The organism is Brevibacterium rongguiense, from assembly GCF_009857845.1.
Lineage (GTDB): Bacteria > Actinomycetota > Actinomycetes > Actinomycetales > Brevibacteriaceae > Brevibacterium > Brevibacterium rongguiense.
The window spans coordinates 1-57,149 of the sequence record NZ_WWEQ01000012.1 but is presented as its reverse complement, the minus strand read 5'-3'; the positions used below and the strand labels follow the sequence as shown (position 1 = coordinate 57,149).

48 protein-coding genes, 1 tRNA gene, 1 other RNA gene and 1 riboswitch (1 of these 51 running past the window's edge) are annotated in these 57,149 nt (G+C 72.4%); of the genes, 14 read left to right on the top strand and 36 right to left on the bottom strand.

What is annotated here, in order from left to right:
* Both ssd and GSY69_RS04455 read right to left on the bottom strand, forming a co-directional pair.
* Nucleotides 1-770, bottom strand: the 5' portion of a protein-coding gene (gene ssd, locus GSY69_RS04460; RefSeq protein ID WP_202410805.1) for a septum site-determining protein Ssd. It extends 244 nt beyond the left edge of the window; only the first 770 of its 1,014 coding nucleotides appear in the window; its start codon is at nt 768-770; its stop codon lies beyond the left edge, outside the window.
* A gap of 216 nt (nt 771-986) precedes the next feature.
* A complete protein-coding gene (locus GSY69_RS04455; protein WP_160952676.1) occupies nt 987-4,322 on the bottom strand; it encodes a hypothetical protein in 3,336 nt (1,111 codons plus the stop codon).
* A 245-nt stretch (nt 4,323-4,567) separates the two neighbouring features.
* Here GSY69_RS04455 and acs point away from each other — a divergent pair, with 245 nt between their 5' ends.
* On the top strand, nt 4,568-6,517 hold the full coding sequence (gene acs, locus GSY69_RS04450) for an acetate--CoA ligase (protein WP_160952675.1): 1,950 nt from the start codon (nt 4,568-4,570) through the stop codon (nt 6,515-6,517).
* A 118-nt stretch (nt 6,518-6,635) separates the two neighbouring features.
* Complete coding sequence (locus GSY69_RS04445) at nt 6,636-7,043, top strand: phage holin family protein (protein ID WP_160952674.1); 408 nt, start codon at nt 6,636-6,638, stop codon at nt 7,041-7,043.
* A gap of 249 nt (nt 7,044-7,292) precedes the next feature.
* Here GSY69_RS04445 and GSY69_RS04440 read toward each other — a convergent pair whose 3' ends face one another.
* Nucleotides 7,293-8,018 (bottom strand): NUDIX hydrolase, encoded by a 726-nt coding sequence (locus GSY69_RS04440; protein WP_160952673.1) that lies wholly within the window; start codon nt 8,016-8,018, stop codon nt 7,293-7,295.
* Nucleotides 8,015-8,755, bottom strand: a complete 741-nt coding sequence (nth, locus tag GSY69_RS04435) for an endonuclease III (protein ID WP_160952672.1) — start codon at nt 8,753-8,755, stop codon at nt 8,015-8,017. Before nth ends, GSY69_RS04440 begins: the two co-directional genes overlap by 4 nt.
* A 344-nt stretch (nt 8,756-9,099) precedes the next feature.
* On the opposite strand from nth, the gene GSY69_RS04430 reads away from it, so the two are divergent.
* Nucleotides 9,100-9,777, top strand: a complete 678-nt coding sequence (locus GSY69_RS04430) for a Crp/Fnr family transcriptional regulator (RefSeq protein WP_160952671.1) — start codon at nt 9,100-9,102, stop codon at nt 9,775-9,777.
* 267 nt (nt 9,778-10,044) lie between these two features.
* Here GSY69_RS04430 and GSY69_RS04425 read toward each other — a convergent pair whose 3' ends face one another.
* The 15 genes from GSY69_RS04425 to GSY69_RS14890 form a co-directional block, all read right to left on the bottom strand.
* Nucleotides 10,045-10,794: an MBL fold metallo-hydrolase gene (locus GSY69_RS04425; RefSeq protein WP_160952670.1), complete on the bottom strand. Its 750-nt coding sequence runs from the start codon at nt 10,792-10,794 to the stop codon at nt 10,045-10,047.
* Between the two features lie 249 nt (nt 10,795-11,043).
* Nucleotides 11,044-11,985 carry an NUDIX hydrolase gene (locus GSY69_RS04420; protein WP_160952669.1) on the bottom strand — a complete coding sequence of 314 codons (942 nt, stop codon included), beginning with the start codon at nt 11,983-11,985 and terminating at the stop codon, nt 11,044-11,046.
* A 74-nt stretch (nt 11,986-12,059) separates the two neighbouring features.
* Complete coding sequence (locus GSY69_RS04415; protein ID WP_160952668.1) at nt 12,060-12,530, bottom strand: RidA family protein; 471 nt, start codon at nt 12,528-12,530, stop codon at nt 12,060-12,062.
* A 1-nt stretch (nt 12,531) separates the two neighbouring features.
* Nucleotides 12,532-12,687 carry a hypothetical protein gene (locus tag GSY69_RS14145; protein ID WP_202410804.1) on the bottom strand — a complete coding sequence of 52 codons (156 nt, stop codon included), beginning with the start codon at nt 12,685-12,687 and terminating at the stop codon, nt 12,532-12,534.
* Between the two features lie 53 nt (nt 12,688-12,740).
* Nucleotides 12,741-15,071 (bottom strand): transglycosylase domain-containing protein, encoded by a 2,331-nt coding sequence (locus tag GSY69_RS04410; protein WP_160952667.1) that lies wholly within the window; start codon nt 15,069-15,071, stop codon nt 12,741-12,743.
* Nucleotides 15,072-15,599: 528 nt separating this feature from the next.
* On the bottom strand, nt 15,600-16,520 hold the full coding sequence (locus tag GSY69_RS04405; RefSeq protein ID WP_160952666.1) for a metallophosphoesterase: 921 nt from the start codon (nt 16,518-16,520) through the stop codon (nt 15,600-15,602).
* Nucleotides 16,521-16,554: 34 nt separating this feature from the next.
* Nucleotides 16,555-17,457 (bottom strand): metal ABC transporter permease, encoded by a 903-nt coding sequence (locus tag GSY69_RS04400; protein WP_160952665.1) that lies wholly within the window; start codon nt 17,455-17,457, stop codon nt 16,555-16,557.
* An 82-nt stretch (nt 17,458-17,539) separates the two neighbouring features.
* Nucleotides 17,540-18,406, bottom strand: a complete 867-nt coding sequence (locus GSY69_RS04395; RefSeq protein ID WP_160952664.1) for a metal ABC transporter ATP-binding protein — start codon at nt 18,404-18,406, stop codon at nt 17,540-17,542.
* Nucleotides 18,407-18,473: 67 nt separating this feature from the next.
* Complete coding sequence (locus GSY69_RS04390; RefSeq protein WP_235936287.1) at nt 18,474-19,616, bottom strand: metal ABC transporter solute-binding protein, Zn/Mn family; 1,143 nt, start codon at nt 19,614-19,616, stop codon at nt 18,474-18,476.
* A gap of 639 nt (nt 19,617-20,255) precedes the next feature.
* On the bottom strand, nt 20,256-21,296 hold the full coding sequence (locus GSY69_RS04385; protein WP_160952663.1) for an aspartate-semialdehyde dehydrogenase: 1,041 nt from the start codon (nt 21,294-21,296) through the stop codon (nt 20,256-20,258).
* The gene (locus tag GSY69_RS04380) at nt 21,293-22,594 is read right to left on the bottom strand and encodes an aspartate kinase (RefSeq protein WP_160952662.1); all 1,302 of its coding nucleotides are present in this window, start codon (nt 22,592-22,594) and stop codon (nt 21,293-21,295) included. The genes GSY69_RS04385 and GSY69_RS04380 overlap by 4 nt, the downstream gene beginning before the upstream one ends.
* A gap of 540 nt (nt 22,595-23,134) precedes the next feature.
* Nucleotides 23,135-23,374, bottom strand: a complete 240-nt coding sequence (locus GSY69_RS04375; RefSeq protein WP_328698761.1) for a helix-turn-helix domain-containing protein — start codon at nt 23,372-23,374, stop codon at nt 23,135-23,137.
* Nucleotides 23,375-24,052 carry a hypothetical protein gene (locus tag GSY69_RS04370; RefSeq protein WP_160952661.1) on the bottom strand — a complete coding sequence of 226 codons (678 nt, stop codon included), beginning with the start codon at nt 24,050-24,052 and terminating at the stop codon, nt 23,375-23,377. It abuts the gene before it with no gap.
* 380 nt (nt 24,053-24,432) lie between these two features.
* Nucleotides 24,433-25,038 (bottom strand): recombination mediator RecR, encoded by a 606-nt coding sequence (recR, locus tag GSY69_RS04365; RefSeq protein ID WP_160952660.1) that lies wholly within the window; start codon nt 25,036-25,038, stop codon nt 24,433-24,435.
* Nucleotides 25,035-29,009: a DNA polymerase III subunit gamma and tau gene (locus GSY69_RS14890; RefSeq protein ID WP_328698760.1), complete on the bottom strand. Its 3,975-nt coding sequence runs from the start codon at nt 29,007-29,009 to the stop codon at nt 25,035-25,037. Before GSY69_RS14890 ends, recR begins: the two co-directional genes overlap by 4 nt.
* Nucleotides 29,010-29,227: 218 nt before the next feature.
* On the opposite strand from GSY69_RS14890, the gene GSY69_RS04355 reads away from it, so the two are divergent.
* Together GSY69_RS04355 and GSY69_RS04350 are read left to right on the top strand one after the other, a co-directional pair.
* Nucleotides 29,228-29,635 carry a hypothetical protein gene (locus GSY69_RS04355; protein WP_160952659.1) on the top strand — a complete coding sequence of 136 codons (408 nt, stop codon included), beginning with the start codon at nt 29,228-29,230 and terminating at the stop codon, nt 29,633-29,635.
* Entirely contained in the window at nt 29,635-29,985 is a 351-nt protein-coding gene (locus GSY69_RS04350) for a hypothetical protein (protein WP_160952658.1), read from the top strand. Before GSY69_RS04355 ends, GSY69_RS04350 begins: the two co-directional genes overlap by 1 nt.
* 57 nt (nt 29,986-30,042) lie before the next feature.
* Here GSY69_RS04350 and GSY69_RS04345 read toward each other — a convergent pair whose 3' ends face one another.
* Both GSY69_RS04345 and GSY69_RS04340 read right to left on the bottom strand, forming a co-directional pair.
* Nucleotides 30,043-30,666, bottom strand: a complete 624-nt coding sequence (locus tag GSY69_RS04345; protein ID WP_160952657.1) for a TIGR03085 family metal-binding protein — start codon at nt 30,664-30,666, stop codon at nt 30,043-30,045.
* 235 nt (nt 30,667-30,901) lie between these two features.
* Nucleotides 30,902-31,774 (bottom strand): Sir2 family NAD-dependent protein deacetylase, encoded by an 873-nt coding sequence (locus tag GSY69_RS04340; protein WP_160952656.1) that lies wholly within the window; start codon nt 31,772-31,774, stop codon nt 30,902-30,904.
* 73 nt (nt 31,775-31,847) lie between these two features.
* Between GSY69_RS04340 and GSY69_RS04335 the strand changes: the two genes are divergently transcribed.
* A complete protein-coding gene (locus tag GSY69_RS04335) occupies nt 31,848-32,297 on the top strand; it encodes a flavodoxin family protein (RefSeq protein ID WP_160952655.1) in 450 nt (149 codons plus the stop codon).
* A gap of 98 nt (nt 32,298-32,395) precedes the next feature.
* Here GSY69_RS04335 and GSY69_RS04330 read toward each other — a convergent pair whose 3' ends face one another.
* From GSY69_RS04330 to GSY69_RS04315, 4 genes are all read right to left on the bottom strand, one after another.
* Nucleotides 32,396-32,599 (bottom strand): CsbD family protein, encoded by a 204-nt coding sequence (locus GSY69_RS04330; protein WP_160952654.1) that lies wholly within the window; start codon nt 32,597-32,599, stop codon nt 32,396-32,398.
* Nucleotides 32,600-32,749: 150 nt separating this feature from the next.
* Nucleotides 32,750-33,886: a L,D-transpeptidase family protein gene (locus GSY69_RS04325; RefSeq protein WP_160952653.1), complete on the bottom strand. Its 1,137-nt coding sequence runs from the start codon at nt 33,884-33,886 to the stop codon at nt 32,750-32,752.
* Between the two features lie 159 nt (nt 33,887-34,045).
* Nucleotides 34,046-35,083 (bottom strand): alpha/beta fold hydrolase, encoded by a 1,038-nt coding sequence (locus GSY69_RS04320; RefSeq protein ID WP_160952652.1) that lies wholly within the window; start codon nt 35,081-35,083, stop codon nt 34,046-34,048.
* Between the two features lie 74 nt (nt 35,084-35,157).
* Complete coding sequence (locus GSY69_RS04315; RefSeq protein WP_235936280.1) at nt 35,158-36,483, bottom strand: DUF2079 domain-containing protein; 1,326 nt, start codon at nt 36,481-36,483, stop codon at nt 35,158-35,160.
* Between the two features lie 478 nt (nt 36,484-36,961).
* On the opposite strand from GSY69_RS04315, the gene GSY69_RS04310 reads away from it, so the two are divergent.
* Nucleotides 36,962-37,564 carry a hypothetical protein gene (locus tag GSY69_RS04310; RefSeq protein WP_160952651.1) on the top strand — a complete coding sequence of 201 codons (603 nt, stop codon included), beginning with the start codon at nt 36,962-36,964 and terminating at the stop codon, nt 37,562-37,564.
* A 49-nt stretch (nt 37,565-37,613) separates the two neighbouring features.
* Here the strand turns inward: GSY69_RS04310 and GSY69_RS04305 are convergent, their stop codons facing one another.
* From GSY69_RS04305 to GSY69_RS04290, 4 genes are all read right to left on the bottom strand, one after another.
* A complete protein-coding gene (locus GSY69_RS04305) occupies nt 37,614-38,333 on the bottom strand; it encodes a hypothetical protein (protein WP_160952650.1) in 720 nt (239 codons plus the stop codon).
* 7 nt (nt 38,334-38,340) lie between these two features.
* The gene (locus GSY69_RS04300) at nt 38,341-38,526 is read right to left on the bottom strand and encodes a hypothetical protein (RefSeq protein WP_160952649.1); all 186 of its coding nucleotides are present in this window, start codon (nt 38,524-38,526) and stop codon (nt 38,341-38,343) included.
* Between the two features lie 122 nt (nt 38,527-38,648).
* Nucleotides 38,649-38,733: transfer RNA gene (locus GSY69_RS04295), tRNA-Ser, on the bottom strand.
* A gap of 37 nt (nt 38,734-38,770) precedes the next feature.
* Nucleotides 38,771-40,177, bottom strand: coding sequence for an Ig-like domain-containing protein (locus GSY69_RS04290; protein WP_160952648.1), 1,407 nt, complete (start codon nt 40,175-40,177; stop codon nt 38,771-38,773).
* A gap of 295 nt (nt 40,178-40,472) precedes the next feature.
* On the opposite strand from GSY69_RS04290, the gene GSY69_RS04285 reads away from it, so the two are divergent.
* Complete coding sequence (locus tag GSY69_RS04285) at nt 40,473-41,588, top strand: VanZ family protein (RefSeq protein ID WP_160952647.1); 1,116 nt, start codon at nt 40,473-40,475, stop codon at nt 41,586-41,588.
* Between the two features lie 49 nt (nt 41,589-41,637).
* On the opposite strand, the gene GSY69_RS04280 is transcribed toward GSY69_RS04285, so the two are convergent.
* Both GSY69_RS04280 and GSY69_RS04275 read right to left on the bottom strand, forming a co-directional pair.
* Entirely contained in the window at nt 41,638-42,324 is a 687-nt protein-coding gene (locus GSY69_RS04280) for an endonuclease III domain-containing protein (protein ID WP_160952646.1), read from the bottom strand.
* 204 nt (nt 42,325-42,528) lie between these two features.
* Nucleotides 42,529-43,410, bottom strand: a complete 882-nt coding sequence (locus GSY69_RS04275; protein ID WP_160952645.1) for a helix-turn-helix transcriptional regulator — start codon at nt 43,408-43,410, stop codon at nt 42,529-42,531.
* 259 nt (nt 43,411-43,669) lie between these two features.
* Between GSY69_RS04275 and GSY69_RS04270 the strand changes: the two genes are divergently transcribed.
* The 5 genes from GSY69_RS04270 (at nt 43,670) to GSY69_RS04250 (ending at nt 48,665) form a co-directional block, all read left to right on the top strand.
* Complete coding sequence (locus GSY69_RS04270) at nt 43,670-45,118, top strand: MFS transporter (protein WP_160952644.1); 1,449 nt, start codon at nt 43,670-43,672, stop codon at nt 45,116-45,118.
* A gap of 167 nt (nt 45,119-45,285) precedes the next feature.
* Nucleotides 45,286-45,819 (top strand): type 1 glutamine amidotransferase domain-containing protein, encoded by a 534-nt coding sequence (locus GSY69_RS04265; RefSeq protein ID WP_160952643.1) that lies wholly within the window; start codon nt 45,286-45,288, stop codon nt 45,817-45,819.
* A gap of 114 nt (nt 45,820-45,933) precedes the next feature.
* Nucleotides 45,934-46,028: signal recognition particle sRNA small type (gene ffs / locus GSY69_RS04260), an RNA gene on the top strand.
* Between the two features lie 207 nt (nt 46,029-46,235).
* Entirely contained in the window at nt 46,236-47,675 is a 1,440-nt protein-coding gene (locus GSY69_RS04255) for a L,D-transpeptidase (RefSeq protein WP_160952642.1), read from the top strand.
* 165 nt (nt 47,676-47,840) lie between these two features.
* A riboswitch (TPP riboswitch) is annotated at nt 47,841-47,944 on the top strand.
* Nucleotides 47,945-47,990: 46 nt separating this feature from the next.
* Nucleotides 47,991-48,665 (top strand): TenA family protein, encoded by a 675-nt coding sequence (locus GSY69_RS04250; protein ID WP_160952641.1) that lies wholly within the window; start codon nt 47,991-47,993, stop codon nt 48,663-48,665.
* Between the two features lie 264 nt (nt 48,666-48,929).
* Here GSY69_RS04250 and GSY69_RS04245 read toward each other — a convergent pair whose 3' ends face one another.
* From GSY69_RS04245 to GSY69_RS04225, 5 genes are all read right to left on the bottom strand, one after another.
* A complete protein-coding gene (locus tag GSY69_RS04245; protein ID WP_160952640.1) occupies nt 48,930-49,343 on the bottom strand; it encodes a DUF779 domain-containing protein in 414 nt (137 codons plus the stop codon).
* Nucleotides 49,343-50,866, bottom strand: coding sequence for an acetaldehyde dehydrogenase ExaC (gene exaC, locus GSY69_RS04240; protein WP_160952639.1), 1,524 nt, complete (start codon nt 50,864-50,866; stop codon nt 49,343-49,345). The genes GSY69_RS04245 and exaC overlap by 1 nt, the downstream gene beginning before the upstream one ends.
* 295 nt (nt 50,867-51,161) lie before the next feature.
* Nucleotides 51,162-51,803 carry a peroxidase-related enzyme gene (locus tag GSY69_RS04235; RefSeq protein ID WP_160952638.1) on the bottom strand — a complete coding sequence of 214 codons (642 nt, stop codon included), beginning with the start codon at nt 51,801-51,803 and terminating at the stop codon, nt 51,162-51,164.
* Between the two features lie 246 nt (nt 51,804-52,049).
* Complete coding sequence (locus GSY69_RS04230) at nt 52,050-53,162, bottom strand: AI-2E family transporter (RefSeq protein WP_328698759.1); 1,113 nt, start codon at nt 53,160-53,162, stop codon at nt 52,050-52,052.
* 167 nt (nt 53,163-53,329) lie between these two features.
* Nucleotides 53,330-54,574, bottom strand: a complete 1,245-nt coding sequence (locus GSY69_RS04225; RefSeq protein ID WP_160952637.1) for an MFS transporter — start codon at nt 54,572-54,574, stop codon at nt 53,330-53,332.
* 207 nt (nt 54,575-54,781) lie between these two features.
* Between GSY69_RS04225 and GSY69_RS15140 the strand changes: the two genes are divergently transcribed.
* Nucleotides 54,782-57,149, top strand: a 2,368-nt coding sequence (locus GSY69_RS15140; RefSeq protein WP_160952636.1) for a M3 family metallopeptidase, incomplete at its 3' end; no start/stop codon positions are given.

The following is a 57,149-nucleotide window of genomic DNA, read 5'->3' as shown; positions in this document are numbered from 1 at the left end:
GCCACGGCGGCGCGCACGCGCGCGGGGGTCACGAGGGCGACATGGTGGCAGGCCCTGGCGCGGGCGGCCGAGGCGTGCCGCGGCACGTCGACGACGACGAATTCGAAGGCCTGCTGGGCTGCGGCGAGGACGGCATCGAAGACCTCCTCGTCCAATTCCTCGCGCCCCTCGCGGTCCCACGAGAGGATCGCGAGGTCACCGGCCCGCGGCAGGGCATTGAGCAGCGTCGAGGGGCGCAGCCGCCCCCGGGAGGCGGCGAGCGCGGGCCAGCGCAGGCCCTGCGCGGATTCGCAGCCGAGCACCAGGTCGAGCCCGCCCCCCAGGGGATCGGCGTCGAGGAGCACCGTGGAGATCCCCTGAGCCGCGGCGTGGCGGGCCAGGGCGCACGCCAGGACGGAGGCGCCGGCGCCCCCGGAGCCTGCGACGACGCCGCACGTGCTGGCCGGAGTGCCCGGGGGCTCGACGGCCTGGATCATCCGCTGGGTCAGCCATTCCGCGCCGGCGGGCAGCACCGCCACCGTGTCGACGCCCAGCCGGGCGGCGTGCGCCCAGACCGCACCGGCATCATCGGCGGCGGCGATGAGGACGGTGGGCACGCCCACCGTCGTGGGTGCCTGTGCCACGTCCTCCCCCACGAGGACCAGCACGGCGTCCTGCCAGCCCCCGGCGCCCGGTTCGCGCACGTCGAGCGGCACGCCGATCCCCTCGGCCAGTGCCGCACAGTGCTCGGCGAGGCTGGCCAGCTGGGTGAGGACGACGATGCGCGACATGCGCCCACCCCACCACCGCCGGGGCGGCTCGCGACCGCCGCGCGGACTGCCTGTGGACGAAGCGCGGCAGGGCACGGGTGGTGTGACCTTCGCGGGCGTGCGCCTGTGACCCAGCGGCACCGACGCCGGCACCGGTGCGCGGCAGAACACGGCAGCGGCCCGGCACCCCGGTGCTGACCGGGGTGCCGGGCCGCTGCTCCGCGGGGCCGTGCGGGCTCAGCCTCGCTGGATGCCCTCGATGTTGAACAGGACTGCCTCCTGGCCGCCCGCGTCGCGCACCGTAAACGCGTTGCCGTGGTCGGCCAGGGCCAGGAACCACTCGCCGGTGGTGACCGTGAAGACCGGCTGTCCGGTCTGAGGGTCAACGGCCTGGCGGGACTCCGGCACGGCGAACCAGAACGCCTGCGAGGCGTCCAGGCGCGGAGCCTGCGGCTCGTCCGCGGGCCCGTTCTGGGCCTGCGGCGCGGACCGATCCTGCGCCCCCGGCCGTGAGTCCTGCTCTTCCGGCCGCGAACCCTGCTCCGCCGCCTGTGAATCCTGCGAGCCAAACGCCGGGAAGAGCTGCGTGGGCTCGTGCGGATCGGCCGTCTCCCGGTCCGCGGCGGCGTGGCGCCCGCGCATCGGGTTCTCCCCGGTCGCCTGTGCACCACCGGCGGCGGACTGCTGCCCCGGCTGCTGCGCACCCCCACCGTCCTGCGCCGGGCTCGGCGCGGAGTCGGACTGGCCCGCCCAGCCGGCGGCCCCACCGTCCGCCTGCTGCGAGGCGGAGCCGAACGCACCGCCCGCCGCCGGGAACGACTGCGTGGGCTCGTTCTGGGCGAAGCGGGGGGACTGCGCGCTGTGCCGGCCCAGGTACGTCTGCTCCTCGCTGGAGACCTGCTGCTCGTCCACCTCATCCTCGCGGAAGCCGAAGACGGAATCGCTGAGCGCCTGGGTGTCGTCCTGCCCGTCGTCCTGCGGACGCTCACCGGTCGGTCGGTCCGAGTCCTCGGCCGCAGCCGGCGCCGCCTGAGTCGCTTCGGGATCGTCTGACCCGTCCTGGATTGCCGGGGCGATCTGAGTCGCATCGGGGTCCTCGGCCGGGCCTGCGAACGCCGAGCCCACTGCGGCACCCGCGACACCGGCGCCGGCGGCGGCCCCGCCCACTGCCCACTCGGTGCGGGGCAGGGGCTCGCCAGCGGCATCGGCCTGCGCGGAGGCCGGATCGCCGAGGCCGTGACCGGCGCTGCCCTCGCCCGCGCGCTCGGGCTGGGCGAAGGGCTCGGGCGCGTCGTGCTGGGAGTCGGTGCGGGAGCCGTCGTCCTGGGCATCGGGGCCCAACTGACCGGAGCCCGAGGCGAACGGCGAGTCGCCCCGCGCCTCGTGGCGCTCGCCGGACTCCGAGCGGCCGGCTTCCCGGTGGGTGCCGTCCTGCCACGATGCGGCGCCGTTCGCATCATCACCGGAAGCGGCCGCGCCGTAGGCGTGGGAACCGGTGGATCCGGGCCCGGTGTTCTGCTGCTCGGGCTGGAAGCCAGGAGCCTCACCGGTCTGGAAACCGCGGGCCTCACCGGACCGATGGTCGGGGCCCTGGGGCGCACCGTGGCCCAGGTGCTGGTCCCGGTGGTGCTCAGCGCCCTGCGAGGCGGCGGGCGCGGACTGGGCGAACCCAGCATCGTGCGAGCGGTCCGCGCCGTAACCCGGCTCGGCTCCCGCCGTGGGCGAGGCGGTCTGAGCCGCGGGGGAAGCGGCGTGGGCCTCGGACTGACCGAAACCGGGCTGGGCCGCTCCGAATGCCGGTCCGCCCTGCTGCGGGCCCGACGGTCCGGAACCCGCATGGCCAACGGCCCCGCGGGGCCCCTGGCCGGCCGCGGTGCCGGTCCTGGCGACCGGGGCCGCCTTCGGGTGGGCGGGCACGGATGCGCGGTCTGCGAACTCGGCGCCGAGGAACGGGATCATGGTGAATACGCCGGCGAAGGCCGCGAGCAGCGCGCCCACGAGCGCGAAATAGCCGCCCACGTGGACCTGCGGCGCCGTGGTCGCGAAGATTACGACGTTCGCGACCGCTGCGACGACGGCCAGCGCGGAGATGAGCTGATCGGGTCCGAACGAGCCGATGCGCTGCGGGAAGCTCGCCACCGTCTTGTTGAGCACGGTGAGGACCGCCGCGGCGAGCACGGGCAGCATGCCGAGCACGAGCCACAGCATGTAGAGCGCCCCGTAGTGCCAGACCCACAGGCTCACGGAGGCGGTGGCCTCGGGATCGCCCAGCGTGAGTGTCGGCACCGAGATGCGCTGCACGGGCGTCGCCATCGCGACGATGGCGAAGACGCCCGCCAGAATGAGCAGCAGGTCGCGCACGGTCAGCGGGCCGAGGATACCCCGCCTGCCCTTGCCCGGGGCGGGGTGGCCGAGCGCCTGGGACCGCGCCTGCGGCCCCGCGTGCGGCCCGGGTCCGTCGAAGCCGGGGCCCGCGGACCCGGCGCCGGGCTGGGCGGCCGGGACCCCGGTGGGCGCCGAGCCGGAGGACGAGGGCGCCGAGCCATAGCCGGCAGGAGCCGAACCATAGCCGGCAGGAGCCGAGCCGTAGGCGGCGGGCGCCGAGCCGACCGCGCTCGGCGCGGAACCGGAGTGACCCGGCCCGGCGCCGAACTGCGCCGCGGAGCCGAACTGCCCGGGTGCGGAACCCATGGGCGCGGCATCGGCGCGGGGCGCCTCGGGCCCTCCTGCGCCGCCGTCACGATGGGGTGCGGGCCCGCCGTGTTCCCACGCCTGCTGAGAGGACTGCGCGCCACCGACCTGAGCCGCCGAATCGAACTGCCCTGCCTGTCCGACCTGCTCGGCCTGGCCGAATCCGCCGAACTGAGCGTCCGGACCGTGTTGATCGTGCTGGCCCGGCTGCTGGAACTGCTCACTCGGGCTGTTCTGACCCGCGAGCCGGCCGGACGAACCCGGCTGGTCGCCAATGCCCCGGTCTGTGCCTCCACCAAAGCTCTGGGCCGGCGCGAACCCGTCACCCTGTGCGAAGCCGCCGGGCTGGGCGCCCTGCGCGAAGCCGCCCGGCCGGGGCGCCTCATCCTGGTGGCCGAAGTCGTGCTGGCCGAAATCGGCCCGGTGCTCGCCTCGGGCGTCCTGGGCCCCGTCTGCGCTCGGCTGTCCGTGGCGGCCGTAGGAGGGCTGTCCGGCAGTCGCGCCGCCCTCGAAGCCCGACTGCCCGCCGAAGCCGTCCTGAGCTGCCGCCGCACCCCACGGGGAGGACTCACCGCGCGGGGCATCCCGGCCATCGGGCCCCTGACCATAGGGCTGCTGTCCGGCGGGCCCCTGACCATAGGCCTGTTGCCCACGCGCTTCGTGCCCGTAGGCCTGCTGGCCCTGCGCTTCACCGTGGGCCGGCTGGCCGGACGCCGGCTGCCCGTAGGCCTGCTGGCCCTGCGATCCCTGGCCGTAGGGTTCCGCGGCGAACGGCTCCTGGCCGGCACCGCCGTGCGGGCCGAACGGCCCGCCCTGCTCGGCCTGCGGACCCGAGTGCCCGCCCTGAGGATGTGGATTGCGTCCGGGATCCGGCGTGCTCATCGGCTCAGTCTCCTTCGCTTCGCCGAGCGCCTGGGAAGGCCCCGGCAGTGGTCGGGTGCATGGCCCGGAGCGCGCGGCTGCGGGCGACGTTCCCCGCCATCATCTCATCTCCTGAGCCGGGCGCGCTTACAGAGTGGAAAGTTTCGGTATAGGGTCGCTGACAGCGGGGCTGGCGACCCTGAGTGCGCCTGCCCCGGTGAGTTTCCCACCAACGATGCCGGGAGGACGCCTTGGCCCAGAACAACATGGAAAGCCTGCAGCACGAGGAGCGGACGTTCGCGCCGCCCGCTGAGTTCGCACAGCAGGCGAACGCCTCCGCCCAGCTCTACGAGGAGGCCCAGGAGGACCGCCTCGCATTCTGGGAGAAGCAGGCCCGCGACCTCATCTCCTGGGACAAGGACTTCACCGAGGTCCTCGACTGGTCGAATCCCCCATTCGCCAAGTGGTTCGCCGACGGCACGCTCAACGTCGCCTACAACTGCCTGGACCGCCACGTCGAGGCCGGCAACGGCGACCGCGTGGCCATCCACTTCGAGGGCGAGCCCGGTGATACGCGGTCCTACACCTACAAGGAGCTCACCGAGGAGGTCTGCCGGGCCGCCAATGCGCTCACGGAGCTCGGGGTCAAGGCCGGCGACCGCGTGGCCGTCTACCTGCCGATGATCCCGGAGGCGGTCATCACGATGCTCGCCTGCGCCCGCCTGGGCGCCGCGCACTCCGTGGTCTTCGGCGGCTTCTCCTCCGACGCGCTCCACTCGCGCATCATGGACGCCGAGGCGCGGGTCGTGGTGACGGCCGACGGCGGGTACCGCCGGGGCAAGGCCAGCCCGCTCAAGCCCGCGGTGGACGAGGCGCTGAGCGCGGGCGACACCCCCGTGGACCACGTGCTCGTCGTCAAGCGCACCGGCGAGGACACGGACATGGTGGAGGGCCGCGACCAGTGGTGGTCCGACGTCGTGGGCCGCCAGTCCCCCGAGCACTCCCCGGAGGCCTTCGAGGCGGAGAACCCGCTGTTCATCCTCTACACCTCGGGCACCACCGGAAAGCCCAAGGGCATCCTCCACACCTCCGGCGGCTACCTCACGCAGGTGGCGTTCTCCATGCGGACGGTCTTCGACCTCAAGCCGGAGACAGACGTGTTCTGGTGCACCGCGGACGTCGGCTGGATCACCGGCCACTCCTACGTGGCGTACGGCCCCCTGGCCTGCGGCGTCACCCAGGTCATGTACGAGGGCACCCCGGACACCCCGCACCAGGGCCGCTGGTGGGAGATCATCGAGAAGTACGGCGCGACAATCCTCTACGCGGCGCCCACCGCCATCCGCACGTCCATGAAGTGGGGCGAGGAGGTCGCGCAGAAGTACGACCTGAGCAGCCTGCGCCTGCTCGGCTCGGTGGGCGAGCCCATCAACCCCGAGGCCTGGATGTGGTACCGCCGCGTCATCGGCGGGGACCGCTGCCCGGTGGTCGACACCTGGTGGCAGACGGAGACCGGCGCGCACATGATCGCCCCCCTGCCCGGCGTCGTGGAGACCAAGCCCGGCTCGTCCCAGTGCCCCATCCCGGGCGTGAGCGTGGACGTCGTGGACGACAACGGCAAGCCCGTGGGCAACGCCGATGCGGGCTACCTCGTCGTCACGGAGCCGTGGCCGTCGATGCTGCGCGGCGTCTACAAGGACCCGGAGCGGTTCAAGGAGACCTACTGGTCGCGCTTCGAGAACATGTACTTCGCCGGCGACGGCGCGCGCCGGGACGAGGACGGCGACATCTGGTTCCTGGGCCGCGTGGACGACGTCATGAACGTCTCCGGCCACCGGCTGTCCACGGCGGAGATCGAATCCGCCCTCGTCTCGCACCCGGCGGTCGCCGAGGCGGCCGTCGTGGGCGCCGCCGATGAGACCTCCGGCCAGTCCGTCGTCGCCTTCGTCATCCTGCGCGGCAGTGCGCAGCCAGACGATTCGACGGTGGAGGAGCTGCGCCAGCACGTGGGCAAGGAGATCGGCGCGATCGCCAAGCCCAAGAGGCTGCACATCGTCGACGAGCTGCCCAAGACGCGCTCGGGCAAGATCATGCGCCGGCTGCTCAAGGACGTGGCGGACAACAAGCAGGTGGGCGATGCCACGACGCTTGCGGACGCCTCCGTCATGGACGTCATCAGCCAGTCCGTCCAGCAGGGAGCGGGCAAGGACGACTGAGGCACGGCGGGCCGCCGAGGGCGGGGTTTCGCCCCGCCCTCGGTGGTCCGATGCCCGCGTCGGGCATAATCTGTAGGTACGCAACTGCCCCGCACGCCCTCACCAGGAGGATTTTCACATGCCCGAGCGGTCCATCTCCCAGCTCGTTGCTGACATCAAGGCCGATTCGCAGGCACTCGCCCAGGAGGAGGCGGCGCTCGCGAAGGCCGAGGTCACCTACGGGGCGAAGAACCTGGGCATCGGCGCGGGCCTTGCCGCCGCCGGCCTGTTCCTGCTCTTCCTGTCCTCCTTCATGGTGATCTTCGCGATCTCCGCGGTCTTCCACGAGGCGCTGGGCTGGCCCTGGTGGGGCAGCTTCCTGCTGGTCTTCGGCATCCTCGTCGTCATCGCGGCGGTCCTCGTGCTCATCGCCATCCCGCTGTTCAAGAAGGGCAACCCCATGCCCACCGGTGCGATCGGCGGGGCCAAGTCCGCGCTCGAGGCGCTCAAGCGGGCCGTGAAGAACCCCTCCGGCCCCCGCGTCTGAGGCACCCGCAAGCACCGCACGCGCTCCATCGCGAGGGGGGCGAGGCCGTTGGCCTCGCCCCCCTCGCCGTGTGTGCGACCGGGCGCTCGGCGCGGCGAGCCGCTCGCTGTCGCGCGCCGCTCGGCGCCGTGCGCCCCGTCACGACGGCATCGCCGTCAGCGGGGCAACGCCGGTCAGCGGGGCAGCGCTGGTCGACGGGGCAGCGCCAGCTTCACCCCGGCAGCGCTGGTTGCGTCCCGGCGGGCGCTGTCAGTACCGCACGTCCAGGCGCCGTTCGCGATCCCAGGGCCGGGCCCAGCCCAGCGCGTCGAAGACCCCCTCGAGGAGCCCCGCGGTGAAGCCCCACGCGCGCAGCACCCCGGCGTCGAACACGGGCGAGACGTAGCCGGTGCCGGGCACGGCGAACGTGCCGCGGTTGGCGGGCGCCACGAGGTCGGCCACCGCCACCCGGTACACCGAGGCGGATTCGGCCTCGTCGACGACCCGCACCTCGTGCCCCGTCCCGGCCCAGCCCAGCACGGGCGTCACGCAGAAGCCGCTCGCGGGCACGTAGAGAGCGCCCAGCTGACCGAGCACCTCGATGGCGGCGGGTTCGACGCCGGTCTCCTCGTGGGTCTCGCGCAGGGCTGCGGCCACGGCGTCGGCATCCTCCGGGTCCCGCTTGCCACCAGGGAACGCCACCTGGCCCGCGTGCGAGCGCAGCGTGGCGGCGCGCTGGAGCAGCACGACGTCGACGTCGCCTGCGCCCAGGTCCGTGAGGCGCTCGACCTCGTCACGGCCCGCCGAGGTGCGCGGCGGCTGTCCGCGCCCGAAGAGCATGAGCACGGCGGCGTCGCGGGTCGCGGCGCCGGCCGGCGGGCGCCGGCGCTCCAGCCACGTGCCCAGGGAGCCGGAGGCCGCCAGGCCGGCCAGCGCCTCGGCGGCGGGATCTGCGGGCGCGGCCCCGCCGGGAGTCGCGGGCCGGGGCGCGCTCATCGCGGCACCGCCATGCCGTAGCCCAGCAGCCCTGCGGCGGCCTCCGGATCGAGCTCGCCGATCCCGAAGCTGGGGCACAGGGCGGATATCGGGCAGACGCCGCAGGCCGGCCGCTTGGCGTGGCAGATCCTGCGGCCGTGGAAGATCAGCCGGTGGGAGACCATCGTGAGGTCGCGGCGGGCGAAGAGCTCGGTGAGGTCCGCCTCGACCTTGAGCGGGTCGGTCTGACGCGTGTACCCCAGCCGCCGGGCCAGTCGCCCCACGTGCGTGTCGATGGTCAGGCCCGGGATGCCGAAGGCGTTGCCCAGGACGACGTTCGCGGTCTTGACCCCCACCCCCGGCAGGGCGACCAGAGCCGCCTGCTCACCGGGCACCTCGCCGCCGTGGTCGGCCACGAGCGCCTGGGACAGGCCCACGATGTTCTTCGCCTTGGCCCGGAAGAAGCCGGTGGGGCGGATGATCGCCTCGACGTCCTCGAGGCGCGCATCGGCCAGCGCGGCGGCGTCCGGGTAGGCCGCGAAGAGCTCCGGGGTGACCTCGTTGACGCGGATGTCCGTGGTCTGGGCGGAGAGGACGGTGGCGATGAGGAGCTCGAAGGCGTTGGAGAAGTCGAGCTCCGCGCGGGCGTCCGGGTAGATGCGCGCCAGCTCCCGATCGATCCGGCGGGCGCGGCGCACCCGGCCCAGGTGGGTCTCGTGGGCGAACTTCCGCTCGCTCTTCTCCGCAACGCTTCGCACCCGCCCACCTTAGCGCCGGGCTCCCGCGGCTCCCGCGCGCCTTACCGGCGGTGCGCTGCGCCGGCGACACGGGCGCGCGGGTGCCCACCGGCGCCCGGCCCGGGCCAGCAGGGGCCCACGAATCCCGCAGGGCCTTCGACCGCTGGGTCCTGTGGGTCCTGGCCCGCCCCCGGTCTGCCGGGGGGCCGACGACGGTGCACCGGGTGCCGGCGCGCGACCGCTGACGGGCCTCCTCAGCGGGTTTCGCGGGCGGCGAACGGCGTGGATTCGCGGGTGGCGAGCCTGGGCTCACTGCCCGCGAGAGGGTAGATTGAAGTGACCGTCATCGCAATCAGGAGGTATCCGTGGACATCGAAGTGGTGCGCAACGCCACCCTATTCGCCGGTCTGGACGATGAGGCGACGAGTGCGCTGCTGAAGTTCATGAAGCCGCGCAGCCTGCGCCGCGGCACCGCCCTGTTCCACGAGGGCGACAGCGGCGATGAGCTCTACATCGTCTCCACCGGCAAGCTCAAGGTGGGCCGCGAGTCCGTCGACGGCCGCGAGTCCCTTCTCTCCGTGGTGGGCCCCGGCGAGATCATCGGCGAGCTGGCGCTCTTCGATCCGGGCCCCCGCTCCTCCACTGTCACCGCCGTGTCGCAGACGGAGCTGCTCAGCCTGCGCCACGAGGACCTCACCACGTGGCTCAAGGACCGCCCGCAGGCGGCCATGAACCTCCTCAAGGCGCTTGCCCTGCGCCTGCGCCGCACGAACGAGACGGTGGGCGACCTCGTGTTCTCCGATGTCCCCGGCCGCGTGGCGAAGGCGCTCATCGACCTCAAGGAGCGCTTCGGCAAGCCCGCCCCGGACGGCGTCCTCGTGCCCCACGACCTCACGCAGGAGGAGCTCGCCCAGCTCGTGGGCGCCTCGCGCGAGACGGTGAACAAGGCGCTGGCGGACTTCGCCGCCCGCGGCTGGATCCGCCTCGAGGCCCGCTCCGTCGTCATCCTCGACCTGGAGCGCCTGCAGCACCGCGCCCACTGAGAGCCGCGCCCGCACTGGGCGTCGCTCCCCCGCGGACCGCGCGCCCTGAGCGACGCCGCGGGTGCCCGCCCGGGGCCGCCCGCGCTGGGGCGCCCCCCCACGGGCCCGCCCGCACTGAGAGGTCGTTCCCGTTCGCTTTTCGCCTGAGGAAGCGAACGGGAACGACCTCTCGCTGGTTCACGGGCACGCGTCCGCCCACCAGCGACGGCGGCCCACCGCCCGCCACCCGTCGCCCGCCACCCGGCTGCCGGCAACCGCGCCCACCGGTCAGCCCCGGCGCAGGTACTCCAGCTGCGCAGCCACGATCTGCTCGACCGCGCCGCGCAGGTTCGCCGGCACCTCGGCGTAGACGACATCGGCGACCTGGGCGGGCGTGTCCGCCCCGGCATCCACGGCGGCCTGCACCTGCTCCAGGCGCTCGCGCCGGTGCTGCAGGTAGTGGGCGAGCACCGCCCCCGGGTCCTCGACGACGGGCCCGTGCGCCGGCTCGATCACCTCGATGCGCCCCTGCGCCACGAAGCCCTGCAGGCGCTCGATGCTCGCCAGGTAGTCCGCGATCGACCCCTCCGGGTGCGTCACGACGGTGGTGCCCCGACCCAGGACGGTATCGCCTGAGTAGAGCGTGCGCCCGTGGAGCACGCTGATGCTGTCCGAGGTGTGCCCAGGCGTCGCGATGATCTCCACCTCATCCGCCGCCGAGGCGCCGAAGCGGATCCGCTGCCCGTCCACCAGCGTGTCGGCACGGCACGCGAATTCCGGCAGCACCGCGTGCACCGGCACCCCGGGGGCCCACTCGTCGGCCGTCGCGAGCGCCTCCGAGTGATCGGCGTGCCGGTGGGTGAGGACGATGCCCACAAGCTCCCGGTCGTCCACCGCGGCCAGGAAGGCGGCGCGGTGGGCGGGCAGCTCCGGGCCCGGATCGATGAGCAGGGCCGAGGCGCCGTCCGCGGAGTGGAGCACGAACGTGTTCGTGCCCTCGAGGGTCATGGGGGACGGATTGTCAGCGCGCACGCGCATGGGGAGCTCCTTCGCTCTGGGACGGACGGGCGGGGGCGCATTGCCAGCGCCAGAGCCGGCACCACGTCAAGCCGGGCCGCGAACTGGGCCACTCCGGGGCAACCCGGGCCGACGCGCCTCGAGCCCGCAGGCTCCGGCGCCACGGGGCAGCCGGGCCCACCGCGCCTCGGAACCACCCAGTGGCACCTGGCCGCACCGCACCTCGGGCCGGTGACGAGGGGCGGCCCACTGCCTCGCACGAACCGGCAGTCACTGGCTCTCCTCCGCGACGCCGAGGGGCTCGAAGCTGTCGCCGGCCATGAGCGGCTTCGCCTCGACCTCGTCGGCCCCCGCGCTCAGCAGCTCCTCGTCGCGCAGCCTGCCGCGCTCGGAGGGATCCGCCCGGTGGTCGAGGCTGAGCCACCACTGCCCGTCGTGGCGCACCACGTCCGGCTCGAGCGGCCGGACGTCGCGGATCTTGGCCATCGCGGCGCCCACGGAGGGCAGTTCGGCGATCGACTCGCACAGCAGCCGCGCGGAGGCGGAGATATGGTCGGCGGTGTCCCCGGCGGAGCCCAGCACCTCGGCCGGCAGCATCCAGCCGCCCCACGAATCGTTGGGCGAGCGGAAGTCCACGACCTGGCCGGCGGGCACGGCGGCCACGAAGAACACGAGGTCGTAGCGGCGCAGCTGCCAGGGCGTGTTGATCCAGCGCAGCCACGGCCGCAGCAGGTCGGGCCGCATGGCGAGGTCGCGGTAGTCCAGCGCCTGCGGCAGGCGGACCTCGCGGGCAAAGAGCTTTCTGCGCGTCTGGTCGAGCAGCGGCAGGTCGGACTCGGAGACGAGCCGGCCCTCGGCATCGCAGGCGAAGACGATGCCCAGGTTCTCCAGCGCCACGCGCGCAGCGGCCGCATAGTGCGCGATGGCGCGGGTGGTGTTGTCCATGCGCAGCGTGCGCGCGCACTTCTCCGCGGACCAGCCCGCCATGGGAAGCCGACGGGCATCCGCCGGGCTGATCTCGCCGAAGGGGAACGACCACCGGTTGCGGTCCTCGATGCCCGGGGCGTCGGACTGGCGGGTGACGAAGACCTGGATGCCGGCCGGGGTGTCGCGCAGCAACACGACGCCGGAGGCGGAGATGGGCTGCGAGGGGTTGGGCGGGCGGTCGCCGGAGGCGAACAGCTCGAGCAGGCGTGTGAGCGAGTCCGACACGGGCAGCTCCCGCCCGTGCGGACCGCGCCCGTAGCGCAGGCTCTGGCCGCGCCGCACCCGGTTGCCTCCGCGCCTCAGATGTCCGAGCGGACCTTGACGATGAGCTCGATCTCCACGGGCGAGCCCATGGGCAGCGCGGCCACCCCCACGGCGGAGCGGGCGTGCTCGCCGCGCTTGCCGAAGAATTCGCCGAAGAACTCGGACGCGCCGTTGATGACCTTGGGCTGGTCCGTGAACGAGGGCGTCGAGGCCACGAAGCCCGTGACCTTGACGATCTGCTCGATGAGGTCGAGGTCACCGGTGAGCGAGCGGACCGCGGCCAGCGCGTTCATGGCGGCCGTGCGCGCGGCGTCGTAGCCGCCCTCCACGTCCACCTCGTCGCCCAGCAGGCCGATCGTCACGAGCTGGCCGTCGACGAAGGGCAGCTGCCCGGAGGTGTAGATGAATTCCCCCACGCGCAGGGCGGGGACGTAGGCGCCCACGGGGGCGGCGGTCTCGGGCAGTTCGATGCCCTGCTGGCTCAGTGCCTGTTCGATGCGCGTCATGTCACTCCTTGGGCCGTTTGAGGTAGGCGACCAGCCCGTTGTTGTCCGGGCCGGGGATCACCTGGACGAGCTCATAGCCCTCGTCGCCCCACTGGTCGAGGATCTGCTTCGTCGCGTGGACGATGAGGGGCACGGTGACATACTCCCACTTCTGCATGGGCGGTCCTTTCGCTCGTCGGGTGTCTCCTGCGAACCGTACCGCAGCGCGGCTCAGCCGCCCAGGCCCGCCTCGCCGCCGTTGTCGCCGCCGCCACCGCCGCCGCCGTTGTTCGAGCCGCCGCCTCCGCCGCCGCCGTTGTTGGAGCCCCCGCCTCCGCCGCCGTTGTTGGAGCCGCCGCCCCCACCGCCGCTGCGGCGGTACGAGCCGCTGGAGGAGGAGCTGCCGCCCCCGCCGCCGTAGACGGCCGAGGGGAACGCGAAGCCGGTGTTGCCCTTGGTGTGCTTGACGGCCTTGCTCATGATCGCCTGCCAGGTCTTGCCGGAGATCGTGGCGCCGTAGATGCGGCCCTGGACCTTGCCCTTGCCGTTCTTGCGCCAGTCGCGCACACCGCGGGGGTCGCCGGTCCACACGGAGGTGGCGAGCTTCTTCGTGAAACCGGAGAGCCACGTGGAGCCCACCTCGAAGTTCGTCGTGCCGGTCTTGGCGCCGGCGGGCACGCCGATGCTCAGGCCGCTCGTCGTGCCGCCGTTGAACGTCTGGGTGAGCGCGTAGGCCACGCCCTTGGCCACGTCCTTGTCGAGTGCGCGCTTGCAGTCGGCCGAGGGGATGTCGACCTTCTTGCCGTTCTCCTGGTGCGTGATCTCCACGATGGGGGTGGGCTTGCAGTACGTGCCGCCGGAGGCGAACGTCGCGAACGCGCTGGCCATGTCGATGGGGGCGACCTCGGCCGCACCCAGGATGGACGACGGGCCCAGCGCGGGGCGCGACTCGTAGGTCGAGCCGTCCTTCTGCTTGTACTTGAACGCGTAGTCCAGCGGGTGGTCGCTGCCGTACTTCACGCCCAGGTCCGAGGCGGTGCCGGCGATATCGCACATGTTGAGCTGGTTGCCCATGGCGGCGAACGCCGTGTTCACCGACTGCTTCGTGGCGGCCAGCGCGGTCATCGACGAACTCGCCTCACCGTCGCCCGCGTTGTTCGGCGACCAGTTGGCCGACATGTTGGGACAGCCCTCGTACTTCCACGAACTGGCGGGGAACTCCCGCTTCGAGGCGTTGACGGTGCTCATGAGCTTGCGGTCGGACTTCAGCCACTGGGCGAGCACGAACGGCTTCCACGTGGAGCCCACCTGGAATCCGCTGGCGCCGTTGTGGGCGCGGTCGACGTTGTAGTTGAGCTGGGTGTCGACGTTCTTCTTGCCCTCGGTCACCGAGTACTTGCGGTTCTGCACCATCGCGATGACCTTGCCGCTGCCCGGCTCGACCGTGACGGCGGAGTGGCCCGCGCCCGACGGGTCGCCCACGGGCACCCGGTTCTTCACGGCCTTGTCCGCGATCTTCTGGATCTTGGGGTTCAGGCTCGTCTTGACGATGAGGCCACCGCGCTGCAGGAGCGTTTTGCGCTCCTCCTCGGACTTGCCGAAGGCGGGGTCGGTGCGGATGACGCTCTGGACGTAGTCGCAGAAGTAGCCGTCGATGCCGGCGTCGGAGCAGCCGTTGGGCGTCTTGTGGATCTTGAGACCCAGGCCCGTCTTCTTCGCCGCGTCGTACTGCTTCTGGTCGATCTTGCCGTGCTGGAGCATGAGGCCCAGGACGACGTTGCGCCGCTCGAGGGTGAGCTTCTCGTTGCGCTCCGGGTTGTAGGCGCTGGGGTTCTTCACGATGCCGGCCAGGGTGGCGGCCTGGGCGACGTTGATCTTCGAGGCGGGGATCCCCCAGTAGTGCTGGGCCGCCGCCTCGACGCCGTAGACGTTGGGCGAGCCCGAGTAGTTGTTGATGTTCATGTAGCGGTTGAGGATCTCCTTCTTGGGGTACTTCTTCTCCACCGCCACGGCCAGCTTCGCCTCGCGCAGCTTGCGGGCATAGCCCGCGGTGCCCTCGGACTCCTTGGCCGCGCCCACGCCCGCCACATCGTCCTGGGCGTGCGCGTTCTCCGCCAGCACGTTCTTCACGTACTGCTGGGTCAGCGTCGAACCGCCCTGCTTGTTGCCGGAGACGAGGTTGTGCAGCACCGCGCGGCCGATGCCCTGGAGGTCCACGCCGCCGTGCTCGAAGAACCGGTAGTCCTCGACGGCCACGGTGGCGTTCTGCATGGGCTGGGAGATCTTGTCGATCCCCACCTCCTTGCGGTTCTGCCAGTAGAACGTGGCGATCGTCGAGCCGTCAGAGGCGAGCATCTTCGACTGCTGGGCCAGCGGCCGCTCCTCGAGCTCGGCCGGCAGCGAGTTGAACACGCCCACCGCGTTCTCGGCGCCCACAGAGGCGGCGCCCATCGCGGGGATTGCGAGGCCCGCGGCCACAATGCCGGCCACGACGCTCAGGGCGACGAAGTGCAGCCAGGCCTTGACGCCGGTCGGCTGGTCATCGGAGACAGAAGACACCATGGTGCGATTCTACTGAAGGGCCCAAGCCGGGGCCCGCAGTCCGCTTCCAGGGCGCGTCCAGGGAGGGCAAGCGCCCAGCTCAGCGCCGCATCCGCGCCCTCCGCCCGGGTCCGCCCCCGGCGCGTCGCGTCCTGCCCTCCCGGCGTTCCCCGGCCCCGCGCCCCAGGTGCGGGCCGCGACCCTGCGACCCGCACCTCGGGCGTGTGGAGAGGGGCGAGCACGAGTACGGGGCTGCCAACAGCACCGAGTGCATCGCAGGGTGCTCACCGGCGGTGCCCCAGGCGACTCGGCAGGAGATCCCTCGACGGCTCGGCAGGAGGTTTCCCGGCGGCTCAGCAGGCTGGGCGCAGGGCGGCTCAGCGGGCCCGGGCGCCGGTGCTGCCCGCTGCCCTGCCCGCGCCCGAGGTGGGGTCCTGCCCAGGGCGGCCCGCACCTCGGGCGCGGGGGGCTGGGCCGAACCCGCGTGCGGGGGCATACCGGCGGGCCGCACGCGGGGCGTGACCGCTCGACGGGCTGGGCCCAAGCGGTTCAGGGGGCCGTGAATGTGACGAGCGAGACCTCGGGCGGGCTGGCGAAGCGCACGGGGGCGAAGACGGAGAAGCCCAGGCCCGCAGAGATCTCGAGCGGCACGCCGCGGTAGTCCACGAGCCCGCGCGCCTGGTCGCGGGGCAGGTCGCAGTTCGTCACGGGGGCGCCCCAGAACGGGATGCGGATCTGGCCGCCATGGGTGTGCCCGGCGAACAGCGCCTGCGCGCCGGCGTCGACGAGCGGGTCGAGCGCCCGCGTGTAGGGGGCGTGGGTGACGCCCAGGCGCAGCTCGGCGGCGGGATCGAACTCCGGGCCGGCCGGACCGGGGCGATCGAGGCCGATGTGGGCATCGCCCAGTCCGGCCAGGGAGATCCGGGTGCCGTTGATGCTCACCCGCGCGCTGCGGTTGTCCAGGCGCGCCCACCCGCGGTCCTCGAACGCCGCCACGAGCTGCGCCGTCGGCAGGTTGGGCCGCCCGTGCCCGCTGCTGCCCTCCGAGGGCTTCGTCAGGTAGCGCAGCGGGTTCTTGAACCTCGGCCCGTAGTAGTCGTTCGATCCGAGCACGAAGGCACCGGGCACGTCGAGCAGGCCGTCGAAGGTCCGGAGCACCTGCGGCAGGGTCTGGCCCCCGAAGCTGTCGCCCGTGTTGACGATGAAGTCCGGTTCGAGGCGCCTGAGCCGCGCAACCCAGGCCATCTTGTGGCGCTGCCACGCCGCCAGGTGGAGGTCGGAGACGTGGAGGACGCGGATGTCGCGATGGCCGGCCGGCAGCAGGGGAAGCTCGAAGCGGCGGACGGTGAACAGGTGCGGTTCGATGCCGGCGCCCCACACGCCAGCGGCGGCACCGGCGGCGGCGAGGCCGCCCGCAGCGGTGAGCGCAGGGCGCAGGGCGGGATGGGACGAGGGCCTCGCAGCGGTCATCCGCCCAGGCTACATGCGCAGCGGGCCGCCGGGCTCAGCCTGCGCGCAGCGACGAATGCCGGTCCAGGGTGGCCTCGCGGCGACTGCGCTGGCGGCCCAGCCGCCGCATCCGCCGCGCACCCCACGCCCGGCACACCAGGTAGATCGCGAAGCTGATCGTCGTGACGAAGGGGCTGATCGGCACGATTGGCGAACCCAGGGCGATGAGGATGCCGCCCACGGAGGACACGGTGGCGAAGACCACGGAGAGCACCGGGACGACGAACGGATTCGCGGAGACCTGGGAGGCCGCCGCGGCCGGCGTCACGAGCAGCGCGAGCACCAGGAGCACCCCCACCACCTGCACGGACAGGGCCACGGCGAGCCCCAGCACCAGCATGAAGGCGATGGACAGCGCGCCCACGGGCACGCCTCGGGCGCGGGCGACCTCGCCGTCCACGCTGGCGAACATGAGCGGGCGCCACATGACGGCGAGCGCGGCGAGCACGATGACCGCGCAGACGACGAGCAGGCGCAGCTGCGCCGGCGTAATCGCCACGATCTGGCCGGTGAGCAGGCCGAACTTATTGGCCGCCCGACCGTCGTAGAGCGCGAGGAACAGGATGCCCAGGCCCAGGCCGAACGGCATGAGGACGCCGGTGATGGCATTGCGCTGGCCGGCCTTCGTGCCGCCCAGGCCGATGATGAGCGCCGCGATGAGCGAGCCCACGATCGACCCGGTGACGACGTCCCAGCCCACGAGGAGGGCGAAGCCCGCACCGGCGAAGGAGAGCTCGGAGACGCCGTGGACGGCGAAGGGGATGTCGCGCGCCACGACGAAGACGCTCACGAGGCCGCCCACCACGCCCAACAGCGCGGCGGCGAGGATCGAGTTGGCCACGAGCCCCAGGAGCTCCCCGTAGTCCTCGAACGTGAACAGCTCGCCCAGCTCGCTCATGCCTGCCCCCTCGCGCGGCGAATCCCATGGGCGGGGTGCTTGCCCTGTGCGGGGCGCTTGCCCTGTGTCGAGCCCTGCTCGCTCATGCGGCGCTTCCGTCCTGCGCGGGGTGGTGCGCGCCCTCGTCGTCGCCGCCCACGATGAGCAGGCGACCCGCGGCCTCGACGACCTCCACGGGGTAGCCGTAGAGCCGGGTGAGGGCCGCGGTCGTGATGACCTCGTGCGGGCACCCCACGAGGAAGTGCCCGCCCACGATGTAGAGGACCCGATCGACGTAGGGCAGGATCGGGTTGATCTCGTGTGTGACGAAGAGGATGGCGGTGTCGCGCTCGCGGCGCTGCTCGTCGAGCAGCCTCGCCACGAGGTGCTGGTGGGTGATGTCGAGGCTGAGCAGCGGCTCGTCGCACAGCAGCACCCGCGGGTCCGAGGCGAGTGCCTGGGCCAGGCGCAGGCGCTGTAGCTCGCCGCCGGACAGGGTGCCCACCGGGGCATCCGCGTAGTCGAGCGCGCCCACGCTGGCCAGCAGGCGATCGACCTGCGCGGTGATCTTCCGGCTGGGCAGTCCCAGGCCCCAGCGGTCCCCGTCGATGCCCAGGCGCACCAGGTCGCGGGCGCGCAGCGGGGTCTGCGGGTCGACGCCGCGCTGCTGGGGGACGTAGCCCACGGCGCGGCTGCCGCTGCGCACGGGGTGCCCGGCGATCTCCGCGCTGCCCGAGTGCAGCCGGTTCTGGCCCAGCAGCACTTTGAGCAGGGACGTCTTGCCGGAGCCGTTGGGCCCCAGGACGGCGATGAACTCACCGGGGCTCACGTCCAGGTCGAGCCCATGCCACACGACGCGCCGGCCGAACCGCAGCTGCGCATCGTGGATGCGCAGAATGGGCTCGGGGGCGGAGCCGGGGGCGGGATGGGTGTGCGTGGCGGGTCCTCTCCGAACGGTGCGGTGTGTCATACGGTGGTGCGGTGGCTGGCGGTGCTGCCGCAGTCGGTGGCCCTGCGGTGGCTCACGGCTCGGCGGCCTATTGTGCGGACGCGAGCTTCTGCGCGATGTCGTCGATGCGCCCGCCCATCCACTCGTCGTAGTGCGCGCCCTGCGGCATCGTCTCCGTGAGGTCGACGACGCCCACACCCGCCGCATCGGCGGACTTCTTCAGCTGTTCGGCCTGGGTGTTCGTCGCCTGGGTGTTGTAGCCCAGTATGACAACCTGCCCGTCCGAGATCTGCCGCTGGGCCTTCTTGAGCACGAGCGGGGGCACGTCCGAGCCCTCCTCCACCGCCTCGAGGAATTCCTCCGGGGTGATCGTCTCCAGCCCCATGTCGGAGAACAGCCACAGCGGCACAGGCTCCGTGGCCGAGGCCTTCTTGCCCTGGGCCGTCTTCTTCACCTGCGCGATCGAGTCGTTGAGCCCGTCGAGCTTCTTGACGAGCGCGGAGGTGTTGTCCTCGAAGGCCTGCGCGTCATTCGGCGCCTTGTCCTTGAGCTCGTCCTCAATCGCGTGCGCGACCTTGATCATCGTGGGCACGGAGTACCAGACGTGTTCGTTGAACTCGCCGTGGTCGTGGCCCTCGTGGGCGTCGTGCTCACCGGATTCCTCGGCCTCGCTGGACTCCTCGGCATGGTCGGAGTGCGCGTGCTCGTCGTCCGCGTGATCGGCGTGGTCGGCATCGTGATCCTCGTCGTGCTCGTCACCGGCGGCTGCGCTCTCCGTTCCCGCGGCGCCCTGCGACTCCTCCGCCCCATGGTCGTGGTCGTGATCGCCGGCGGCGTCCTCGGCCCCCGGCAGGCCGGAGACCGCCACGGCGTCCACAACGGCGGGATGGGAGTCCGCAGACTTCATCATCGAGTCCATGAACGAGTCGTAGCCGCCGCCGTTCTCCACGACGATGCTGGCCTTGGACACCTTGAGCTGATCGGCCGTGCTCGCCTCGTAGTCGTGCGGGTCCTTGTTCGGGTCGTCGATGATCGCCTCGACGTCCGCCCTGTCCCCGGCGATCTGCGAGGCGATGTCGGCATACACGTTCGTCGACGTCACCACGCGCGGCTTCCCACTGTTGGAGTCGGCTCCACCGCCGCTGCCGCAGCCCGCCAGCACCGCCGCAGTCGCCAGTGCGACCGCTCCGGCCCCCAGGCTGCGCATCCGTCCCCTCGGCCCCTGCATCATCGCCACGTCTCCCACTCTGCTCATCGTATTCCGGCGCCCGAGGCGCGCTCGCCCACCGGTGCTTCATCCATCGGCCGCGGCGGGCCAGTCCAGGCCCGCCCGACCGCCGTTGGCAGGCACGCTACGCGGCGGTTTCCGAGTGCACTAATGGTTATATGCACATGCGCGCATAGCGCGAGGACACGGCCCCGCCCGGAAACTCGCGGCGCTGGCTGCCCCCGCCGGCTCACCGCCAAGCGCCGTCCGGCACCCCCCGACCCGGACCGCGCTGCACCGCACCGCACCGGACTGCACAGCACCGGGCCACACCAAACCCGCCCGCCCCGCTCCGAGCGGGTTGCCACGACGCTGAAAGCGCCACCCGCCAACGGCCACGCTCCGCTGCGGGTCGGACCACGCCGAACCGGTCCGCACTGATCCCGTGGCCACGACGCTGAGAGGTCACCCTCGTACGGTCAGCGCCGACACAACCGAACGGGAACGACCACTCACCGGTGGCCCGAATCCCCGCGCCCCGCGAACTTCGCAGTCCAACGGCCGAAAGGTCACTTTCCTACGGCATGCGGCGGCGCAACCGAACGACATCGACCACCCACCAATAGCGGCCCGGGCCCCGCGCGACCGCGCCCCCGCGCCGTCTCAGCGGCGGTCGGCCAGGAGCTTCGCGATCTGGACCGTGTTGAGCGCCGCGCCCTTGCGCAGGTTGTCGTTGCTGACGAAGAGCACGAGACCCCGACCTGCCGGCGCGGACTGATCCGAGCGAATGCGCCCCACGAGGCTCGGGTTGCGCCCGGCAGCCTTGAGCGGGGTGGGCACATCGACGAGCTCGACGCCCGGGGCCTGGGCAAGCACCTCGGCGGCGGTGTCCGCAGTGATCTCGTCGGCGAACTCGGCGTGGATGGACAGCGAGTGGCCGGAGTAGACGGGAACGCGCACGCAGGTGCCCGCCACGAGCAGATCCGGGTGGCCCAGGATCTTGCGGCTCTCGTTGCGCAGCTTCTTCTCCTCGTCGGTCTCGCCTTCCCCGTCGTCCACGAGGCTGCCGGCCAGCGGCAGGACGTTGAAGGCGATGGGGTCCGTGTAGACCTGGGGCTGCGGGAACGCCACGGCGGAGCCGTCGCGCACCAGCGACTTCGACGTGGGCGCGGCGGTGTTGGCCTGCCCGTAGAGCTCGTCGACGCCCTTGATGCCGGAGCCGGAGACGGCCTGGTACGTGCTCACCATGAGGCGCTCAAGGCCCGCAGCATCGTCGAGCGGCTTGAGGACGGGCATCGCGGCCATCGTCGTGCAGTTGGGGTTCGCGATGATGCCCTTGGGGATCGAGTCGAGGGCGTCCGGGTTGACCTCGCTGACGACAAGGGGGACCTCCGGATCGCTGCGCCAGGCCGAGGAGTTGTCGACGACGGTGACGCCCGCCGCGGCGAACTTCGGGGCGTATTCGCGCGAGGTGCCGCCGCCGGCGGAGAACAGGGCGACGTCCAGGCCCGCCGGGTCCGCGGTGGCGGTGTCCTCGACAACGATTGTCTGGCCCTTGAAGTCGAGCTCGGTGCCCGCAGATCGCGCGGTGGCGAAGAAGCGGATCTGCTCGATGTCGAAGCCGGGGTCGTCGGCGAGCAGGTCGCGCATGACCTGGCCCACCTGGCCGGTTGCCCCCACGACGCCGATTTTGAGTCCGCTCATCGTCCGGTCCCTCCGTACACGATCGCCTCGGACTCGTCGCTGTCGAGGCCGTAAGCGGTATGGGCTGCGCGCACTGCGTCGTCGAGCAGCTCGGCCCGGGTGACGACGCTGATGCGGATCTCCGAGGTGGAGATCATGTCGATGTTGATGTGCGCCTTGGACAGCGCGTCGAAGAGGTTCGCGGTCACGCCCGGGTGCGAGCGCATGCCGGCGCCCACGACGGAGAGCTTGCCGATCTGGTCGTCGTAGCGCAGGTGGTCGAAGCCGATCTCCTCCTTGGCCGCCTCGAGCCCGGCGATCGCCTTCGCACCGTCGTCCATGGGCAGGGTGAAGGAGATGTCCGTGCGGCCGGGGTCGCGGGTGGAGATGTTCTGGACGATCATGTCGATGTTGATCTCGTGGCCGGAGAGCACCTGGAAGATCCGGGCCGCCTTGCCGGGGACGTCGGGGACGCCCACCACGGTGAGCTTCGCCTCGGAGCGGTCGTGCGCGACGCCGGAGATGATGGCCTGTTCCATGCTCGTGTCGTCCTTGTCATCGGTGGTGCGGAAATCTGCGGGAATGGGGCCGTCGGTCACCCACGTGCCCGTGTGCTGGGAGAATGACGAGCGCACGTGGACCGGCACGCCGTAGCGGCGGGCGTATTCGACGGAGCGCAGGTGGAGGATCTTGGCGCCGGAGGCCGCCATCTCCAGCATCTCCTCATAGCTGATCTTGTGCACGCGCGAGGCCGGGGGCACGATCCGCGGGTCCGCGGTGAAGACGCCGTCGACGTCCGTGTAGATCTCGCACACGTCCGCCCCAAGGGCCGCGGCGAGCGCAACCGCGGTCGTGTCCGAGCCGCCGCGGCCCAGCGTCGTGATGTTCTTCGTGTTCTGCGAGACGCCCTGGAAGCCCGCGACGATCGCGATGTTGCCCTCACCCAGGGCGGACTGGATGCGCCCGGGAGTGACGTCGATGATCCGCGCGCGGCCGTGGGATTCGTCGGTGATGACGCCGGCCTGGGAGCCGGTGAAGGACTGGGCGCGGAACCCCAGGTTGGCGATCGCCATGGCGAGGACGGCCATGGAGATCCGCTCGCCGGCGGTGAGGAGCATGTCGAGCTCGCGCGCCGGCGGCACGGGCGAGACGTCCTTCGCCAGGTCGATGAGGTCATCGGTGCTGTCGCCCATCGCGGAAACGACCACGACGACGTCATGCCCGGTCCTGCGGTACTCGACGATGCGCTTGGCGACGCGCTTGACGGAGGCGGCATCGGCGACGGAGGACCCGCCGAACTTCTGGACGACTAGACTCACTGCGCTCGCTTTCCCACGATGCGTGCTCGCGCCGGGCGCCTGCGCGCCGCGGGCGGCGCCGGGGCGTCCCGGCGCACAGCAACAGTCTAAAGGCCGGTTCGCTCGCGCCTTGCGGGGGCGTGCCCTCGCGCGTTCGCGGTTCGCGCACCACCGCCCCTTCCGCACGGCCTGCCGTGGCTTGCCGTGGCTCACCGCCGCGCCCGAGGCGCGGACTCCCACCGCCCACGGGTGGATGGGCACCTGCGCCTGTCTCCCCGCCTCCTCCGCGGGCCATGCGGCGGCATGCCGCCGCCCTCTCCGCCTCCCATCACACCCGAGGTGCGGACTCCCACCGGCTCCGGGTGATGGGTACCCCCGCCTGTCTCCCCCGCCGCATCCGCGGGGCATGCGGTGGCATGCCGCCGCATCCCTGTCCCCACCGCGCCAGCGCGGTGGGCGGGCTGCGCCTGTCTCCCACGCGCCCGAGGTGCGGGCCGGAGTCTGCCGGCCCGCACCTCGGGCGCGTGGTGGGCGGGCCCGCCGCACGGGATCCGCCACCCCTCAGGGAATACCTGCGGCCGGCTCCACGTCGAAGAGGTCACCGGGTCGGCAGTCGAGTGCCGTGCACAGGGCCGCCAGCGTGGAGTAGCGGATCGCCTTGGCCCGGTTGTTCTTCAGCACCGACAGGTTGGCCACGGTGACGCCCACCTGCGCGGAGAGCTCGGTGAGCGTCATGCCGCGCCGCTCGAGGACCCGGTCGAGATGGCAGACGACGCTCAGCGGTGCGTCCCCGGCACCCACTCAGATCACCCCTTCGAGCTCGTCCTCGGCCTGCGCGCCGCGGCGCAGGGCCCGGTAGAACACCTGGATGAGGCCCAGCACGCCGATCCAGCCGAGGATCCCCCAGGTGGTGACGCCGTTGCCGTAGCCCTGGTCGAAGATCCCCAGATCGCGCGTCACGAGGTTGCCGCCCAGCATGAGGAGCAGCCCGTACGCAGCCCCCGTGGCGGCCGTCGCCCAGAAGACGGTGAGCACGCGGCGCGCGGCACCGCCCGACAGGGGTCTGCCGGCTGCGATCGCGCCGATCGCCCGGCTCGCGGCCCAGCCGGCCACGAGCCCTCCGAGGAGGAGGGACGCCTGGGCGGCGAGCACGGTGGCGATCGACGCGCCGCTCAGTTGGTCGAATCCGATGGCGAATGTCACCACCCCCTCGGCGCGGGCGGCCTCGACTCCGGAGATGCCCCCTGCGGCGCCGGCGGGTCGCTCGAGGGCAACGGTGAGCTCGTGCGAGGTCACCGCGCGGATGAGGCCGGTCGCCGCATGGACCACCAGGGCGGCGACGGCGAGCAGGCTGAACATCTCGAGTCCGCCGCGGCCGCCGCTGCGCGGACGCCCGCCCGCGGCGCCGGATCGCTGTCCGCGGGGAGCGGCTCCCCGCTCGCCGGCGCCGCTGCTGTCTGCCAGATTCTCCGGGCTCATCTCGTCCTCCTCGTGGCTCCGACACGCCCCGCGCGTATCGATAGTCGATATATCGACTATCGATAGTCTTATCGACTTTCGATATGGAGTCAAGGGGTTGTGGGAAAAGGGCGCCCACCGCATGACAGGAGAAGGGGGGCCACGGCGGCGCTGCGCGGCGCGAAGGGGCGGCAGCGCACCGAAGTGGGGGCATCATGGCGGGCAGCGCGGCACAAAGGCGAGGCAGCGCACCGAAGCGGAAGCGCCATGGCGGGCAGCGCGGCGCGAAGGCGAGGCAGCGCTGGATGGCCGGACGTACTGCGGCCGGTCGCGCGCCGCGGCTTCACCGGCCGTGATCGCCCTCTGAACCGGGGCCGCACCGCACCGCGGTGCACCCGATCTCAGGCGACGGAGGTGCGGCCCTGGAAGGCGCGGCCGAGCGTGACCTCGTCGGCGTATTCGAGGTCGCCGCCCACGGGCAGGCCGGAGGCGAGCTTCGAGACCGTCACGCCCAGCGAGGACAGGAGCCGGATGAGATAGGTCGCCGTCGCCTCGCCCTCGAGGTTGGGATCGGTGGCGATGACGCACTCGGTCACGGTGCCCGATTCGAGCCGCGGCAGCAGCTCCTTGATTCGCAGATCGTCGGGCCCCACGCCCGCCATGGGATCGATCGCCCCGCCCAGCACGTGGTAGAGCCCGCGGTACTCGCGGGTGCGCTCGATTGCGACGACGTCCTTGGGCTCCTCGACGATGCAGATGACGCTCTGCTCGCGCCGCGGGTCCTTGCACACGGCGCACTGCTCCTCCTCCGAGACGTTGCCGCACGTCTCGCAGAAGCGCACGCGCTTCTTGACCTCCGTGAGCGCGTGGGCGAGCGCGGAGACGTCGAGCTCCGGGCTCTGGAGGATGTGGAACGCGAGCCGCTGGGCGGACTTCGGCCCGATGCCGGGCAGCTTGCCGAACTCCTCGACGAGGTCGGCCAGCGCACCCTCGTAGACCATGCTCATTCTCTGAATTCCTCCAGCACCTGGCCGCCCAGCAGCCGCTCGACCACGGGCACGCCGAACTCGGGGGCCTCGGCGAGCTCGGGATCGTCCGCGGTGTCGTAGTCGTCGTAGTTCTCCGCCGGGTCCGGAACGCGCGACTGCGGCCCGGCATTCCCGGGCCCTCCGCCGTACTCGCCATCCGGGGCCCAGTCGCCCCGGGGCGGCGCATCGCCGTAGCCCCAGTCGCCGTCGTGCGGCTGTGCCTGCGCTGCCCGCCGGGCGGCGATGTCGTCGGCCACGCTGCGCTGCTGGGGCGCGGCGGCCTGCGGCTGGGAGTAGCCCTCGTTCGAGGTGAACGCGATCGTGGGATCCGCGTAGGCGCCCAAGAAGTCGAGGTCGTCGTCCTCGCCGCCCGGGTCCCCACCGCCGTGGGGCGCGCCTTCCGCCGCCGAGGCGCCCGCGGGCTCCACCTCCCCGCTCACCAGGGCCTCATCCTGGGCAGCCGGATCGCCCGGGCTGCGCGAGCTCCCCGGGGCATCCGGGCTGCCCGGGGCACCCGGCTCACTCATAACCGGCCCAGCGTGGTCATCGGGGCGCGCGGCGGTGTGCCCGGAATCCGGCTCCGCAGCCGGCGCTGCGCGGTCCTCACCAGGCTGCGGCTGCCGATCCTCGTAGGGGTCGATGCCACCGGTTTCGATGTCGTCATAGTAGGGCTCGTCGATGTCCGGCGGGGGCGGCACCACGACACCGGGCATGTCGACGGCGCCCCAGCCCGCGGCGGTCTCCGCCTGCCGGTCTGCGCTTGCCCCCTGGGCTTCGGCCCCAGGCGCCGAGCTCTCACCGGCGCGCTCGCCCGGAACACGGGCCCCCTCGGCCTCGCGCGGATCGACGCCGCGCCGGTCGGGCGGCACATCGGTCGCTGCCCCGCCGTCACCCGCGTGTTCGCCGACGTCACCGGCGCCCTCCGCGGCCACGGAGCCTCCACCGTCGCCGGCGTGCCCGGAGCCAGCCGCGCCATCCGCGCCCGCTGTCGACCCTGTCGGCGCTGCAACGGCGGCAGTTGTGCTGGAGGCGGTCACACCGGAAGTCGTTGTGCCGGGGGTGGCCGAGTCGGGCCCAGTCTGCCCGGTCGGCGCTGCAACGGAGCGCGCAGCACCGCGCGGCATGCCATCGGCCCGCGCACCGCCACGCTCCTCGTCCGCGGCCGCGGGCCCGGCCGCCGCCGCTCCCCCGGCGAGCGACTCGTCGGACCCGACGCGGCCCTCCGCCTGGCCTCCGGTTGGCAGATCGTCGGCCGGCGGCTGGTCGGCCCGCGGCTCGTCGTCTGCCGCGGCGGGCTCGTCCAGGTCGTAGGGATCCTCGAAGTCCTCCGGGGCGCGCGGCATGTCCTCGGCGGCCCGCTCGGCTTCCTCGGCCACACCGGCTGGCGCATCAGTGCGAGGCTGCGGTTCTGCCTCCGCATCGTCGTCACCGGAGTCGCCCGGCCCCGCCTCGGGAGGGGCCTGCCAGTAGCGCTCGCGGTCCGTGGGCTCCTGGTCCTGGGCCCGCTTGCCCACGACGGCCTCGAACTCCTGCTGCGAGGGGCGGCGGTGCTCGCGCTGCGGCGGCGGGGCCTGCCCGCCGCCCATGGCGGAGGTGTCGAGCGCGGCGCCCACCTCGCCGATGCGCACGGCGGCCCGGATGCCGAGCACCTCGTCGATGGCCTCGGCAAGCTTCGCATCGTTGCCGTTGCGGTTGAAGTTCGCCGCGGCGCTCTCGTTGTTGAAGCCCAGGAGCAGTGCACCGTCGGCGAAGCCCTGCGGTACCGCGTTGGAGCTGATGATGGCGCGGGCCAGGCGGCTGCGCTGCCCGAGCGCGTCGAGCACGTTCGGCCAGGCGCGGCGGATCGCGTCGATCTCCTGCCCGCCCGCCTGCTGAGCGGAGGCCGCGCTGGGGGCCTGAGTACCGGAGTCCCGGCTGCCGGCAGCCTGACTGCCGGCGGTCTGAGCGCCAGCGCCATGAGGTTCAGCCTGGTCTGCATCCGGCTGTTCCCCGACGCCGGCCTGCTGTGCTGCGGCCCCGGCGGGCTGCGCGGCCCGCGCCTGCCCGTGATTCCGCTCCCCGGCCTGGCCAGGCTCCTGAGACGCGCCCGGGCCGTGGGTGCCGCGCTCAGGGTCATCCCCGCGGGCCCCGCGACCGGCGGGCGCGGAGGGCTGAGCGGCGCTGCCGGAGGGAGCCTCGGCACTGGCGCCCCGGGCCCCGCCATCCCCTGCGCTGCTGGGCGCTGCGGCGGCGCTGGCATTCGCGCGCGCGCCTGCCGCCCCGCGGGGGCCGGCCTGCCCCCGGGAGCCCGCCTCGACACGGTCCTCGGTCTCCGTGCGGGGGTCGGCGTCCGCCAGCGAAGCGCGGTTCGAGTCGTGCTGCGCGCCGCCAGCCTGCCTGGCGCCAGCGCCCGCGGGCTCCTGGGAAGCGCCATCGGCCGCACCGCCATCCGCGGGGACGCCGGAGCGCGTTCCGGAACCGTGTGCGGATCCGTGACCACCGGAGGCAGTCTCGTCCCGCGCGCCCTCGGCAGCCTCCTCGTCGGCGAGCATGGACTCGGCGCTCGCGGCGAAATCCGCCATGGCGTCCAGGTCGTCATCGACCCCGCGCTGCGCGGCGCCCGCCGTGGCCTGGGCGCCCGCCGCACTCGGGACGGCGCCGCGTGCGGCGCCGTCGGCAGGCCGCGAGCCGTCACCGGCAGCCTCGCCTGGGGCGCCCGAGCCGGGCTGCGCCTCGGCGCCGGCCGGAGCCGTCCCCGCCTGCGAAGCGGCGGCGTTCACCGCACCGGGCGCCACGGCGCCCGCGGCGCTCATGCCCACCCGGCGCTCCATCCGGTCGAGGCGCGAGAGCACTCCGCGGCGCTGATCGTCGACGGAGGGCAGGAGGATGCGCGCGCAGATGAGCTCGAGCTGAAGGCGCGGGGACGTGGCCCCGGTCATCTCCGTGAGCCCGGCGTTGAGCAGGTCGGCCGCGCGGGAGAGCTCCGCGGCGCCCAGGCTCTGCGCCTGCTGGGCGAGGCGCTCGACGTGATCGGCGGGTGCCTCCGGCAGGAGCGCGGCGGCGCGCTCGGGCGCGGTGCCCACGACGATGAGGTCGCGGAAGCGCTCGAGGAGGTCCTCGACGAAGCGGCGCGGGTCCTGGCCGGACTCGATGACCCGGTCGATGACGCGGTAGACGGCGGCGCCGTCGCCGGCGGAGAGCGCGTCGACGATGTCGCCCAGGAGCGATTCCGGCGTGTAGCCCAGCAGCGCGACGGCGGTGGCGTAGTCGATGCCCTCCTCGCCCGCGCCCGCCATGAGCTGGTCGAGCACGGACAGCGAATCGCGCACGGAGCCGCCCCCGGCCCGCACGACGAGCGGCAGGACGCCCTTGCCCACCGGCACGTCCTCGCGGCGGCAGAGCTCGTCCAGGTAGGAGGTCATAATCTCCGGGGGCACGAGCCGGAAGGGGTAGTGGTGCGTGCGCGAGCGGATGGTCCCGATGACCTTCTCCGGCTCCGTGGTGGCGAAGACGAACTTCACGTGCTCCGGTGGCTCCTCCACGAGCTTGAGGAGCGCGTTGAAGCCCTGCGGGGTCACCATGTGGGCCTCGTCGAGGATGAAGATCTTGTAGCGGTCGCGGGCCGGCGCGTAGACGGCGCGCTCACGCAGATCGCGGGCGTCGTCGACGCCGTTGTGGCTGGCCGCGTCGATCTCCACGACGTCGAGCGAGCCGGGGCCGCCGGTGGCGAGGTCGCGGCAGCTCTCGCACTCACCGCACGGCGTGGGCGTGGGGCCCTGCGCGCAGTTGAGGCAGCGCGCCAGGATCCGTGCGGAGGTCGTCTTGCCGCAGCCGCGCGGGCCGGAGAAGAGGTACGCGTGGTTGGCGCGCTGATGGGCCAGCGCCGCCTTGAGCGGGCCGGTTACGTGGTCCTGCCCGATCACCTCATCGAAGGTGTCCGGGCGGTAGCGGCGATACAGAGCTGTGGGCACGCGACTACCCTACGACGAACCGCGGACACGGGGCAGGGCGCTGGCGTAGCCTGAGGCCACAGCCCCACGGCGGGGTGAGGCCACGGCACCGGGCTGGGGTGGGGTCACGGCCCCGCGCCGAGGCGCGCGACGGGGCCCGCGCCCAACAGCCCGCCGCCTACGCCGCCGGCTCCCATGAGCCCAGCGCCCGCAGCGCCCGCACCCCCAGGAGGTGAGACATGCACGATTCGACCGCCGCCATCCCCGGCTGGGATCCGGCAGACCCGCTCGTCGTGAAGGCGACCTGGAGCGCGGTGCGCCGGCGCGGGCGCTGGACCCCAGTGCCCTTCATCGAGGCGTTCCCCAAGGGGTCGAACATCGAGCTGAACTTCCTCAAAGCGCCCACGGATGTGCCGACGATCGAGGTGGAGGTGCGGCCCGGCATGGGGGGCCTGCTCATCGTGGTCCCGGACTCCTGGGGTGTGAACACGGATCGACTCACGGCCGGCTGGGGCTCGATCCGCTCGCATGCCGCTGCCGCCGCCCGCCCGGGCAGCCCCCTCATCGCCGTGAGCGGCAGCATGGGCCTGGGCACATTCCGCTCGCGGGGGCCGAACCGCTTCGACCGCAAGCGGCTGGCGCGCTGATGGCCGAACCGCAGCTGTTGGCCGTCCTCATCGTCATCGCGTTCTTCGCGGTGGCGTTCTTCGGCGGCGCGTTCCTCATCTGGCGGGTCATGACGAAGCCGGACAGCCACATCGGCGGGCGCATGGCGCGCATGGAGACGGAGGAGGCCCAGCGCCGCGAGGACGAGCAGCGCCGCAGCCACGAGCGAAGCCTTCGCCGCGGCGATGCCGGCGGACCCGGCGACGTCGGCGAACGGGGTGGCAACGACGAACGCAGCGGCGGCAGCGGCGCAGACGGCAACGGCCCCGGCACCCCCAGCGATCCCGAGTCTCCCGGCAAAAACCAGCCTCCAGAAGACCAGGAGCAGTAGGCCGTTGCCGCCGACCCACCCCGGCTCAGCGCCTCCGCGGCTCAGCGCATCTCCGCCTCACCCCTTCTTCGGGGCCGTGATCTCCACATTGGCCCTGTCCCGGCGGCCGAACGCGTAGAGGAGCAGCTCGGAGGGCTTGCCCGAGACCACCGTGGCCGCCGCATCGCGCGGGCCCGCATGCACCTCGCCGAATCCGTCCGCGACGAATTCCACCGGGTCATCGGCGTGGGCGCCAGGAGCCTTCGCGATTGCGGAGACGATCTTCCAGCACTGCGATTCGAACTCGTGGGGCAGATTGCGCGGGGCGAAGCCGCGGCCGGCCCGGCGCACGTCCTCGTGGTGGACGTAGAACTCAGCCGTGTTGGCCAGGTGGTCGATGGGCTCGAGCGACATGGGCGAGAGCATGCCCGGGCCGCCGGCCACCATTCCGACGATCTCGTTCCACGGCAGCTCCGCGAGGTGGGCGGCGGTCTTCTTGCTGCGCTCGCTGAGCCAGGGCACCTTGTCCGCGAACTGCGGGAAGGCGTTGCCGGGCAGCGACAGCGGGTAGCGATCGCGGATGACGATGTGGATGGCGAGGTCCTTGGCGTCCCACCCCTCGCACAGCGTGGGCGCGTCGGGGCCCGCTGAGCGGAGTTCGGCGGCCAGGGCGAGACGTTCGGAACGCGCGAAGTTCGTCATGGCCACAGCGTACTGAGCCCGCGCCCCGCCGTCAGCCCCCGCGCCGGGGTGTCGCCGGCCCGCCCCGCCTCGGGCGAATCCGCTATCGCCGGCCCGCCGCGCCTCGGACGCATCCGCAGTCGCCGCCCGCCCCGCCTCGGACGCATCCGCGGCCACCGGCCTGCCGCGCGGGGTGCCGGCACACCCTTCACCGCCGAGGCGCGCGCCGCCCGCCGTGTGGCCGCGCCGGCCCCGCTCACGGGGCCACGGCGGCCTCCCACGCAGCCAGGAAGTCCGCGACCCGGGAGGTGGAGCGGTGGGCGGCGAGCGCATCACCGCGGGTGGGGCCGTCGGTGACGATGACGACCGGGCGCCCCTCGCGGGCGGCCGAGCGCACGAAGCGCAGCCCGGAGAGCACGGCGAGCGAGCTGCCGAGCACCACGAGCCCGTGCGCCCCGGCGGCCAGGCACGTCGCGGCCTCGGCGCGCTCCGCGGGCACGCTCTCGCCGAAGAACACGACATCGGGCTTGAGGATGCCGCCGCACACGGGGCACGGCGGAACGGCGAAGCCCGCGGTCTCCTCGAGCGCGACATCGCCGTCGGGTGCCGTCTCGATCTCCTCCGGGCTGATGGACAGGCCCGCCCGGAAGCCCGGGTTGAGGGCGTCCAGCTCCCCCTGGAGCCAGTCGCGGGAGAAGAGCTCGCCGCATTGCAGGCAGATGACGCGGTCCAACCGGCCGTGCAGGTCGATGACCGGGTCGGATCCCGCGGTCTCGTGCAGCCCGTCGACGTTCTGGGTGATGGTTCCGTGCGGGGACAGGCGCGCCAGCGCACGGTGGGCGGCGTTCGGCTGGGCGGCGCGGATGCGGGGCCAGCCCAGGAAGCTGCGCGCCCAGTAGCGGGAGCGGGCGGCCTGCCCCGAGCGGAACGTCTGGCCCGTCATGGGCGAGCGCGGCGGGGCGCCCGGGCCGCGGTAATCGGGGATGCCGGAGTCCGTGCTCATGCCGGCACCGGTGAGGACGGCCCAGTCGCCTGTTGGACGGGCGGCGAGGGCGGCGGCGATCTGCGCGTCGCTCGCGGTGGGCGCGGGCCGGGCGAGTCCGCGCAGCGGATCCTTGATGACGGCCACCGCGCACTCCCCTCGCCGGGCCCTGCCGGGCCGCACTCTGCCGTTCCCAGCCTACGGCGGCTAGCGTGGGGCCATGAAGCTGCTCATGGTCCACCACTCCCCCACCCGCGCCACGCAGTCTCTGGCCCAGGCGGCGCGCGGGGTCTTCGACCTCGACGAGCTCGCGTCCGTGGAGCTCGTCGAGCGCGCGGCCCTCGAGGCAACCGCCGAGGACGTCCTGGCCGCCGATGCCTATGCGCTGGGCACCACCGTGAACTTCGGCTACATCTCCGGGGCCCTCAAGCACTTCTTCGACACGACGTACTACGAGGTCAGGGAGGCGACTGCGCGACGGCCGCTGGCGTACTGGATCCACGGCGGCTGGGACACGACCGGCGCGGAGCGGGCCATGGAGCAGATCACCACCGGGCTGGGCTGGACGCTGGCCTGCCCGCCCGTCGTCCTCACCGGTGAGGTGGGGCCGCCGGAGTGCGAGGCCGTCGCCGAGGCGGTGGCGACCACGGCCGCCACCCTCCTGGCGTAGGGGGCACGCAAGGGCGGGGACGCAGCGGCGCCCCCTGCCGGAGGGCAGGGGGCGCCGCTGCGGTCAGGCCGTCAGGGCCTGCGCGCTGGTGGCGGGGCTCAGTGCTTGTCGCCGCCGAACGCCTCGCCGATCTTCTTGCCGGCGTCCTTGATCTTCTCGCCGGCCTGCTTGGCGTTGGCGGAGAACTTGTCGCCCTTGCCCTCGGCCTGCAGCTCTTCGTCGCCGGTGGCCTTGCCGATGGTGTCCTTGGCCTGGCCGCCGAACTCCTGGGCCTTGTTGTCGAACTTGTCGTCGAGTCCCATGTTCACTCCTTGCCTCCGGCGGTGCGGGTCACCGCCTCTGCCGCCCACGCTATGACCGGTTCCTGACAGGGGACTGTGTGCGAATGCGCCGCTCGCACAGGCCCCCGAGCACCGCGGCGGCCACGCTTCGAACCTCCGCCGCGCCCGCGCTCAGGCGTGGATGGCGATCTGCACGTCCTTCGAGATCTGCCACTTCATGAGCTTGACGAGCGAGGAGTCGTAGACGGCAACGCAGCCCATCGTGTAGTTCGACGCGCTGGTGCGCCGGTGCAGGAAGATGGCGGAGCCCTTGCCCTTCGCGCGCTTCTCGTTGTAGCCGATCACCTGGGCGTGGCGGTAGGGCCCGCGCTGGTAGAGCTTCTCGCTCTTCCCGGACGGCCGCATGGTGTTGTAGTACTTCGACGCGGAGCTGTCGACCCAGACGGTCTTCTTCGTCACCTTCGTGTAGCGCTGGTGCTTGAGCCCCGGGTTCTTGCTGGTGCCGAAGCCGCCGCGCATCCAGTAGACACCGCGCGGGGTCTTCCCATCGCCCTCGCGCTTCTTCGCCGCAGTGCCGGTCTTGCCGACGAGCCCCGCGTAGGCACCGCCGTCGCGCTTGTAGGTGCCGTTGGAATCGCGGACGCAGGCGTAGACGTTGGCGTGGCGCGTGCTCGTCTGGTCCACCTCGATGACCTGGAGTGCCGAGGCCTTCTTCCCTTCGACCCGCTTGCGCAGCCCGGTGCACACGCGCATCTTCCCGGAGGTCCAGGACAGGGTGCGGGGGCTGCCGCTGAACGGCTGCGTGCACCAGTTCTTGCCGTGGCAGGCTTCGTTGCCGGTGGGCAGGCCGGCGGCGGAGCGGTAGCGGCCCAGCATCCCGGAGCGCACGGCGTAGGCGGTCTTCGCGCCCTTCTTGAGGAAGACGGCGCCGCGGGCGTAGTTCTGGCGCACCCCGCCCTTCACGGAGGCGGTGGCGCCCTTCGCGGCGCCGAGCTTGGCGCGTGCGGCGGCCGCCGAGATCTTCGCGTCGATCTTCACCGCGCGGGCGGTGGCCGTGGGCGCGGTCGCCGACTTCGCACGCGCCGTCGGCGCCTTCGCCTCGGTGGTGGCCAGCGGGGTCCGTGCGCCCTTCGTCTGCGCAGCCTCCGAGGACGCCAGCTCCGAGGCGTGCGAGTCGCTCGCCTGCGACTCGCGGGGGGCGGCGGAGTGGGCGGCGCTCGGTTCGGAACCGGAGCCTCCGAGTTCGGCGGCGGTGGCCGGCAGGCCGAGGCCCAGGACGAGGGCGGCCGTGGTGGCCGCGCAGAGCATGTGGCACGCGCATGAGGGGAGATCCTTCGGAATTCGGGGCTGCGATCATGAGCACCCTAGTCCTCGCGGGGAGTGCGCACGGCCCGCGGGCGGCGGGGCGGCCCAGTCGTCACCCGATCGTGACGCGGCGGGGCCGGTGCGGTCGGCGCGGGTCGCCCGTCAGTCGGGATGGCGCGAGGCCCAGTCGAGCACGGCCGCGGCGATCTCGTCCGGTTTTTCCTCGGGCAGCCAGTGGGTGGCCCCGGTCAGCTCGACGAAGCGGTAGGGGCCCTCGACGTAGTCCGCGGTGAGCTCCGCCGCGCCCCGGGTGAAGGCCGCGTCCCGCGAGCCCCAGAGGTAGAGCGCTGGCACCGTGATGGGCCGGTATGCGATCGGCGCGCCCTCGCCGAACTGGCGGTAGTACGACAGTACGGCGTCCATCGCACCGGGCTCGCTCAGCCGCTCGACGTAGGAGTCGACGAGCGCGGCTGGGACCGCGCCCTGGTAGTACGAGCGCAGGAGCGCACCATCGTCGTCCAGGAGCGCCTCGCGCATCCCCGCGGGGTCCCTGCGGATGCGGCGCATGTACTCCATGCGGCGGCGCTGATCCGGGTCCTCGGCCATCCTGCGGCCGTGCGCCTCGGGGTGCGCCGAGGCCGCGGAGGTGAAGCTCGCGAGGCGCTCCGGGTGCACCGCGGCGAAGGCCCAGCCGACGATCCCGCCCCAGTCGTGGCCGACCAGGTGGAACCGCTCCCAGCCCAGTCCTTGGGCCACGGCGGCCATGTCCGCCACGAGCTCCGCGACGTCGTAGGCGCGCACGTCGTCCGGGCGGGCGCCGGGAGAATACCCGCGCTGATCGTAGGCGGCCACCTCGTAACCGGCTGCCAGCAGTTCGCGGGCCGTGGCCTCCCACCCGGCCGCGAACTCCGGCCAGCCGTGGACGAGGAGCACCGGCAGCGCGGCGCCGGGCCGCGCCTCGGCGGCCCCGTGAGCTCCGGTGCCGTGAGCTCCGACCCCGGGGGCAGCGGTTCGGGGAGCGGCGGGTGAGTGCGCCTCGGCGGCCCCAGGAACTCCGGTGCCCGGGGAGGCGCGATAGCCCGCGAACGCGAGGCCGCGGGCCGGCAGCTCGAACGGCTCACCGCCCAGCCGGGCGGCCACCGATGCGTTGTCGTGCGGTGCCCCGAGCGCTGGGCGCTGCGAGTCGTGCCGATCGGCCATGACGAATCCCCTTCCAGGGGCGGCCCGGGTATCACCCCTGCGCTGCCCGCGGTCCGTGCCTGTGACTGCCGTGGCTATGACTGCCGGGCGACGACCTCGTAGCCACCGCCGCTGTAGACGAGCCTCCAGTCTCCGCCCAGATTCTTCGCCGCCCAGGACTCCACGGGCTCGTGCGTGTCGTCCGGGCGCAGGGCGATCGCATCGGGGCGGACTCCGCCCAGCGTGCTCGTCCAGTAGACGTGCGTCTTGGGTGCGAGGTAGGCGAGGAGGTGGAGGTCCGTGCCCACGGAGCCGTAGCGGCTGGCCGCCTGGACCGCGGGTCCGCCGTCGACCTTGTACCGGTCGGCGTCCCACAGCAGGTGGATGCTCGTCTGGCTCAGCAGCGCGACGGCGGTGATGGCCGCCACCAGGGGCGCGAAGTTCCGGTGGCGGCGCTTGGCAGCATCGACGAGAGCGACCACCGCGATCGGCATGAGGACGGCCGAGTAGTGGAAGCTGAGGTTCCAGTAGCCCTCGACGTTGCCCGCGAAGCGCCACGCCAGCGTGGGGAGCATGAGGAGGATGTAGGGCGAGCGGAGGCCGATGGCGCCGGCCGTGAGGGCCAGGAAACCCACGGTCCCGAGCTTGGTCGTCAGGCCCTCGCGGATGGTCTGCGCCAGGGTGACGTTGTCCGTGTAGTCGTAGCCGCCGCCGGTGTTGAACATGGGGATGAAGACGAAGACGGCGTAGAGGAACCACATGACGCCCCAGACGGCGAAGCCCAGCGCCCAGCGGAAGTCCCTGCGGTCCTTGAGCCAGACGACGGCGCCGAACATCGCGACGGTCAGCCCCAGGTCCTCCTTGCAGAACACGAGCAGCCCGATGGCCACCGCGGCTCCGATGCGCCGCCCGCGCATCCACCAGACGAGCCCGAATGCCATGAGCGGCACCGCCACGGCGATCTCGTGGAACTGGGCGGTCACGGCATTGAGCAGCCCGAACGAGAAGACGTAGGCGAAGCTGAGCAGCCACGCGCCCTTCGTGCTCAGGCGCTCGAAGGCCAGGGAAGTCAGGGGCCAGGCCGAGGCCGCGAACAGCACGGTCTGGCACAGCATGAGGGTGAGGCCCGAGGGGAAGACGGCGAAGACGGGGGCGAGCAGGATGAGGATCGGGTGGAAGTGGTCGCCCAGCAGGTTGTAGCCGGGGCCCTTGATGTCGACGATGGGCGCCTGGAGCTTCGAATACTGGTCCATGAGCTGGGTGAAGATGCCCAGATCCCATGAGGGCGAGTAGTAGTTGACCCACATGAGGATCGACAGCGCACCGTAGAGCACGGCGGCCGTCAGCGCCGCGACTGCCGGGGCGAAGCGGGTAAGGAACGCCCCGAGCGGCGCGAGTGCTGCCGTCGTCCGGTCGCGCAATCCCGCCAGGCGTCCCCGCGCCGCCGAGGTGCCGGCCGGCGCGGCACCTCGCGCGCGGCCCCGCTGCCCGGCGCGTTCGGATGCTGCTTCCCGCTGCTCCGCTGCCGGACCTCCTGCGGCCCGAGCCGCGCCAGGGGCACCCCCGGAATCCGCGGGCGCCTGACGCGCTGCTGTGTGGTGCGCGGAAGAGGGCGGGACCGGCATGCGGGGATCCTTCGTCGAGGGCCTGCGCTGCACGGCGGGCGGCGCGCGGACCGGGGGTGCGGCAAGCGGAGGCGAGGCGGGTGTCCGGGCGGACGGGCTCCAAGCCGATCCTAACAACGCCCCTGTGGCCGCCCGGGAGCAATCTCAGCACCGGGCACGGCGCACCCGCACCGTGTGGCGGCCTCGCCACAGCGTTGGCGCCTCCCAGACGGGTGGACATGGCAGAGTGATGCCGTACGGATAACCGAGCGTCCCATTCCTGAAGGAGACCGTCGTGATCGCGCTTCGCACAGCACTTCGCCCGCCCCGGCTCGTCGCCGCGGCCGCCGCCCTCACCGTCTGCCTGGCCGGCTGCTCCGGCGGGGGCGAGTCCCAGGGCGAGCAGGGAGACCAGCAGCAGTCCGCCTCGGCGCCGGCGGAGGGCGGCGCGGACCAGAGCGCGGCCGACGGCGAAGCCGATGCCGGTGGCACGGGTGCCACAGCCGAGGCCAGCAGTGGTGCAGACGGCTCCGGCAGCGCCCCCACGACACCGTCGACGAACGTGAGCGAGCGGTTCAAGGACTCGGCGAAGACGACCTCGTGGGCGAGCGACGGCTCCATGAAGGTCGACAAGAAGGGCAACGGCACGATCCCGGAGAAGTCACTCGAGTTCGATCTCAAGGACCTCTTCGTCAACAAGTTCGAGATGAAGGTCTCGAAGGTCGACTGCACGCGCAAGATGAACGTGAACTCGTGGCGCGGCTCCACGCTGTGCAATGTGACGGCGAACGGCAAGACGTACTTCGGCTCCGTCAAGCTCATCGACCACAGGGGCGACATGGTCAGGTACCAGCTCATCTTCCCCGGCATGAACAAGAAGGACCTCAAGCTCGACTAGCGGGCGCGCCGGTCGTGGCCGTCAGCGCGCTGGGGCACTGGGGGCAGGGTCAAGGTGCCTGCAGTCGCTCCCGCTGAGGTTCGGGCTCGTCTCCGCCCCCAGACCACTGGACCGCATAGCCAAGCTCGCGAAGGGCTATCGCCGCTTCTGCCGGGTCGTCGCGAACGGCACTGCGGGTCTGCGTATGCCGCCACCGCTCACGCCCCTCGCGCAGCGCCGCTTTGGCGTCCCCGGCATCGTCGATTCCGAACTCATCGATGAGCATCTCCAACACGTCTTCGAGGCAGGGTCGAAATCGATGTCCGCCGACGGGGAAATGCAGCTGGCTGAGCGCTGGAATGCCGGTGCTGTCGGCTCGTCGACGGGCTCGCTGAGTACCGCTTCCCGCGCGTGCCAGCACGTGGCTCAGCGCGTCGCGGTGGGCATGGACCTGGATATGCGCAACAGGCACCGAGTGGGTGCGCCTGTCGTATTCGAAGCGGAAGAGCGGTTCCCCACTGGCGCGCTGACCTGCGTGGACGGCAATCCCTGACTTTTCGACCGCAAGAAATCTGCCCACACCGTCAAGCACACACTGAAATCTCACCAGCAGCGTCAGCAGCGGTTCGCCTCCAACACGAAGGGGAACACCCTGCGCAGGAGTCTGCGAGACGACGAATCGATTGGCGTCCGCAACGGCCGTGGCCGCAAACGGGGAGCACCCGGGCGACACCGCCTGCACCGTGGCAGTCAGGTCGCCCGCGAACCGGGCCGCCTGGGTTTCGAGCACCGGGGTGTCAGTCACTGGTGAGGAACTCAAGATCGAGCAATCGGCCGTAGTCGACAAGTTCGTCGGCACTCAGCTCGAATCGCTCGCCGCGCTCCCGCAGAGCCCCGACATCCCCGATCCGCTCACGGAGTTCAGCCAGTTCCCGGCACGCCTCGCGCTTCGTCAGCACCACCGGCACGACTGGAGTCATCATGACCACCACCTCTCGTCCGAGTGAGTATCCACCAGTGACCCAGACGATACAAGGGGGCACTGACATAGCCGGAGACGCGAGACCCCCGCTTGCCCTCGAAGGGCAAGCGGGGGTCTTCACCGCGGAGGATAGGGGATTTGAACCCCTGAGGGCGTTAACCCAACACGCGTTCCAGGCGTGCGCCATAGGCCGCTAGGCGAATCCTCCGCGCAAGACTCTACCCGAGGCCCCGGCTTTTGCCGAATCAGCGGCGCCTGCGGCGAGAGGCGAGCAGCAGCCCCGCTCCCACCACCATGAGCGCGGCAGCGCTGCCGACTGCCAGGGCAAGCTCGGCACCCGTGCGCGGCAGTTGACCTGAGCCATGGGAGTCGTCGTCGCCACCCGGGGCGGGTGCGGGCGCCGGATCTGGGGCCTCACCCGGACCGGGGGCGGGCTGCGTCGTCGCAGACGCGCTCGGCGTGGAGCTCGCGTTCGGCGACGGAGCCTCACTGGGCGCCGTCGTCGCAGGCGGCGTGGTGGCGGGGGTCGTGGGCGCAGGCTCCGTGGTCGTCGGCACGGGAGCCGTCGTCGTGGGGGTCACCGGCGGCGTCGACGAGTCGCCCGAGCCCTCGCCGTTGCCGCTCATGTCGACCTTGTGCCCCGTGCTCAGGGGCTTGTCCCACTGGTCCGCGGTCAGCACGGCCGTGTTCGTGTACGTGCCGCCCATGGGCATCTGCACGCTGGCGTACAGCGCGGGGAAGATGACCATGTACCCGGCGGGGATCTCCGGGACCTTCGCCTGGAACCGCTCGGCCTCGCACGCTCCCTCGACCGTCTTCGCGATCGCCTTCTCCGCGTCGTTCATCGGCTGATCGCGCTGCTCGAACGCCCGGTTGGGCCCCAGCACCTGAACGGCCGACACATCGATGAAGGAGCAGTTGAAGGACCACTTCGTGTCCTCGGAGTCGTCCGTGACCTCGACGTTCGTCAGCCTCTCCTGCATGCGCGGGAACGCGATGCGCCACACGATCGCGCGGTCCGCGCTGAATGCCGGTTCCTTGAGGCCGACGCGCAGCCAGCCGTCCTTGTGGAAGCCCTCGCCGGGGCCCTGGCCGGGGTGGACCGTGATGTCGAGGGTCTTGGTCTGCGTCAGCCGGATCTTCCGCGGCCCCTCGGTGCCCTCACCGAGCGGGAAGATCTGCACGCGCAGCTCCACCCAGCCCTGCACACCCTGGAGCTTCGCCGCCGCGTCGTTGAAGACGACGGTGAGCTTCTGGGTCTGGGCGTCGAAGACGGCGCAGGCGATGACCTGGTTGTCGTGCGCCGGATCGGTGACATTGAACGCCGCCCCGCCTACCTGCGGGGCGAGCCCGCTGTCCGGGGGCAGGGTGTAGGTGAAGTAGTCGCCCGACTTCACGGACGCCAGCTGCTTGCTCTTGCCGAAGTCGATGTGGAGCTTCGTCTCCTGTCCCCAGGTGTAGTCCACACCTCCCGTCAGGGTGACGTCGTCATCGCCGTACGCGGCGGAGGAGATGTCGGTGCTGCCGGAGGCGGGGGCGCAGTCGGCCGCGCGAGCGGGTGCGGCGGCGAGGAGGACGAGGCTGCTGGCGAGCAGTGCCAGGAGCGCGCCGAATGCGGCGAGCAGCCGCGGGGCGCGGAGGATGCGGGTCATGGGAGGCCATTCACTCGGGGGACGGAGGGGAGTGCGCTTGTGAGACTCAGTACGCACATCCGAGAGAATACATGCCACCCGCTTTTCGGACTAATTGCCGACCGTGGCCGCTGTCGCCCGGGGGTCGCATGTCCGACTGCCTCTTCCTCAGGTATCCCCGGCCACCCGCGCGGAGCCCCCACCGCGCGCCTCGGCTACGCTGACACGCGCCGTGCACCAGGACCGTCGCGCGGCCCCGTTCCCTGCCGGTTGCCCTTCCCTGCCCGTCCCCCGCGAGAGAAGAGTCCCCTCCCCCATGAGCCCCCACGTCCTCTCCGCCGTCGCAGCGGTCGCCCTGGGCGCCGTGGCAGGCGTCGTGCTCTTCGTGCCGATCGTCGCGGGCCTCTACCACCGCCAGGGAGGTCTGTCGCTGGGCCGACTGCTCCTGTGGGGCGCGGCGCTCGTGTACTTCTGGGCGATCTGGACCTACACGCTCCTGCCGCTGCCCGCCCCGGACACCGTGCGCTGCGCCGGGACGAACACGCACCTGGGGCAGTTCGCGGGCGACCTCGCACGGGCGTGGGCGGAATCCGGCGGCGGACTGCGGGCGTTCGCGGCCAACCCGCTCGTGCTCCAGCTGGCGCTCAACGTGCTGCTCTTCGTCCCGCTCGGATTCTTCGTGCGCGTCCTGGGCGGGCGCGGCCTCCTCACCGCCGGCGCCCTGGGCCTGGCGATCTCCGCACTCGTCGAAACCACCCAGCTGACCGGCGTCTGGGGCCTCTACGACTGCGCCTACCGCGTCTTCGACGTCGACGACATGCTCACGAACACCTCGGGCGCCCTGGTGGGCTCGCTGCTCGCGCTCGCGGTCCCCCGCCGCCTCTGGGGCTCCAACGATGCCGCGCCCGAGGTGCCGCGCCCCGTCACGCGCCCCCGCCGCCTGCTCGGCATGTTCTCCGACTGGCTGGCCAGCACGCTCATCCTCACCGCCCTCACGGTGGGCCTGCGGCTGGGCGCCGAGCTGCTCGCCCGCGCGGACAGAGGCGCCCTCGCGCTTGCCCACTGGCCGGAGGCCATCGCGCTCGCCACCACGGCGGGGATCTGGCTGGCGACCACCCTGGCCACGGGCGCCACACCGGGTGACCTCACGGTGCGCCTGGCCTATCGCCGCCCCCGCATGGCGACTCCGCCGGCCCGCCTCCTGCGCTTCCTGTGCGGCAGCGGCGGCTACCTGCTCATCCTCCTGGCCGGGCAGGCCCTTCCGCTGCCGGGTGCGGCCGCGGTCTTCGCGCTCGTGTGCATCGTGCTCGTCTTGGCGCCCACCGGCCCGGGCGGACTGCCCGCCCTGGCCACCGGCGCCGCGCTGTGCGATCAGCGCTCACCGGACCGCGGGCCCGAGGCGCCGGCAGGCCCGCCCCAGCCGCACTCCTGAGCGCGCTCGCCTCCCCGCTCTCCGACGCGCCTGACCGCGCCCGCCGCCGCTACCGCGCTCGCGCGGCCGCGGTCGGGCTGTGCCGCGCTCGCGCCTGGGAGCGCTGGGCGTCCGCCTTGCCCTCCTCGACGATGAGCCCGTGGAGCTCGCCCAGTTCGCGCGCGCCCAGCCCCGAGGCCTCCAGGGCCGGCAGCACCTGCCGGCGGGTCGCCTCGTAGGAGCCGGGCACGGCGTAGTCGAGCCGGGCGAGCAGCCTGCGGGCGTAGGCATCGGCGATGAAGGCGCGGCGCCCATAGCGGTAGAGGGCGATGACGTCCGCGGTCTCGGACCCCACGCCCCGCAGGGCGAGGAGCTGCGCGCGCAGCTCCTCGTCGCCGAGCGCCTCGGGCTCTCCGTCGCGCACCCACGCGGCGAGCCCCCGCACGGCTGCGGACTTCGCCGTCATGAAGCCGGCGGGGCGCACGGGGCCGGCCAGCGCCTCGGCATCGGCCCGCGCCAGCGCCTCCGGGCTCATGAGGCCGGCCTCGCGCAGGTTCGCGATGGCCGCGGCGGCGTTCTCCCAGCGGGTGTTCTGCACGAGGATGGCGGAGACCATGCGCTCGAAGGCGGACTCGGCGGGCCACCAGTCGTCCTGGGGTCCGTGCGCGGCGAGCAGCCACTGGTGGAGCGCGCCGAGGTCGAGGTCCGCGAGGCGCCGGGCGCCTCCGCTGGCGCGCGAGTCGCGTGGGGTGGCCATGCCCGCATCCTACGGTCCCGTCGCCGGGGCCACGGCCTCGGCGGCCGTCCCAGGCGCAGCTCACCCCCGTCCATTCGAGTCCTAGCCCAGCTCAACGCGGTGACGGCCAGTGGGGGGCGCGCCCGCCGCGCGGTCACAGCCGGCGGCGCGGTCACGGTCGGCAGTGCAGTCGCGGCTCGGCAGTACGGTCACGGCCGGCGGCGCTCACACGGCGCGCAGGCGCGGCGCACGGGCGGCCAGGGCGTCGATCGCGCCGCTGCGGATGAGCTCATCCAGGTGCTCGAGCCGGGACCGGGTGACCGCGTCCGCCGGCTGGAAGACCGTGAGCGTGAGCTGGCGGTCCTCCATCACGGCCAGCCCCACAGCGTAGAGCTCGAGGCGGCCCACATAGGGGTTGTCGAAGACCTTGCGCGTGGTGGCCTCGCGCATGACCTCGCCCGAGTCCCACGCCTGGGCGAACTCCTCCCACTCGCGCAGGCGCTCGAGGAACGCCGGCCAGCGGGGGTCGTCGGGCACCTCGGCGAATGCCGTGCGCAGCTTGGCCACGTGCAGCCGCCAGTAGTGGGGATCGTCGGCCAGCGCACGGCGCCAGGCGGGATTGCGCAGCGACTGGACCGTGCAGTTGGCATCCGCGGCGGATCCCACGAGCGCATGGGCATCGGCGATGAGGTAGCGGTAGCCCGCGTTGAACGAGTGCCAGTACCCCAGCGCATCGGCCACCATGGCCGGCAGCGGGGAGAGCGCATCGAGCGTCTCGCGCAGCCGCACGTCCATGGCGCCCACACCGGGAGAGGCGGCGCGCGCGGAGTAGCCGGCCAGACGGAAGAGGTGGGCGCGCTCCTCGGGGCGCAGCAGCAGGGCATCGGCGATGGCGGCGAGCACCTCCTCCGACGGGTGGACGTCGCGGCCCTGCTCCAGCCACGCGTACCAGGTGGTGCCCACGTGCGCGAGCACCGCCACCTCCTCCCGGCGCAGGCCCGCCACGCGCCGGCGGGCTCCGCGGGGCAGCCCCACGTCCTCGGGCCTGAGCCGATCGCGGCGACTGCGCAGGAAGGCGGCCAGTTCGGCCCGACTGATGACTGCCATGGGCCCATTGTGCCCACCGCGGGGCCCGTCCGCCGCTGCGGACGCCTCCCCAGGGTGGTGCTCCGGGTGACAGGATGGGCAGACACTCCCCCGGGGCCCGCGCACCGCCCAGGCTGGCCCCATGACGCACACCGAAGCCCGCGCCGCGCACAGCGCACCGGCCGTCCGCTGCTCCAGCCACCGCTCCGCCGACCCGGAGCCCGGACCCGCCCCGCGGCCCACCGCGGGTGGTCCCCCAGCCCACCGGAAGGAGGCGCGCATGAGTGCGAGGGCGCCGCGCCCGGCCCCGAGCCTGTGGCCCCTGCAGCTCGCGGCATTCCTCGCGACCTTCGTCTTCTCCCTGGGCAACATCACCTCCCCCCAGATCCGCGCGGCCCTGGGCGCCGGCCCGGCGCAGCTCGCGCTCATCGTGGGCGCCTACGCCGCCGCCTTCGCGGCCGCGATCGTGCTGTGCGGCCGGATCGGCGACCGCTTCGGGCGAAAGCGCCTGTTCATCCTGGGCATGCTGGGGCTGCTGGTGACCTCGCTGCTCGTCGCGGGCGCCGCGAACGTGCCCATGGCGATCGCGGCGCGCGCCCTGCAGGGCTTCGCGGCCGCGGTGATGATGCCGCAGATCCTCTCGATCATCCAGCTCAGTGCCGTGGGCCAGGCGCGCGTGCGCGCCGTCAGCGCGTTCGGCGCGTTCTCGGGGGTGGGCACCGTGGGCGGGCAGGTGATCGGCGGCGCGCTCACCTCGCTCGGCGGCCCCGTCTGGGGCTGGCGACTGGCGTTCGCCGTGTTCGCGGCCGCGTGCGGGGTATGCGCGTGGGCCGCGCTGCGCCTGCCGGCCGATGCCGGGGAACCGGGCCTCCGCCTCGACTTCGCGGGGGCCGCGCTGCTCGCCCTCGCCCTGGGCGGGCTGCTCACCGGCTTGGCGATCGGCCCGTCCACCGGCTGGGGCGCGGCCGCGCTCATCCCACTCTCCGCGGCGGTCGCCGCACTCGTCGCCCTCATCGTCCAGCAGCGGCGCGCCGAGGCGCGCAGCGCCCAGCCGCTGCTGCCGCCCCGCGTCCTGCGCAGCCCCACGATCGCGGCGGGCATGATCATGGCCGCGGTCTTCTTCGCGGGCTTCGGCGCCTTCCTCTACAACTTCGCACTGCTCACCCAGTCCGCGCACGGCGATCCGGCGTGGCTCTCCGGCCTCACCCTGGCCCCCTTCGCCACCGCCTTCGTCATCGTCTCCGCGCTGTCCCACCGCATCAGCGCCCGCCTGGGCGGCCCCCGGGCCCTACTGCTCGGGGCGCTCGTGCAGGCACTGGGGCTCGCGGGCGTGGGCGCACTCTCGCTGGTGGCCCCCGGGCACTGGGAGCTGTGGTTCCAGCTCCCCGGGGTCGTCCTGGGCGCCGGCCAGGCCCTGCAGTTCGCGCCGCTCGTTGCCACCGTCATGGCCGAGGTGCCGAGGCGCATCGCGGGTCTGACCGGCGGTCTCGTGTCGACGATGCAACAGACGGGCATCGCGGTGGGCGTGGCCGTTCTCGGTTCCGCCTTCCAGGGCCTGAGCGCGCGGCTGGGCGCCGATCACGCCTTCGGCGTCGTCAGCCTCGTCCAGCTCGCCCTGGCCGCGGCGTTCGGGCTCGCCGCCCTGCGCCTGCGCCGGATCGCCGCCCGGCCCGCCCCCGAGCCGCCCGCCGGTCCCGCGGACCCGCCCGGCACCGCGCGGGACGCGTGAGGGCAAGGGGACCTCACGGAATACGCCGCCCGTCCGCGCACGTTGCGCTGGTGGCGGGGCGCCCGCCCGCCGGCCCCGCGCACGGGGCCGCTGGAGCAGCGGCATCCGCCGACCACGGGCGCGCCGGCCGCGGCGCGGCCCGGAACCTACGCACAGAAGGAGACGCCATGTCGGCAGCAGGCAAGAAGGTCGCAATCCTCGTCACCCGCGGAGTCGAGCAGCCCGAGCTCACGAGCCCCCGCGAGGCGCTCGATGCCGCGGGGGCGATCACCCAGATCGTCTCGCCCGCGGACGGCAGCCTCCAGGCCATGAAAGGCGACTGGGACCGCGGTGAGGAGTTCGCCGTCGATGTGCCGCTGGCCGATGCAGCGGCCGGCGACTACGACATGCTCGTGCTGCCCGGCGGCACGCTCAATGCGGACGCGCTGCGCGGGGACCCGCGGGCGGTGGAGTTCGTCAAGGCGTTCTTCGCGGCGCAGAAGCCGGTCGCCGCGATCTGCCACGCCCCGTGGCTGCTCGCCGAGGCGGGGGTCGCCCACGAGCGCAAGCTCACGAGCGTGGGCTCCATCAAGGTCGACCTCGTCAACGCGGGCGCCAAGTGGGAGGACTCGGAGGTCGTCATCGACGGCAATCTCATCACCTCGCGCACCCCGGCCGACCTCGAGGCCTTCGACGCCGCGATCGTCGCCGCACTCGACTGAGCGCACCCGCCGAGGTGTGGGCGGGGTGCTGAGCGCTCCGCCGCGGCGCCGCTCGCTGGGCAGGGCACCGGGGCGCAGGGATTTCACTCCCGCGCCCCGGTGCGCTACTGTGGAGGCGGCTCTTCGTGCGGCGTCACCCTGCGAATCCCCCAGGACCGGAAGGTAGCAAGGGTAAGAAGGCTCTGGCGGGTGCACGAAGAGTCCTTTTCTGCCCGGGCACGCCCCCCGCGGTCCGCGCTGACGGCAGGTGTCACGATTCTGCAACGAATGTTGCAGGGATCTCCCCTGGTCACCGCCTCCCTTCAAGCCAATATCCCCGTGGACTCCCACAGGCCGGTCCCCGTCGTCATCGCGCGTTGACATTGGGCCCGTATCCTTTGTGAAAGCCATCCACATCCTCCACAGAGAGGCCACGCGTGTCCCGCCGTCTTCTTGCTGCCACCGCCCTCATCTCCTCCGCCGCACTCCTCGCGGCCTGCACCCCCTCCGGTTCAGGCACCGGTGAGAACGCCTCGAACAACGGCTCCGCGAACACGGAGCAGGCCAGCCCCTCGATCAGCGTCGTCGACGCCAAGGGCAAAGAGGTCAAGACGGTCAAGGCCGGGCAGCACCTGACGCTCAGGGTCGAGAACGGCACGTTCGCCTCCGCGAGCGCCTCCGACTCGAAGCAGAAGGACATCCCCGTCGACAAGGGGTCCCTGTCCAGCGGTGCGGACGCCGACGAGGCGGAGAGCACCGCCGCGCCCAGCGCCCAGAATGCGGGCTTCACCGCCGCCAACCGCTCCTCGACCTCCGATTCGGAGCTCGAGGACAGCGACGCGGATTCGACCGCGTCCGCCTCGCAGGAGGCCGGCGCCTCCGATGGGAGCTCGGAGGGCGCCTCGGCGGCCCCCAGCGCGGGCGCCTCCGATGATGCGGGCTCCGGTGAGCATGGCACGACGTGGACCTCGGACTTCACGGTCGCCGGCAACTCCACCTACGAGTGGAAGGCGACGGTCAAGGGCAACGACGGCCAGTCCCACGAGGAGACCGGCACCGTCAAGACCTCCGAGCCCTCCAGCGAGACGACCCGCACCTTCACGGAGATCGCCGACGATGACACGGTGGGCGTCGCCGCGCCCGTCATCGTCAACTTCTCCGGCATCGTGCCCAAGAAGTACCGCGCCTCGATCCAGAACCGCATGACGGTCCAGGTCACCGACAACAAGGGCAAGAAGCGCAGCGTCACGGGCGCCTGGGGCTGGCTGCCCGATGACGACGGTCACTCGAGCATCCACTACCGCACCGAGGAGCACTGGCCCGCCCACTCGAAGGTCACGGTCAAGCTGCCCATGAAGGGCGTGCAGACCTCGGACGAGACGTACGGCAAGAAGAACGTCACGCTCGACTTCAAGATCGGCCGCTCCCAGATCGTGAAGGCCAGCGCGAAGACGCACCGGATGACGGTGACGCGCGACGGCAAGAAGCTGTGGGACTGGCCCGCCTCGCTCGGCAAGCCCAGCTCCCCCTCCTACAACGGCGAGCACATCGTCATGTCGAAGTCGGCCGACTACACGATGACCTCCGAGCGCTACGGCTACTCGACGCCCGTCCAGTGGGCCGTGCGCATCCACAACAACGGCGAGTTCGTCCACGCGGCGCCGTGGTCCGAGGGCGTGCAGGGCAGCTCGAACGTCTCGCACGGCTGCATCAACCTCTCGACCTCCCGGGCCGCGAAGTACTTCGCATCCGCGAAGTACGGCGATCCCGTCTCCATCACCGGCTCGCGGGTGTCCCTCACGCCGGACTCGGGCGATGTCTCCGATTGGACCTACAGCTGGAAGCAGTGGCAGAAGCTGTCGGCCATCAAGAGCTGAGCCCCTCCCCCTGCGTGCACCCCACCGCCCCGGCCCACGATGGCCGGGGCGGTCGTGCGTACGGGGATGGTGCGCGCCCGGGCGGCCGTGAGGCGGTGCGCCCGTGGGGCCGTGGGGCCGTGGGGCCGTGGGGCCGTGGGGCCGTGGGGCCGTGCGCTAGGGTGGGCTCCACGACAGGGGAGCGCCATCGCGGGCGCTGAGAGTGCGGCAGCAGACCCTTCGAACCTGATCCGGTGAGCACCGGCGGAGGAAGTCGTGAAGCGGGGCCCCAGGCGCCCGGCCGTGCCGCACCCCTGCCCGCAGAGGAGGACTGCGATGAGCACCACCACCATCGTCACCGCGCCGGGCGGTTTCGCCGCCCAGCTGCGCGAGCGCTCAGGTGAGACCTGGGACCGGGCGATCGGCCACCGCTTCGTCGAGGAGCTGTTCGCGGGCAGCGTCGACGACGCCGTGCTCGCCCACTACCTCGAACAGGACTACCGCTTCTTCGATGCGGCCCTGTCGCTGTGCGCCTCGTGCGTCGTCAACGCCGACCGCGTCGAGCCCAAGCTGCGCTTCTCCGCCCAGCTGGGCTTCTTCGCCGCGGACGAGGACGGCTACTTCGAGCGCGCCCTGGCGGCCCTCGGCTCGTCGGCCGCGCGGGCCGGCGAGGTCCCCCTGACCGCGACCTCGGCGGCGATGATCGAGGGAATGCGCGACACGGCGCACGCCAATTCCTACATCCGCAGCCTCATCGTCATGGCCGTCGCCGAGTGGCTCTACCTGGACTGGGGCGAGCGCGAGCTCGCCGACCCCAGCCGACCGGAGCACCTGGGCTGGATCGACCTGCACCGCGGCGCGGACTTCCGCGCCTGGGTGCAGTGCATCGTCGACGAGATCGACCGGGTGGGCGCGGACCTGGACGAGGCGGAGCGCGCGGAGGCCGTCGGCCTGTGGGATCGCTTCGTCCGCTTGGAGCTCGAGTTCTTCGACGCCGCCTACAGCGCGTGAGCGGTGACGGGGCCTCGGGGGGCGGGTGGGGCCATGCGGTTCCCGGGCGGCGCACCGGACTCTGAGGCGCGACGGCGGCGCCAGGGATCGGGTGCCCGAGCGGCTCACCGGCGTCCGAGCGATTCGTCCGTGCCCGAGCGCCACATCCGTGCCCGAGCGCCTCATCCGTGCCCGAGCGGTGCGGACCAAGCGGGGCGGGAGAACCACCGGCTCCCCCGCCCCGCGGCTCCCCCGCCCCCTCGCACCCTGGGGGGGCGGTGCGGGCTACCCGACGAGCCGTGAGCGGATGAGGAACCGCTGGCCCGTGGGCGACTCCACGCTGAAGCCCGAGCCGCGGCCCTTGACCACGTCCACCGTCAGGTGGGTGTGCTTCCAGTAGCGGAACTGCTCCGCGGACATCCAGAACTCGAGCTCGGCCTGCTCGGCATCGACACCGGGCAGCGTGAAGCGGCCCAGCAGCACATCGGCGTCGCTCGTGAGGAACTCACCGGCCGGATAGCACATGGGCGAGGACCCATCGCAGCACCCGCCGGACTGGTGGAACATGAGCTGGCCGTGCTGGCCGATGAGTTCGCGCAGGAGCTCGACCGCCGCCGGAGTCAGCGCCACCCGGGACTCGGTCTCTCCGTCCAGGGTGGGCTGCGAATCCAGCGGACGGTCGAGTGCCTGCTCGCTCATCAGAAGAAGCCCAGCTTGCTCTCCGAGTAGCTCACCAGCATGTTCTTGGTCTGCTGGTAGTGGTCGAGCATCATCTTGTGGTTTTCGCGCCCGATGCCCGAGGACTTGTACCCGCCGAACGCGGCGTGGGCCGGGTACGAGTGATAGTTGTTCACCCACACGCGGCCGGCCTGGATCTCCCGGCCTGCGCGGTACCACGTGTTGCCGTTGCGGCTCCACACACCTGCGCCCAGTCCGTAGAGGGTGTCGTTGGCGACCTTCATCGCCTCCTCGAAGTTCGTGAACGAGGTCAGCGCGAGCACGGGGCCGAAGATCTCCTCCTGGAAGATCCGCATGCTGTTCGTGCCCTTGAACACGGTGGGCTGGATGTAGAAGCCATCGGCCAGGTCCCCGTCGAGGTGGGCCTGCTCACCGCCGATGAGCACCTCGGCGCCCTCCTGCTTGCCGATGTCGAGGTAGGACTTGATCTTCTCGAGCTGGTCGTTCGACGCCTGCGCGCCGATCATCGTGTCCGTGTCGAGGGGGTTGCCCTGCTTCGTGGCGCGCACGCGCTCGATGCCCGCGGCCACGAAGTCGTCGAAGATCCCCTCCTGGACGAGTGCGCGCGAGGGGCACGTGCACACCTCACCCTGGTTGAGGGAGAACATCGCGAAGCCCTCGAGCGCCTTGTCGTAGTAGCTGTCATCGGACTGTGCGACGTCGTTGAAGAAGATGTTCGGGCTCTTGCCGCCCAGCTCCAGCGTCACCGGGATGAGGTTCTGCGAGGCGTACTGCATGATGAGGCGGCCGGTGGTCGTCTCACCGGTGAACGCGATCTTGGCGATGCGCTTGTTCGACGCGAGCGGCTTGCCGGCCTCGACGCCGAAGCCGTTGATGACGTTGACGACGCCGGGCGGCAGGAGATCGCCGATGATCTCGATGAGCACCATGATCGAGGCGGGGGTCTGCTCGGCGGGCTTGAGCACCACGCAGTTGCCGGCCGCCAGCGCGGGAGCGAGCTTCCAGACCGCCATGAGCAGCGGGAAGTTCCACGGGATGATCTGGCCGACGACGCCCAGCGGCTCGAGGAAGTGGTAGGCGACGGTCTCGTCGTCGATCTGCGAGAGGGAGCCCTCCTGCGCGCGGATGCAGCCCGCGAAGTACCGGAAGTGGTCGATGGCCAGGGGGATGTCCGCCGCGAGGCACTCGCGGATGGGCTTGCCGTTGTCCCACGTCTCCGCCACCGCGAGCGCCTCGAGGTTGTCCTCCATGCGGTCCGCGATCTTGTTGAGGATGAGGGCGCGCTCGGCGGCGCTCGTCTTCGTCCACGTCTGGGCGGCCTTGTGTGCCGCGTCGAGGGCGAGCTCGACGTCGTCCGCGTTGGACTGGGCGACCTCGGTGAAGGGCTTGCCGTTGACGGGGCTGACGTTCTCGAAGTACTTGCCGCTGGTCGGCGGCGTCCATTCGCCGCCGATCCAGTTCTCGTAGCGGGGCTTGAAGCTGACCTTTGCGTCCGGGCTGCCGGGCTGTGCGTAGACTGCCATGATTCTCCTCATTGAGATCCGGCGCGCGGTGCGTGCGCTCCGCGCGGCTGACGGCCGTTGCGAACGCCCGGTCCGGGCCATTCATGCGGCTTGCGTCACACCCTAACCGCTGGAGCGGACATGGCTCAACGGTGTCCGGCCCGTCATCGTGGACGTCCAGCGCGGCTGCGCGACGGGCTCCCGCGGCGCCTCGGGAGCCGGCCCGCTGCGCCTGCGGTCGCGATGCCCGCCCGGGGCCAGGTCGCCCGCACGTCCGGTCGCCGGTCGGCCGGCTGCCCAGAGCGCCGGAACCGGCTCAGCCGGCCGCGGGCGGGTCCTGCACCGGGGGCTGCGCCGTCAGCTGCGCGTAGACGTCCTTGGGCACCCGCCCCAGCAGGTAGAACTGCGGGTTGGGCGCCATCTTCGCCACGGTGGCCACCCGGTTGGACAGGCCGAAGAACCCCGTGATCGCCGCGATGTCCCACGCGTCCTCGTCGTCGAAGCCGTGCTCGTACAGCGCCGCCCGGTCCGCATCCCCCACCTCGCCGGGCCGCTCGCAGACCTTGAGGGCGAACTCGAGCATCGCGTGCTGGCGGGCGGGCAGGCCCGCGCTGCGCCAGTTGACCGCGACCCGGTCGGCGATGTGGGGGTCGCGCTCGAACAGCCGCAGCAGCGCGCCGTGGGCGACGACGCAGTAGAGGCAGTCGTTGGCCGCCGAGGTGGCGGTCACGATCATCTCCCGGTCCGCCTTCGTCAGCCCGCCGCCCTCCTTGCCCATGAGCGCGTCGTAGTAGGCGAAGAAGGCGCGGAACTCGGCGGGGCGCCGGGCTAGCGTGAGGAAGACGTTCGGCACGAAGCCGGAGGCCTCCCCCTCGGCGCGGATCCGGGCAAGGACATCCGCCGGCAGGCCGGACAGATCGGGGACGGGATAGGGCTCGGTGACGTCGTTGTCGCTCATGGGACCACTCTAGGGTCTCCGCGCTCCGCCCGTGGCCCGCTGCCCGAGGCGCTCCGGGGCTGCGAGCCCATCGGGCCGACGGGGCGGCGAACCCCATCGGGACGGTGAGGAGCGGGCCCCGCCGGACCGGTGGGGAGGGAACGCCCCCGGGCCGGTGGCGAGCGGGCAGCCCGGGCCAGACTGGCCCGGTGCCCGCGCGGGGACGGCCCGTGCCGCCTCGGGCGCCGGGGGCAGGACCCGGCGGAGCTAGCGCTTGTGCTGGTGGGGGATGACGACGCGCCGGACGATGATGAGGAGGCTCGCGGCCAGCGGCACGGCGACGATCGCGCCGAGCACGCCGCCCAGCCCGCCGCCGGCGGCCGCGGCGATGATGACGATCGAGCCGGGCACGTTGACGGCCTGGTTCATGATTCGGGGGCTGAGGATGTAGGCCTCGATCTGCATGTAGATGAGGTAGTAGATGCCCGCGATGATCGCCATGGACGGCGAGACGAACAGGCACGAGGCCACGATGACGATGGACCCGGACAGCGTGCCCACCAGCGGGATGAGCGAGCCCAGGAACGCGATGAACGCGAGGAGCGCCGGCAGCGGCGAGCCGATGATCGTGAGGAAGATCGAGGACAGCAGGCCGTTGATCGCGGCGAGCAGCACCTGGCCGAAGACGTAGCGGCCCACGGACCGGGTGACCTCCTCCGTGACCGACTCGGTGAAGGCCCGACGGCTGCGCGGCACCAACAGGTAGAGCCCCCGCTTGATCGAGGGCAGCGTGGCGGTGAAGTAGATCGTGAGGATGACGACGATGATGAGCCCGGCGGTGAAGTTCGCGATGCCGGCGCCCACCGCCACCACCCCGCCGCCCAGCGACAGGATGTTCTTCGGGTCCGAGGCCCACTGGCTGCCCTGCGAGACGAGGGCGTTGAGGTCGAGCGAGCCCGCGAACTGCGCCTCGAGGTCCTTGACCCATTCGCGGTTGGCGAGCTCGTTGATGAGCACGGGCAGGTTGCCGATGAACGCCTGGATCTGCGCGACGACCGGCGGGACGATGAGCAGGAAGACCCCCGTCACCGCCAGCACCATGACGACGAGGGTGAGCACGGTGGCGAGCCCGCGGCGGATGTGCCGCTTCGCGAGGAACTGGATGACGGGGTCGAGGCCGAGCGCGAGGAACAGCGCCACCCCGACGTAGGTGATGACGGAGGCGATCGTCGACAGCCCGTTGATCACCATGAGGCCCAGTCCCACGCCCAGCGTGCCGACGAAGGCCATCCAGAACGCGGGAACCTGCAGGCGTCGGGCGGGGGGCGGGGGAACGACTCCGCCCAGGGTGCCGCGGCGGGATCCAGGGAGCTTGCTCACCCGCTCAGTGTAGGCGCATCCGGCGCCCGGCCCCGCAGGCGTCCCGCGCGGCAGGGCGGCTTGCCCCACCGCCGGTCCGCGCACCCGGCTCGCGCACCCGGTCCGCGCACCCGGTCCGCACACCGCTGCCCGCTGCCGCAGCGCCGATCCCCTCAGCGGCGAGCCCCTCAGCGCACCACCGGCTTGGAGCGGCCCAGCAGCAGCGCGATGACGAGCGCGGCGGCCATCATCGCGCCGATCAGCCACGTCACGGCGGGCCAGCCGCCCGCCTCCCACGCGAGCGGCGCCAGATTGCCGTTGACGGAGGAGCCGCCGTAGTAGAAGAGCATGTACATGGAGGCGGCCTGGGCGGGCACCCCCACGGACGCGTTGGCGCGCGTGGCCACCCACGCCGAGGCCAGCGAGTGGACGATGGAGAACCCCACGGCCAGCACGAGCATGCCCGCGATGATGACCCACAGCGGCCGCGCGGCCATGAGGCCCACCCCCGCCAGCGCCAGGACGGGGCCGAAGACGATGACCGCGCGCAGCGAGGTGCGATCGGCCAGCCGGTTGGCCAGCGCCCCGCCGTAGCCGGCCACGGGGTAGACGAGGTAGAGCAGGCCCACGGTGCCCACGGACAGCAGGTACGGCTCGGCCTCGAGGCGGAAGCCCAGCACGTTGAATGCGCCCACGAACGTGCCCATGCCCAGGGCGCCCAGCAGGTAGAGGCCCAGCAGCACGGGATCGCGGAAGGCGCGGCCGAACTTGGCGACGAGCTCGCGCAGGGAGTCCCGGTGGACGGTGAAGCCGCGCGACTCCGGCAGCAGGAGCCAGCAGGCGATCGCGCACCCGACGCCGATGAGCGCGGTGAACAGCAGCGCGAGGTGCGAGGCGTCGAGTCCCAGCGCGCCCGTCAGGCCCAGCCGGTGCATGAGCTCGATCGCCCCGGACGAGGCGATGCGGCCGGTGAGGCCGCCCAGGGTCGTGCCGAAGATGTAGAGGCCCGTCGCGGACGTGGAGTACTCGGGGGCGATCTCCTCGCGCAGGTACACGGCTGCCGTGGCGGGCAGGCCCGCGAGCACGACGCCCATGGCGAAGCGCACCACGAGGAAGAGCGACCAGTCGTCGATGAAGGCCGCGAGGGCGCCCAGCGCCGCCGCCCCGCCCAGCGACCAGCGGATCACCCGCACGCGCCCGAGCCGCTCGGAGATGGGCACCGCGACGATGAGCCCGACGGCCAGCCCCGCCGTGGCCGCGGAGACCGAAAGGGCGGCCTGGGCGGGCGAAATGCTGTAGTCGCGTGCGAAGTACGGCAAAATGGCCTGAGTGTTGTACAGCAGGGTGAAGGTCGCGAGGCCGGCCATGAGCAGGCCGATCTCGATCCTGCGGGTCATCGGGTGGCCCTTGGGATAGCCCGCGAACCCGCTCATCGGCCCTCACTCACTGCACATCGTCCCCTGTATCCGGCACACCAGCACCACGATAGTCCTCGCCTCCGATCCGCTTGGCGAGGCCCCGCACCGCACGGGCGGGCACCCGCACCTGCGCTCGACCGGCACCGCGCGCGATTCCGCCGCAGCCGGGCCGGCGCGGCCGGCGCCCCGCACGTGTGCGCACCGCACCGCCAAGGAGTCACCGTGGAAACCGACCAGACGCCAGCGCCGCACGATGCCCAGGGCACCGGAACCCCGCCTGCACCCGCGGCCGATCCCGCGCACGGTGCCGACTCCGCGCACGACGCCGAGCCGGTTGCCGACCCCGCGCCCGATGCCGCCTGGCAGGCCATCGCGGAGCCCGCGGCCATGACCCTCCCGGACTTCGCCGCGATCGCCCCGACGGACCTGCGCGCCGCGGGCCAGCGCGCGGTGGCCCAGCAGGCCGAGGCCATTGCCGCCATCGTCGCGGCAGAGGCGCCCGCGACATTCCACAACACGACCCTGCAGATCGAGCTGGCCCGCTATCCCGCCCTGCGGCTGGCCGCCCTCGTGCGGCTCTACTCCTCTGCGCTCGCGACACCGGAGGCCGAGCCGGTCTACGCCCAGCTCGACGCCGAGCTCCACGCCGCCGAGCTCGACGTGCTCCTCAGCCCGGAGCTGTTCGCCCGCCTCGAGGCCGTCTCGCTCGTGGACCTGCTGCCCGAGGACCGGCGCCACCACGAGCTCATGGTCGCCGACTTCGTCCACGCCGGTGCGCGGCTCGACGAGGAGTCGCGCCAGGCCGCCGCAACGATCAGCGCCGAGCTGTCCAGCCTCGAGACGGAGTTCGGCCAGGTGCTGCTCGCGGAGACGAACGACTCCGCGCTGCACGTGCCGCCGGAGGACGCGCAGGCGCTCGCCGGGCTCAGCCCCGTCGAGCTGGGCGCCGCGGCCCAGCGGGCCGCCGACCGCGGCGTGCCCGGGTGGGTGCTGGGCCTGCAGAGCACCTCGCAGCAGAGCGCGCTGTGCGAGCTCACCGACACCCGCACGCGCCAGGCCCTCATGACCGCCTCGCTGTCCCGGGGCTCGCGCGGCAACGACAACGACACCCGCGTCATCGTCTCGGACATCACGGCGCTGCGCGCGGCCCTGGCGGGGCTCATGGGCTATCGCACCTATGCCGGTTACGCGATCGACGAGCAGCTGGCCGGCGATCCCGAGGACGCCTCGGCCCTGCTCACGAGGCTGCTCGCACCGGCCCAGGAGCAGCTGGCGGCCGAGCTCGCGGCCATCCGGGAGGACCTCGGCATCAAGCGCATCGAGCAGGCCGACCTCGCCCACCTGCTGCGCGCCTACGGCGAGCGCGAGTTCGGCATCGACGTCGCCGCGGCCGCGAAGTACTTCGAGTTCGACCGGGTGCTGGGCGACGGCGTCCTCTACGCCGCGAGCCAGCTGTACGGCCTCGAGTTCCGGCCGAGCGACCAGCGCGGCTGGCACCCGGACGTGCGCGTCATCGAGGCGCTGGAGAACGGCCGGCCCCTGGGCCTCATCTGCCTGGACCCGTACGCGCGCGACTCCAAGCGCGGCGGCGCGTGGATGGACCAGCTGGTGCCCGGGGCCTGGTACACGGGCGAGCACCCGATCGTCACGCTCACGCTCAACCTGCCCAAGCCCGCCCCCGGGGAGCCCACGCTGCTGGCCCCGGACAGCGTGCGCACCCTCTTCCACGAGTTCGGCCACGTGCTCCACGGGCTGTTCGCGGACTCGACCTACCCCAGCCGCGCCGGCACCTCGGTGCCCCGCGACTACGTCGAGTTCCCCTCGCAGCTCAACGAGATGTGGATGTTCCACCCCCAGGTGCTGCCCAACTACGCGGTGCACGTGGAGACGGGCGAGGGCATTCCGGACGAGATCGTCGATCGGCTCACCCTCGCCCAGGCGTTCGGCCAGGGCTTCGCGACCGTCGAGTACCTGGCCGCCGCCCTGCTGGACCTGGGCTGGCACTCGCTCGAGTCCGGTGAGCAGGTCGACGCGGTGCTCTCCTTCGAGTCCGAGGTGCTCGCCGCCTCCGGCTTCGACCCGCTGGTGCCCCCGCGCTACCGCTCGCCGTACTTCGCCCACGTCTTCTCCCACGGCTATGCGGCCGGCTACTACTCGTATCTGTGGTCCGAGGTGCTCGCCGCACACGCCGAGGAGTGGTTCGCCGCCAACGGGGGCCTCGATCACGAGGCGGGGCAGCGCTTCCGCAAGGCCCTCTTGGCCCCGGGCTACTCGGTGGACCTCGAGGCGGCGGTCGAGGACTTCTTCGGCGCCCAGCCGGGCATCGCGCCCCTCCTGCGCCGCCGCGGCCTGCCGGTTCCGGACGAGGAGGAGGGCCCCGCGCCCGCAGCCGACCGCGCCCAGGCGCCGGGGCCCGAGGCGGTCTTCGGCGATGCCGCCGCCCTGCCCTCGGATGTGGACGAGGCGGAGGCGGGCGGCACCGCGGACGCGCGGGCCGAGCGCGAGCGGCCCGAGGCCGCGGTGGTCGACGGCGGCGCGGATCAGCCGGACGGCGCCGGAGGCCGGGCCACCGCGACCGAGGCCCAGCCCA

Bases quoted from the DNA above. Each gene is read 5' to 3' on its own strand.
- GSY69_RS04455 (WP_160952676.1), bottom strand. From the start codon at position 4,322: ATGAGCACGCCGGATCCCGGACGCAATCCACATCCTCAGGGCGGGCAC.
- acs (WP_160952675.1), top strand. From the start codon at position 4,568: ATGGAAAGCCTGCAGCACGAGGAGCGGACGTTCGCGCCGCCCGCTGAG.
- GSY69_RS04445 (WP_160952674.1), top strand. From the start codon at position 6,636: ATGCCCGAGCGGTCCATCTCCCAGCTCGTTGCTGACATCAAGGCCGAT.
- GSY69_RS04440 (WP_160952673.1), bottom strand. From the start codon at position 8,018: ATGAGCGCGCCCCGGCCCGCGACTCCCGGCGGGGCCGCGCCCGCAGAT.
- GSY69_RS04425 (WP_160952670.1), bottom strand. From the start codon at position 10,794: ATGCGCGTGCGCGCTGACAATCCGTCCCCCATGACCCTCGAGGGCACG.
- GSY69_RS04415 (WP_160952668.1), bottom strand. From the start codon at position 12,530: ATGACGCGCATCGAACAGGCACTGAGCCAGCAGGGCATCGAACTGCCC.
- GSY69_RS14145 (WP_202410804.1), bottom strand. From the start codon at position 12,687: ATGCAGAAGTGGGAGTATGTCACCGTGCCCCTCATCGTCCACGCGACG.
- GSY69_RS04410 (WP_160952667.1), bottom strand. From the start codon at position 15,071: ATGGTGTCTTCTGTCTCCGATGACCAGCCGACCGGCGTCAAGGCCTGG.
- GSY69_RS04405 (WP_160952666.1), bottom strand. From the start codon at position 16,520: ATGACCGCTGCGAGGCCCTCGTCCCATCCCGCCCTGCGCCCTGCGCTC.
- GSY69_RS04400 (WP_160952665.1), bottom strand. From the start codon at position 17,457: ATGAGCGAGCTGGGCGAGCTGTTCACGTTCGAGGACTACGGGGAGCTC.
- GSY69_RS04395 (WP_160952664.1), bottom strand. From the start codon at position 18,406: ATGACACACCGCACCGTTCGGAGAGGACCCGCCACGCACACCCATCCC.
- GSY69_RS04390 (WP_235936287.1), bottom strand. From the start codon at position 19,616: ATGATGCAGGGGCCGAGGGGACGGATGCGCAGCCTGGGGGCCGGAGCG.
- GSY69_RS04385 (WP_160952663.1), bottom strand. From the start codon at position 21,296: ATGAGCGGACTCAAAATCGGCGTCGTGGGGGCAACCGGCCAGGTGGGC.
- GSY69_RS04370 (WP_160952661.1), bottom strand. From the start codon at position 24,052: ATGAGCCCGGAGAATCTGGCAGACAGCAGCGGCGCCGGCGAGCGGGGA.
- recR (WP_160952660.1), bottom strand. From the start codon at position 25,038: ATGAGCATGGTCTACGAGGGTGCGCTGGCCGACCTCGTCGAGGAGTTC.
- GSY69_RS04355 (WP_160952659.1), top strand. From the start codon at position 29,228: ATGCACGATTCGACCGCCGCCATCCCCGGCTGGGATCCGGCAGACCCG.
- GSY69_RS04350 (WP_160952658.1), top strand. From the start codon at position 29,635: ATGGCCGAACCGCAGCTGTTGGCCGTCCTCATCGTCATCGCGTTCTTC.
- GSY69_RS04345 (WP_160952657.1), bottom strand. From the start codon at position 30,666: ATGACGAACTTCGCGCGTTCCGAACGTCTCGCCCTGGCCGCCGAACTC.
- GSY69_RS04335 (WP_160952655.1), top strand. From the start codon at position 31,848: ATGAAGCTGCTCATGGTCCACCACTCCCCCACCCGCGCCACGCAGTCT.
- GSY69_RS04330 (WP_160952654.1), bottom strand. From the start codon at position 32,599: ATGGGACTCGACGACAAGTTCGACAACAAGGCCCAGGAGTTCGGCGGC.
- GSY69_RS04325 (WP_160952653.1), bottom strand. From the start codon at position 33,886: ATGCTCTGCGCGGCCACCACGGCCGCCCTCGTCCTGGGCCTCGGCCTG.
- GSY69_RS04320 (WP_160952652.1), bottom strand. From the start codon at position 35,083: ATGGCCGATCGGCACGACTCGCAGCGCCCAGCGCTCGGGGCACCGCAC.
- GSY69_RS04300 (WP_160952649.1), bottom strand. From the start codon at position 38,526: ATGATGACTCCAGTCGTGCCGGTGGTGCTGACGAAGCGCGAGGCGTGC.
- GSY69_RS04290 (WP_160952648.1), bottom strand. From the start codon at position 40,177: ATGACCCGCATCCTCCGCGCCCCGCGGCTGCTCGCCGCATTCGGCGCG.
- GSY69_RS04285 (WP_160952647.1), top strand. From the start codon at position 40,473: ATGAGCCCCCACGTCCTCTCCGCCGTCGCAGCGGTCGCCCTGGGCGCC.
- GSY69_RS04280 (WP_160952646.1), bottom strand. From the start codon at position 42,324: ATGGCCACCCCACGCGACTCGCGCGCCAGCGGAGGCGCCCGGCGCCTC.
- GSY69_RS04275 (WP_160952645.1), bottom strand. From the start codon at position 43,410: ATGGCAGTCATCAGTCGGGCCGAACTGGCCGCCTTCCTGCGCAGTCGC.
- GSY69_RS04270 (WP_160952644.1), top strand. From the start codon at position 43,670: ATGAGTGCGAGGGCGCCGCGCCCGGCCCCGAGCCTGTGGCCCCTGCAG.
- GSY69_RS04265 (WP_160952643.1), top strand. From the start codon at position 45,286: ATGTCGGCAGCAGGCAAGAAGGTCGCAATCCTCGTCACCCGCGGAGTC.
- GSY69_RS04250 (WP_160952641.1), top strand. From the start codon at position 47,991: ATGAGCACCACCACCATCGTCACCGCGCCGGGCGGTTTCGCCGCCCAG.
- GSY69_RS04245 (WP_160952640.1), bottom strand. From the start codon at position 49,343: ATGAGCGAGCAGGCACTCGACCGTCCGCTGGATTCGCAGCCCACCCTG.
- exaC (WP_160952639.1), bottom strand. From the start codon at position 50,866: ATGGCAGTCTACGCACAGCCCGGCAGCCCGGACGCAAAGGTCAGCTTC.
- GSY69_RS04235 (WP_160952638.1), bottom strand. From the start codon at position 51,803: ATGAGCGACAACGACGTCACCGAGCCCTATCCCGTCCCCGATCTGTCC.
- GSY69_RS04225 (WP_160952637.1), bottom strand. From the start codon at position 54,574: ATGAGCGGGTTCGCGGGCTATCCCAAGGGCCACCCGATGACCCGCAGG.